At 62.6% G+C, this 57,671-nt stretch carries 49 protein-coding genes (1 of these 49 only partly in view); 20 read left to right on the top strand and 29 right to left on the bottom strand.

The genetic code is table 11. The features are described 5' to 3' along the window. Positions 1-203: 203 nt before the first annotated feature. The 5 genes from QCE48_RS18425 (at position 204) to QCE48_RS18405 (ending at position 7,970) form a co-directional block, all read left to right on the top strand. Positions 204-764 (top strand): DUF2760 domain-containing protein, encoded by a 561-nt coding sequence (locus QCE48_RS18425; RefSeq protein WP_309784318.1) that lies wholly within the window; start codon positions 204-206, stop codon positions 762-764. Next, positions 761-2,605 (top strand): Hsp70 family protein, encoded by a 1,845-nt coding sequence (locus tag QCE48_RS18420; protein ID WP_309784317.1) that lies wholly within the window; start codon positions 761-763, stop codon positions 2,603-2,605. Before QCE48_RS18425 ends, QCE48_RS18420 begins: the two co-directional genes overlap by 4 nt. A gap of 15 nt (positions 2,606-2,620) precedes the next feature. After that, positions 2,621-5,407, top strand: a complete 2,787-nt coding sequence (locus tag QCE48_RS18415) for an Hsp70 family protein (protein ID WP_309784316.1) — start codon at positions 2,621-2,623, stop codon at positions 5,405-5,407. 161 nt (positions 5,408-5,568) lie between these two features. Beyond that, a complete protein-coding gene (locus tag QCE48_RS18410) occupies positions 5,569-5,730 on the top strand; it encodes a hypothetical protein (RefSeq protein ID WP_159462895.1) in 162 nt (53 codons plus the stop codon). Positions 5,731-5,948: 218 nt separating this feature from the next. After that, the gene (locus tag QCE48_RS18405; protein ID WP_309784315.1) at positions 5,949-7,970 is read left to right on the top strand and encodes a hybrid sensor histidine kinase/response regulator; all 2,022 of its coding nucleotides are present in this window, start codon (positions 5,949-5,951) and stop codon (positions 7,968-7,970) included. 27 nt (positions 7,971-7,997) lie between these two features. Here QCE48_RS18405 and QCE48_RS18400 read toward each other — a convergent pair whose 3' ends face one another. Then, positions 7,998-8,687 carry a response regulator transcription factor gene (locus QCE48_RS18400; protein WP_309784314.1) on the bottom strand — a complete coding sequence of 230 codons (690 nt, stop codon included), beginning with the start codon at positions 8,685-8,687 and terminating at the stop codon, positions 7,998-8,000. A 179-nt stretch (positions 8,688-8,866) separates the two neighbouring features. Between QCE48_RS18400 and QCE48_RS18395 the strand changes: the two genes are divergently transcribed. Beyond that, positions 8,867-9,334, top strand: a complete 468-nt coding sequence (locus tag QCE48_RS18395) for a histidine kinase (RefSeq protein WP_309784313.1) — start codon at positions 8,867-8,869, stop codon at positions 9,332-9,334. A gap of 75 nt (positions 9,335-9,409) precedes the next feature. On the opposite strand, the gene QCE48_RS18390 is transcribed toward QCE48_RS18395, so the two are convergent. The 6 genes from QCE48_RS18390 to QCE48_RS18365 form a co-directional block, all read right to left on the bottom strand. Continuing rightward, positions 9,410-10,339 (bottom strand): aldose epimerase, encoded by a 930-nt coding sequence (locus tag QCE48_RS18390; protein WP_309784312.1) that lies wholly within the window; start codon positions 10,337-10,339, stop codon positions 9,410-9,412. After that, positions 10,336-11,253, bottom strand: coding sequence for an ABC transporter permease (locus tag QCE48_RS18385; protein WP_309784311.1), 918 nt, complete (start codon positions 11,251-11,253; stop codon positions 10,336-10,338). Before QCE48_RS18385 ends, QCE48_RS18390 begins: the two co-directional genes overlap by 4 nt. Further along, on the bottom strand, positions 11,253-12,122 hold the full coding sequence (locus QCE48_RS18380; protein ID WP_087629921.1) for an ABC transporter permease: 870 nt from the start codon (positions 12,120-12,122) through the stop codon (positions 11,253-11,255). The genes QCE48_RS18385 and QCE48_RS18380 overlap by 1 nt, the downstream gene beginning before the upstream one ends. Then, entirely contained in the window at positions 12,119-13,198 is a 1,080-nt protein-coding gene (locus QCE48_RS18375; protein WP_309784309.1) for an ABC transporter ATP-binding protein, read from the bottom strand. Before QCE48_RS18375 ends, QCE48_RS18380 begins: the two co-directional genes overlap by 4 nt. Positions 13,199-13,283: 85 nt before the next feature. Then, positions 13,284-14,423 (bottom strand): ABC transporter substrate-binding protein, encoded by a 1,140-nt coding sequence (locus QCE48_RS18370; protein WP_404982622.1) that lies wholly within the window; start codon positions 14,421-14,423, stop codon positions 13,284-13,286. A gap of 573 nt (positions 14,424-14,996) precedes the next feature. After that, positions 14,997-15,866: a class I SAM-dependent methyltransferase gene (locus QCE48_RS18365; RefSeq protein WP_309784307.1), complete on the bottom strand. Its 870-nt coding sequence runs from the start codon at positions 15,864-15,866 to the stop codon at positions 14,997-14,999. Between the two features lie 459 nt (positions 15,867-16,325). Between QCE48_RS18365 and QCE48_RS18360 the strand changes: the two genes are divergently transcribed. Then, the gene (locus QCE48_RS18360) at positions 16,326-17,747 is read left to right on the top strand and encodes a tyrosinase family protein (protein ID WP_309784306.1); all 1,422 of its coding nucleotides are present in this window, start codon (positions 16,326-16,328) and stop codon (positions 17,745-17,747) included. Between the two features lie 149 nt (positions 17,748-17,896). Here QCE48_RS18360 and QCE48_RS18355 read toward each other — a convergent pair whose 3' ends face one another. From QCE48_RS18355 to QCE48_RS18330, 6 genes are all read right to left on the bottom strand, one after another. Next, positions 17,897-18,979: a hypothetical protein gene (locus tag QCE48_RS18355; RefSeq protein WP_309784305.1), complete on the bottom strand. Its 1,083-nt coding sequence runs from the start codon at positions 18,977-18,979 to the stop codon at positions 17,897-17,899. Between the two features lie 661 nt (positions 18,980-19,640). After that, on the bottom strand, positions 19,641-20,849 hold the full coding sequence (locus QCE48_RS18350; protein ID WP_309784304.1) for a glycosyltransferase: 1,209 nt from the start codon (positions 20,847-20,849) through the stop codon (positions 19,641-19,643). Between the two features lie 94 nt (positions 20,850-20,943). After that, positions 20,944-22,098, bottom strand: a complete 1,155-nt coding sequence (locus tag QCE48_RS18345; RefSeq protein ID WP_309784303.1) for a glycosyltransferase family 4 protein — start codon at positions 22,096-22,098, stop codon at positions 20,944-20,946. Positions 22,099-22,189: 91 nt separating this feature from the next. After that, a complete protein-coding gene (locus QCE48_RS18340; RefSeq protein WP_309784302.1) occupies positions 22,190-23,296 on the bottom strand; it encodes a glycosyltransferase family 4 protein in 1,107 nt (368 codons plus the stop codon). Positions 23,297-23,371: 75 nt separating this feature from the next. Continuing rightward, the gene (gene murJ / locus QCE48_RS18335; protein WP_309784301.1) at positions 23,372-24,751 is read right to left on the bottom strand and encodes a lipid II flippase MurJ; all 1,380 of its coding nucleotides are present in this window, start codon (positions 24,749-24,751) and stop codon (positions 23,372-23,374) included. 130 nt (positions 24,752-24,881) lie between these two features. Further along, on the bottom strand, positions 24,882-27,068 hold the full coding sequence (locus QCE48_RS18330) for a polysaccharide biosynthesis tyrosine autokinase (RefSeq protein ID WP_309785058.1): 2,187 nt from the start codon (positions 27,066-27,068) through the stop codon (positions 24,882-24,884). A 720-nt stretch (positions 27,069-27,788) separates the two neighbouring features. Here QCE48_RS18330 and QCE48_RS18325 point away from each other — a divergent pair. The 3 genes from QCE48_RS18325 (at position 27,789) to QCE48_RS18315 (ending at position 31,301) form a co-directional block, all read left to right on the top strand. Then, complete coding sequence (locus tag QCE48_RS18325; protein WP_309784300.1) at positions 27,789-28,922, top strand: glycosyltransferase; 1,134 nt, start codon at positions 27,789-27,791, stop codon at positions 28,920-28,922. Positions 28,923-29,008: 86 nt separating this feature from the next. Then, positions 29,009-30,250 (top strand): hypothetical protein, encoded by a 1,242-nt coding sequence (locus tag QCE48_RS18320; RefSeq protein ID WP_309784299.1) that lies wholly within the window; start codon positions 29,009-29,011, stop codon positions 30,248-30,250. A 40-nt stretch (positions 30,251-30,290) separates the two neighbouring features. Continuing rightward, positions 30,291-31,301: a glycosyltransferase family A protein gene (locus tag QCE48_RS18315; RefSeq protein WP_309784298.1), complete on the top strand. Its 1,011-nt coding sequence runs from the start codon at positions 30,291-30,293 to the stop codon at positions 31,299-31,301. A 423-nt stretch (positions 31,302-31,724) separates the two neighbouring features. Here QCE48_RS18315 and QCE48_RS18310 read toward each other — a convergent pair whose 3' ends face one another. Further along, positions 31,725-32,741 (bottom strand): hypothetical protein, encoded by a 1,017-nt coding sequence (locus QCE48_RS18310; RefSeq protein ID WP_309784296.1) that lies wholly within the window; start codon positions 32,739-32,741, stop codon positions 31,725-31,727. Between the two features lie 647 nt (positions 32,742-33,388). Here QCE48_RS18310 and QCE48_RS18305 point away from each other — a divergent pair. Together QCE48_RS18305 and QCE48_RS18300 are read left to right on the top strand one after the other, a co-directional pair. Further along, complete coding sequence (locus QCE48_RS18305) at positions 33,389-34,333, top strand: GNAT family N-acetyltransferase (RefSeq protein WP_309784294.1); 945 nt, start codon at positions 33,389-33,391, stop codon at positions 34,331-34,333. 83 nt (positions 34,334-34,416) lie between these two features. Beyond that, positions 34,417-35,583 carry a GNAT family N-acetyltransferase gene (locus tag QCE48_RS18300; RefSeq protein ID WP_309784293.1) on the top strand — a complete coding sequence of 389 codons (1,167 nt, stop codon included), beginning with the start codon at positions 34,417-34,419 and terminating at the stop codon, positions 35,581-35,583. 73 nt (positions 35,584-35,656) lie between these two features. On the opposite strand, the gene QCE48_RS18295 is transcribed toward QCE48_RS18300, so the two are convergent. The 4 genes from QCE48_RS18295 to QCE48_RS18280 form a co-directional block, all read right to left on the bottom strand. Continuing rightward, positions 35,657-36,349 (bottom strand): FadR/GntR family transcriptional regulator, encoded by a 693-nt coding sequence (locus tag QCE48_RS18295; protein ID WP_309784290.1) that lies wholly within the window; start codon positions 36,347-36,349, stop codon positions 35,657-35,659. Between the two features lie 127 nt (positions 36,350-36,476). After that, positions 36,477-37,298, bottom strand: coding sequence for a 3-keto-5-aminohexanoate cleavage protein (locus QCE48_RS18290; RefSeq protein ID WP_309784288.1), 822 nt, complete (start codon positions 37,296-37,298; stop codon positions 36,477-36,479). A 248-nt stretch (positions 37,299-37,546) separates the two neighbouring features. Further along, positions 37,547-37,828, bottom strand: a complete 282-nt coding sequence (locus QCE48_RS18285; RefSeq protein ID WP_309784285.1) for a DUF3303 family protein — start codon at positions 37,826-37,828, stop codon at positions 37,547-37,549. 355 nt (positions 37,829-38,183) lie between these two features. Next, on the bottom strand, positions 38,184-38,486 hold the full coding sequence (locus QCE48_RS18280) for a hypothetical protein (protein WP_309784284.1): 303 nt from the start codon (positions 38,484-38,486) through the stop codon (positions 38,184-38,186). Positions 38,487-38,860: 374 nt separating this feature from the next. Between QCE48_RS18280 and QCE48_RS18275 the strand changes: the two genes are divergently transcribed. Beyond that, on the top strand, positions 38,861-39,163 hold the full coding sequence (locus QCE48_RS18275; protein WP_309784283.1) for an EF-hand domain-containing protein: 303 nt from the start codon (positions 38,861-38,863) through the stop codon (positions 39,161-39,163). A 6-nt stretch (positions 39,164-39,169) separates the two neighbouring features. On the opposite strand, the gene QCE48_RS18270 is transcribed toward QCE48_RS18275, so the two are convergent. The 3 genes from QCE48_RS18270 to QCE48_RS18260 form a co-directional block, all read right to left on the bottom strand. Next, complete coding sequence (locus QCE48_RS18270; RefSeq protein WP_309784282.1) at positions 39,170-40,336, bottom strand: MFS transporter; 1,167 nt, start codon at positions 40,334-40,336, stop codon at positions 39,170-39,172. Continuing rightward, positions 40,333-41,127, bottom strand: a complete 795-nt coding sequence (locus QCE48_RS18265; RefSeq protein ID WP_309784279.1) for a DeoR/GlpR family DNA-binding transcription regulator — start codon at positions 41,125-41,127, stop codon at positions 40,333-40,335. Before QCE48_RS18265 ends, QCE48_RS18270 begins: the two co-directional genes overlap by 4 nt. A 118-nt stretch (positions 41,128-41,245) precedes the next feature. Beyond that, entirely contained in the window at positions 41,246-42,097 is an 852-nt protein-coding gene (locus tag QCE48_RS18260) for an alpha/beta hydrolase (RefSeq protein ID WP_309784277.1), read from the bottom strand. Positions 42,098-42,198: 101 nt separating this feature from the next. Here QCE48_RS18260 and QCE48_RS18255 point away from each other — a divergent pair, with 101 nt between their 5' ends. After that, a complete protein-coding gene (locus QCE48_RS18255) occupies positions 42,199-43,050 on the top strand; it encodes a LysR substrate-binding domain-containing protein (RefSeq protein WP_207785569.1) in 852 nt (283 codons plus the stop codon). A gap of 24 nt (positions 43,051-43,074) precedes the next feature. On the opposite strand, the gene QCE48_RS18250 is transcribed toward QCE48_RS18255, so the two are convergent. The 3 genes from QCE48_RS18250 to QCE48_RS18240 all read right to left on the bottom strand — a co-directional run bounded on the left by QCE48_RS18250 (position 43,075) and on the right by QCE48_RS18240 (position 45,665). Then, positions 43,075-43,716: a glutathione S-transferase family protein gene (locus QCE48_RS18250; protein ID WP_309784273.1), complete on the bottom strand. Its 642-nt coding sequence runs from the start codon at positions 43,714-43,716 to the stop codon at positions 43,075-43,077. Between the two features lie 131 nt (positions 43,717-43,847). Beyond that, the gene (locus tag QCE48_RS18245; RefSeq protein WP_309784272.1) at positions 43,848-45,290 is read right to left on the bottom strand and encodes a methyl-accepting chemotaxis protein; all 1,443 of its coding nucleotides are present in this window, start codon (positions 45,288-45,290) and stop codon (positions 43,848-43,850) included. Positions 45,291-45,539: 249 nt separating this feature from the next. Continuing rightward, complete coding sequence (locus tag QCE48_RS18240) at positions 45,540-45,665, bottom strand: hypothetical protein (protein WP_309784271.1); 126 nt, start codon at positions 45,663-45,665, stop codon at positions 45,540-45,542. Between the two features lie 11 nt (positions 45,666-45,676). Here QCE48_RS18240 and QCE48_RS18235 point away from each other — a divergent pair, with 11 nt between their 5' ends. Then, the gene (locus tag QCE48_RS18235; protein ID WP_309784270.1) at positions 45,677-45,856 is read left to right on the top strand and encodes a hypothetical protein; all 180 of its coding nucleotides are present in this window, start codon (positions 45,677-45,679) and stop codon (positions 45,854-45,856) included. A gap of 65 nt (positions 45,857-45,921) precedes the next feature. Here the strand turns inward: QCE48_RS18235 and QCE48_RS18230 are convergent, their stop codons facing one another. Together QCE48_RS18230 and QCE48_RS18225 are read right to left on the bottom strand one after the other, a co-directional pair. Continuing rightward, positions 45,922-46,683 (bottom strand): hypothetical protein, encoded by a 762-nt coding sequence (locus tag QCE48_RS18230; RefSeq protein WP_309784269.1) that lies wholly within the window; start codon positions 46,681-46,683, stop codon positions 45,922-45,924. A 121-nt stretch (positions 46,684-46,804) separates the two neighbouring features. After that, positions 46,805-47,521 carry a YdcF family protein gene (locus QCE48_RS18225; protein ID WP_309784268.1) on the bottom strand — a complete coding sequence of 239 codons (717 nt, stop codon included), beginning with the start codon at positions 47,519-47,521 and terminating at the stop codon, positions 46,805-46,807. A gap of 431 nt (positions 47,522-47,952) precedes the next feature. On the opposite strand from QCE48_RS18225, the gene QCE48_RS18220 reads away from it, so the two are divergent. Genes QCE48_RS18220 through QCE48_RS18200 form a run of 5 tightly spaced genes read left to right on the top strand, consistent with a single transcriptional unit; the run spans position 47,953 to position 54,096 of the window. After that, on the top strand, positions 47,953-48,204 hold the full coding sequence (locus QCE48_RS18220) for an acyl carrier protein (RefSeq protein WP_087629950.1): 252 nt from the start codon (positions 47,953-47,955) through the stop codon (positions 48,202-48,204). Continuing rightward, positions 48,201-49,481 carry an acyl-CoA dehydrogenase family protein gene (locus QCE48_RS18215; protein ID WP_309784267.1) on the top strand — a complete coding sequence of 427 codons (1,281 nt, stop codon included), beginning with the start codon at positions 48,201-48,203 and terminating at the stop codon, positions 49,479-49,481. The genes QCE48_RS18220 and QCE48_RS18215 overlap by 4 nt, the downstream gene beginning before the upstream one ends. Before the next feature lie 3 nt (positions 49,482-49,484). Continuing rightward, complete coding sequence (locus QCE48_RS18210; RefSeq protein WP_309784266.1) at positions 49,485-50,540, top strand: amino acid--[acyl-carrier-protein] ligase; 1,056 nt, start codon at positions 49,485-49,487, stop codon at positions 50,538-50,540. Then, positions 50,537-51,613, top strand: a complete 1,077-nt coding sequence (locus QCE48_RS18205) for a DUF1839 family protein (RefSeq protein WP_309784265.1) — start codon at positions 50,537-50,539, stop codon at positions 51,611-51,613. Before QCE48_RS18210 ends, QCE48_RS18205 begins: the two co-directional genes overlap by 4 nt. Further along, positions 51,610-54,096, top strand: coding sequence for a glycosyl hydrolase 2 galactose-binding domain-containing protein (locus QCE48_RS18200; RefSeq protein ID WP_309784264.1), 2,487 nt, complete (start codon positions 51,610-51,612; stop codon positions 54,094-54,096). Before QCE48_RS18205 ends, QCE48_RS18200 begins: the two co-directional genes overlap by 4 nt. 24 nt (positions 54,097-54,120) lie before the next feature. Here the strand turns inward: QCE48_RS18200 and QCE48_RS18195 are convergent, their stop codons facing one another. From QCE48_RS18195 to QCE48_RS18185, 3 genes are all read right to left on the bottom strand, one after another. Next, on the bottom strand, positions 54,121-55,926 hold the full coding sequence (locus QCE48_RS18195) for a serine aminopeptidase domain-containing protein (protein WP_309784263.1): 1,806 nt from the start codon (positions 55,924-55,926) through the stop codon (positions 54,121-54,123). A gap of 87 nt (positions 55,927-56,013) precedes the next feature. After that, positions 56,014-57,270, bottom strand: a complete 1,257-nt coding sequence (locus QCE48_RS18190; protein WP_309784262.1) for a glycosyltransferase — start codon at positions 57,268-57,270, stop codon at positions 56,014-56,016. Between the two features lie 33 nt (positions 57,271-57,303). Continuing rightward, a protein-coding gene (locus QCE48_RS18185; RefSeq protein ID WP_309784261.1) for a glycosyltransferase crosses the window boundary here: on the bottom strand, positions 57,304-57,671 show its end. 886 nt of this gene lie beyond the right edge of the window; the window shows 368 of its 1,254 coding nt (coding positions 887-1,254); its start codon lies off the right edge, out of view; it ends in the stop codon at positions 57,304-57,306.

The raw sequence follows: 57,671 nt of genomic DNA, 5'->3' as shown, positions 1-57,671 counted from the left end.
CGCGCCGCCCGCTGCGGGCCGCACGGCCAACCGCCGGCACACGCCTTCAGTGAAGGCGCGCGCGCCGGCGCAACCGTCGCACAAAACACCCGCGCCGGCTCCCGGCGCGCATCGACGCCCGGCATTCCAGCACCACCGGCCCAAACCAGTTCAGCGTCGCCTGAGGAAAAGTCGTCTTCGGGCAACGCCATCAGGAGCATGTCATGACCGACTTGAACCCGTCGTTTTTCGGCAGGATGTCGATAGCCTTCGGCACGTTTTTCAGCATTCTTGGCAACGCCGAGTTCGCCGGCCGCGTGAAGCGCCTGCGCGAAGCGCCGGAAGCCGCGCCCACACCCGCGCGCGCTCCGGCCGCCGCGCCCGCCCCGGTGATGCTCAAGGAAGCGAGCCCCGACGCCGCGCTCCAGCTTCTCGGCCTGCTCCAGCGCGACGCGCGCTTCATTGATTTCGTCGAAGAGGACATCGTCAATTACACCGACGCCGACATCGGCGCCGCCGCGCGCCTCGTCCACGAAGGCTGCCGCACCGTGCTGCGCGAGCATTTCACGATCCGCCCGGTGCGCGACGAAGCCGAAGGCAGCCGCGTCACGCTGCCCGACGGCTTCGACGCCACCGCGATCCGCGTGACGGGCAATGTCGTCGGCAAGCCGCCGTTTCATGGCAGCATCAGCCACCGCGGCTGGAAGGTCGCGGACGTCCGCCTGCCGAAACTCGCCGACAGTCACGACGCACGCGTCGTCGCGCCCGCCGAGGTGGAACTATGAGCGATCCGCGCTATTCGATCGGCGTCGATCTGGGCACGACGCACTGTGCGATCTCCTGGGTCGACATCGCGTCCAGCGACGGCGACAAAACCGTGGAAGGCGTGCTGCCCGTCGCGCAACTGACCGGGCCGGGCGCCATCGAGCCGCTCGACCTGCTGCCGTCGTTCCTGTATTTGCCGCATCCGAACGAACTCGCGCCCGGCGATCTTTCGCTGCCGTGGACCGCCGAGCGCGGCTTCGCGGTCGGCGAAATGGCGCGCAGCCGCGGCGCCGGCACGCCGATCCGCCTCGTCTCCAGCGCGAAAAGCTGGCTGTGCCATCCGGGCGTCGATCGCCGCGCGGCCATCCTGCCGAACGACGCGCCCGGGGAAGTCGAACGCGTGTCGCCGCTCGACGCGTCGGTGCGCTACCTGACCCACCTGCGCGAGGCGTGGGACCACGCGCATCCGGACGCGCCGTTCGCCGACCAGGACGTCACGGTCACGATCCCCGCCTCGTTCGACCCGGCCGCGCGCGAGCTGACCGCCGAAGCCGCCGACGACGCTGGCTACGCGCGCATGACGCTGCTGGAAGAACCGCAAGCGGCGCTCTATAGCTGGATTCAGAAGAGCGGCGGCGTCTGGCGCAAGCAGGTGCGCGTCGGCGACGTAATCCTCGTCGTCGATGTCGGCGGCGGCACGAGCGACTTTTCGCTGATCGCGGTCGTCGAGCGCGAAGGCAATCTGGAACTGCATCGCGTCGCGGTGGGCGAACACATCCTGCTCGGCGGCGACAACATGGACCTCGCGCTCGCGCACGTCGTCGCGAGGAAGCTCGCTTCGCAAGGCACGCAGCCCGATCCGTGGCAACTGCGCGCGCTCACCTACGCATGCCGCTCGGCCAAGGAAACGCTGCTCACCGACCCGACGACCGACGCCGTGCCGCTCGTCGTCCCGAGCCGCGGCTCGAAGCTGATCGGCGGCTCGATCCGCACCGAACTCACGCGCGCCGAACTCACGCAGACGATCCTCGACGGCTTCTTCCCGCAAGTCGAAGCCAACGCGCGGCCCGTGAGCCGCGCGCGCGTCGGCCTGACGCAACTCGGGCTGCCCTACGCGCAGGACGCCGCCGTCACGCGCCATCTCGCTGCGTTTCTCGCGCGGCAAGTCGGCGCGCTCGCGGAACTCGGCGGCGCGAACGCCAACGCCAACGCGAGCTTCCTGCACCCGACCGCCGTGCTCTTCAACGGCGGCGTGTTCAAGTCGCCGCTCCTGGTCGAGCGCATCCTGTCGACGTTGAACGGCTGGCTCGCGAACGAAGGCGCGCCGCCCGCGCGCCTGCTCGAAGGCGCCGATCTCGACCTCGCGGTCGCGCGCGGCGCGGCCTATTACGGCTACGTGCGGCGCGGTAAGGGCGTGCGCATTCGCGGCGGCACGGCGCAGGCGTACTACGTCGCGGTCGAATCGGCGATGCCCGCGGTGCCGGGGCTCGAACCGCCCGTGTCGGCGCTGTGCGTCGCGCCGTTCGGCATGGAGGAAGGCACCGACGCCGCGCTGCCCGCGCTGGAATTCGGTCTCGTCGTCGGGGAGCCGGTGCATTTCCGGTTCTTCGGATCGTCGGTGCGGCGTCAGGATCAGGTCGGCACGATGCTCGACTACTGGCAGCCCGACGAACTCCAGGAACTCGACGAAATCGAAGCGACCCTGCCGACGGAAGGCCGCACCCCTGGCGAAATCGTGCCGGTGAAGCTGCACGCGCGCATCACCGAGGCCGGCACGCTCGAACTCGAAGCCGTCCCACGCGGCAGCAGCGAGCGCTGGAAGGTCGAATTCGACGTCCGCGGCGGCGCTCAAGGTGCGTAAGGCGCCGCGCACCCGATGAAGCGCTATTCGGTCGGCATCGACCTGGGCACGAGCAATACGGTCGTCGCGTATGCGCAAGCCGGTTCGTCCGACATCCGCGTGTTCGACGTCGATCAGCTCGTCGGTCTGGGCGAAGTCGGCGCGCGGCCGCTTTTGCCTTCGGTGCGCTATCACGCGGCGCGCGGCGAACTCGACGCCGGCGCGCTGCATCTGCCGTGGCAGCAGGCGGGGCGCGAAAATCACGAAGCGACGCAGGTCGTGACCGGCCGGCTCGCGCGCACGCTCGGCGCGCAGGTGCCGGGGCGGCTCGTCGCGAGCGCGAAGAGCTGGCTGTCGCACGCGTCGGTGGACCGCGTGGCGCCGATCCTGCCGTGGGGCGCGAGCGACGACGTCGCCAAGATTTCGCCCGTGGCCGCGAGCGCGAGCTATCTCGCGCACGTGCGCTCGGCGTGGAACCATCGTTTTCCGAAAGCGCCGCTCGAAGACCAGGACGTCGTGCTGACGGTGCCCGCCTCGTTCGACGAAGGCGCGCGGGCGCTGACCGTCGAGGCGGCGCGCATGGCGAAGCTGCCGAAACTGCGGCTGCTGGAAGAACCGCAGGCGGCGTTCTACGACTGGCTGTTCCACCATCGCGCGACGCTCGCTTCCCAACTCGAAAAGACGCGCCTCGTGCTGATCTGCGACGTCGGCGGCGGCACGACCGACCTCACGCTGATCAAGGTGGAGATGCACGACGGCGAGCCGCAACTGACGCGTATCGGCGTCGGGAACCACCTGATGCTCGGCGGCGACAACATGGATCTCGCGCTCGCGCATCTCGCGGAGGCGCGCTTGAGCGCGGGCAGCGCGCGACTCTCGGCGGCGCAGATTTCGCAGCTCGTCGAGCGCAGCCGCGCCGCGAAGGAACACCTGCTCGGCGCCGATGCACCCGAGTCCGCGTCGATCACGCTGCTCGGCGCGGGCGCGAAGCTCGTCGGCGGATCGCGTTCGGCGCAGGTGTCGCGCGAGGAAGTCGAGCGGATCATCGTCGACGGCTTCTTTCCGGCGGTGTCGGCGGGCGAGCGGCCGGGGCGCACGCGCGGCGGCATCGTCGAATTCGGGCTGCCGTATGCAAGCGATCCGGCGGTCACGCGCCATATCGCCGCGTTTCTCGCGCAGCACGCCGCGCAATCGCGGCAGGCGCTCGGGCTGGACGAATCGCACGCCGAGGCGTCGTTGCCGGTTCCCGACACCCTGCTGCTCAACGGCGGCGTGTTCCGCGCAGAAGCGCTGACGCAACGCCTCGCGAGCACGCTCGGCGCATGGCGCGGCGCGCCGCTCAACTTGCTGCACAACGCGAACCCCGATGTGGCCGTCGCGCGCGGCGCGGTCGCGTATGCGCTCGCGCGCGCGGGACAGGCGCCGCGCATCGGCGGCGGCTCGCCGCGCAGCTTCTTCCTCGTGCTCGACGACGACAGCAAGAGCGAGCGCGGCATTTGCCTCTTGCCGCGCGGCACGGAAGAAGGCCACGAAATCGCGCTGACCGACCGCACGTTCGCGCTGCGGCTCGGCGCGCCGGTGCGCTTTCACCTGGTGTCGTCGGTTGCGGATACGGCCCGCGAGCCGGGCGAACTCGCCGATCTGTCGGCCGCCGGCGGCGACTTCGTGCGCCTGCCGCCGATCGCCACCGTGGTCGCGCCGCAGGATGCGAGCGGCCCGCGCGATACGCCCGTCCATCTGACATCGACGCTCACTGAAGTCGGCACGCTCGACGTCCACTGCATCGCCACCGACGATCCGTCGCAGCGCTGGCTGCTCGCCTTCCAGCTGCGCGGCAACGAAACTCCGGGCGACGGCGACGGCGACGCCGCGCTGCATGCCGCATGGCCGAAGGCCGCCGAGCAGATCGACCGCACTTTCGGCGCGAAGTCGCACGACGTCGGGCCGAAGGAGGTCAAACGGCTGCGCGCGCAACTCGAACAACTGCTCGGCCCACGCGATACCTGGGACATCGCGCTGTTGCGCGAACTGTACGGCACGCTGATCGAACGCGCGCGCCGCCGCCGGCGCTCGGCGGATCACGAACGGCTATGGCTGAATCTCGTCGGCTACGGCATCCGGCCAGGCTTCGGCGATCCGCTCGACGAATGGCGCGTCGAGCAGCTCGCGGCGCTCTACGACCAGGGCATCCAGTACGTGAACGAAAGCCAGATCTGGTCGGAATGGTGGACGCTCTGGCGGCGCGCGGCGGGCGGACTGCCGCCGGACGCCCAGGTGCAGTTGCTCGACGACATCGCGTTCTATCTCCAGCCGCCCGGCACCTCGCGCTACAAGAAGATGGCGGGCACGGCGAAAGTCGGCTACGACGACATGGTGCGGCTCGCGGCGTCGCTCGAACGCGTGCCGGCCGAGCGCAAGGCGGAGATCGGGCAGTGGCTCCTCACGCGGCTCAAAAAGCCGTCCGAGAACGTGCAGAGCTGGTGGGCGGTCGGACGCATCGGCGCGCGCCAGCCGTTCTACGGCAGCGCGCACGGCGTCGTGCCGCCCGCGACAGCGGTCGAATGGCTCAACACGATCCTCGCGCTCGACTGGAAAAAGATCGAGCCGGCGGCGTTCGCGGCCGTGCAGATCGCGCGCATGACGGGCGACCGCTCGCGCGACCTGCCCGACGATATCCGCGAGGAAGTCGTGCGGCGTTTGACGGCGGCGAACGCGTCGAAGAACTGGATTCAGATGGTCAGCGAGACCGTCGAGCTCGACCGCGCCGACGAAGGACGCGTGTTCGGCGAGTCGCTGCCGGTCGGGATCAAGCTGATCGGCTGAACCCGACGGACACCGAAATTGCTTCGCTCTCAGAAGCGAGTTCACTGACGCGAAGCGCAACTGTCGCGCCGATACATCACGACACGACGCACTTTCTTGATTCCCGTCAATGCGGCGCCTATGTTTAAACCGTGTCATTCCGACACGCGAAGGAGGTCAACATGCCATCCCCGAGAAAAGCGCCGGCGAGCCATCCCGCCGAAACCGAAATGTCGAGCCGCAAGAAAAGCGCGTCCGGCACCAAGCAGGCACCCAGCAAGGCACAGGGCGCCAAGGACATGCAGGTCGCCAAACGCACCACCAAGGCCAAGACAAAGGTATGACCGGCCTAAGCCCTCGTCCCCGTGTCGAGGGTGCAGCCCGACCGCAGCGCTCGCTTTCGACTTCCTTCCGGCTGGGCCCGCTCATCGCCCGCCACCGACCTCCGCAGTGGAACTCGGGTAACTCCTAAGTTTTCTTGATTTCGTCCGAAAAACGCGCTTGCCGCGGGTGAGATGTCGCCTAAAGTAGTTAACCTCCCTACTGTCTATGCGAGCGCGACATGCATGTCCCGAACCGGTTCGCCGGCATCCCGAGGTCCTGGTCGTACTCCGCCGCCGCGCGAGAAGCGGGCGCGAGTCTCGTCAAGAATCTTTCGATACCCAAGCCGTTCGCCGACCCGGCCCTTGAAGCGCAATTCCTCGAAGAACACAGCCAGCGGTTTTGCGCGTTCCGGCGGGCGTCGGCGCTGCTCGCGCTCGTCCTGTGGACGTCGTTTCTCACCTGGGACCTGACCGTCGCGCGCCAGAGCAAGATCCTGAGCGTCGTGTTCACCGACCTGCTCGTGCTGCGCATGCTCGGCATCGTGCTGCTGTGCTGCGTCGGCGTGCTCGTGCTGCGGCCGTCGTTCCGTTTGCACGGGATGTCCGCGCGCGTCATTTTCACCGGTATTTATGGACTTATTTTCCTGATGCTGGTGATGATCGTCGTCACGCCGGCGCCCTTCAACTATTCGCAGCACTTTCCCGGCCTCTATCTCGCGCTCTTCTTCCAGTTTTCGTTCTTCTATCTGAAGTCGCGCTACGCGCTGACCGTCGCGATCCTGACGCTCGGTGGGGTCGTCTTCATTCAGGCGGCGTTCAACGTGCTGTTACCCGCCGATTTCGGCGCGGGGATGTTCTATCTGGTGAACATGGCGATCGTCGGTCACGGCGTCTGCGTGCACGCGGAGCGGGTGTCCCGCGAGCGCTACGCCGCCGAGCGCGAGCTTGCGTCGGTCAATAGCGAACTCAGCGACGCGAATGTCGAGCTGGCGCGCAAGAATGACGAACTGGAAGTGTCGAAGCGGGATCAGGAGGTCAAGACGAACGCCCTGCTCGCGCTGAAGGAGCAGCAGATGCTCGCCGCCGAAACGGCGAGCCGGGACAAATCGAACTTCCTCGCCGCCGCGACCCACGACCTGCGCCAGCCGATGCACGCGCTCAACCTGTTCCTGCAGGCGGCATCCGAAGCGATCCGGCGCGGCGAATTCCGCGAAGCCGGCCGGCTGATCGACGAATGCGGGCGCTCGTCCGTGATCCTCGCGCGCCTTCTGAACGCGGTGCTCGACCTGTCGCGGCTGGAATCGGGGCGCGTCGTGCCGCGTTATCACGTCTTCGACCTGCGGCTCATCATCGAGGAAGCCGCCGCGCAGCTTGGTCCTTTCGCGCAAAGCCGCGGCGTCGACCTGAGGCTGCGCCTGCCGCGTGAAAGTCTCGTCTGCGTGCGCAGCGACGCGCACTGGCTCGGGCGCGCGGTCGCGAATCTGATCTCGAACGCGATCAAGTACGCCAAGACGACCGACGACGCGACGCCGACGGTGATCGTGGGCGTCGTCCGCTCGCCGACGCGCGCGCGCGTGGACGTGGTCGACAACGGCATCGGAATTTCGGCGGCGCACTGGGAGTCGATTTTTCAGCCGTTCTTCCAGGTCGGCAACCCGGAGCAGGATCGCGACAAGGGCCTGGGGCTCGGTCTCTCGATCGTCAACGCGGTGATTTCGATGCTGGACGAACACCGGATCGAACTGAAATCGGCTGAAGGGCTCGGCTCGCGCTTCTCGCTGGAGATGCCGCTTTGCGGTGCAAGTCCCGAAAAGCCCGCGCCGCGCGCGCCCGCAAAAGGCGATGCCGACGAAATCAGGCATCTCGACGGGCTGTATGTGCTCCTGGTGGAGGACGACGGCCTCGTGCGGGCGTCGACGGAGGCGCTCTTGTCGCAATGGGGCGTGCTATACGATTCGGCGGCGACTTTCGAGGAGTACGAGGAGATTCTGGAGTCGCTGGAGCGCTTCCCGGATCTCGTCATCACCGATTACCGCCTGCGCGACTTCAAGACCGCGCGCGAGGTGGCGATGCTTTGCACGGCGAAACTCGGCAGGCCATGTCCGACGCTCGTCGTGACGGGCGAGCCGCAGGCGACCATCGTGCCGCTCGCCTGCACGCACGACGTGATGAGCAAGCCGGTCAGCCCCGCCGATCTGCGGCAGGAGATCCTTTCGCTGATCTCGGGCCGCTGTCCGGATTTTGCCGACGAGGCTGTCTGAGTCGTCGTGGCGGCGGGTGCTTACGCCCTACGCCGTCGGATGACTCACCGGCATCTCGATGCCGCGCCGGGCCATTTCGACGATCAGGAACGTCCGGCGCGTCACGTGAAAGCGCGCGAGCAGGTCGCTCGAATACTCCTTCGCCGTGTTCTCGCTGATGTTCATCTTGCGCGCGATCGCCTTGTTCGACAGCCCCTGCAGCAAATAGCGCAGCGTTTCGGTCAGGCGCGGCGGCAGTTCGAGCGACTCGACGGTCGGGCTCGAATGCGTCGCGACCGGTTTCGGACTGTGGCCGCCCTTGCCGAGCACCGTGTTGGGCAGATAGACACGGCCCGAGAGAATCGTACGGAGCGCTTCACGAAAAACCTCCGCGCCCTGCTCGCTGCCTTTGGAGATGAACCCGCAGGCCCCGCTCTTGATGCATTCGAGCACGGTGTCGCGGTCGTCCTGTGCCGAAAGCATGATGGTCTGCACCTCGCGCTCTTCCTCGCGTATCCAGTTGAGCAGGTCCATGCCGGTCGCGTTGCCCCGAAGGTTGTAGTCGAGGAACATCAGATCGTACGAACCCGCGGATAGCTTTTCCTTCGCCTGCTCGAAGCCGTCCGCTTCGTCGATTTCGAGCAGCGGCTCATTCGCGAGAATCAGCGTCTTCATTGCGCTGCGCGTGAGCCCTTCGTCCTCTACCAGCAATACTGTTTTGAAATATCCGTTTTCCATTGCGAGTCCCCGAGAACATGAACCGATAGTACGCCCGTATTAAACGCTCGCCACCCTCCATTCGCGGGGATGTCGCCTCCCTCTTCTCGATCGCTTCGCCCCTTCTCGCTGCGGGTTTTGCGCGCGGAGTGACCGGCCGACAATGGGTTCATCCGATCCACCGCATCACGGAGACGCGCATGACCAGCCGATCACCTGCCGAGCAGGAAAAGCATTTTGCGTTGTGGAGCATCAAGCGGGTGCGAGCCCATCACGCGGCACGGCGCGTCCTGATCGCGCACAAGGACAAGTCGATCGCCGAATCGCTCGCCGTGATGCTGCGGCTGAAGGGCCTCGAAGTCATCCATTCGCAGGACCTGAAGTCGGTGCGCTCGCTCGTCCAGAACTGGAAGCCGCAGGCGCTGGTCCTCGATACGAGCCTCGACAGCGAGTCGGGTTATGTCTTCATCCGCACGCTGCGCATGGACGCGGACATCACCGGACGGTTGCTCGTCGCGATGAGCGGCGTCTGGCCGGCGGACCCCGTCGAAACGCTCAAGGATGCCGGCTTCGATGCGCATTGCAGAAGGCCGTGCTCGACGTGGCGGATCGTCGATCTCGTCGAGGCGTTCTTTTCGGCGCCGGCCACCCGGCAAGGAGGTGTGTGATGAACCAGGACCATTGCCTTGTCGTGCGGGGCGTCATGCCGGCGCGCGCGTCGCGTGCCAATACGGTCGAAGCGGCTACGCGTCGGCGCCGTCGCCGTGCGCGTCCGGGCGGACGCCGGTTTCCAGCGCGAGCCACGCCTGTCTTTCACTACCTGGCTCGATGAACTCGACGCCCGTGCCGGACAGTCCCTTCGCATGCAGGTTGAAGCCGTCGCTCACGTGCGAGACCGGCTCGACGCACAGATAGCCCGCACCCGCCGGGCAATGCACGACGGCGTGCGATAGCGCTTCCGACGCCTTCAGAGCGAGCGTCGGTCCGCCTGAGTAGTGCAGCGTCGCATGTCCGTCCCAGCCGCCGAGATAGCGCGTGTAGCCCGCTTCTTCGCGTTCGTGATGCCGCGTCGGCACGCCGGGCGTCGGCTCGATCGCGATTTCTTCTTCGTGACGCCACAACACTTGCGTGTCGAGTTCCGCCGACTGCGCGCCAAAATACGGATGAAAACCGAAGCCAAGCGGCATCGGTTGCGCGGAGCGGTTCACGACGCGCATCGCGAGCCGCGCGCCCGAATCGTTCAGCGTGAAGGTCTGGGTGGCTTCGAACGCCCACGGCCAGCCCTCGTCGCCCGCGCGATGCGCGTAGTGCAGCACGATTTCGTCGGCGCGATGCTGCGCGACCGTCCACGCAGCATACTGGCCGAAGCCGTGCAGTGCGTGAGCCGCGCCGGGAAACGTCGAGAGCGCGATGCGCGTGCCGTCCGGCGCCGTGAAGCGCGCGTCGCGCACACGATTCGAAAACGGCACGAGCGGATAGCAGCCGCCTTTCGGCCACGCGTCGCACGGCCAGCTTTGAGCGACGATCGGCACGAGCCACTCGTGCACGCGCCCATCGTCCATCGTCGTCGAGAAGCGCGTGATGCGCCCGCCCGCCGCCGGCGCGATTTCCATCGAATGCGCTCCGTGGGCGATCGTCACGCGCGATGCCGCATCCAGTGCAACGATCTTCACTGCTTCTGCTCCTTAACGCGCGAGACCAACTGCGTCGGGCTCACGAACTGCAGCGCGATCAGCACCCACACGAGCGTGATCGCCATATAGATCATCGCCATGGCATCGATGGACTGCGGCGCTCGCACGCCCGTCGAGAACACCGCGTAGTACAGCGCGACGACGAGCGTCTGCGTCGACGGTCCGGCGGTAAAGAACGTCAGCTCGAACATGCCGATGGTGCGCACCAGCACGAGCAACCCCGCAGCGAGCATGCCGGGCACGAGAAGCGGCAGCAGCACGTAGCGGAAATAGCGCGCGGTGTTCGCGCCGAAAATGCGCGCCGCCGACTCCAGATTCGGATCGATCTGCTCGATGAACGGCGTCATCACGAGAATCACGAACGGCAGCGCGGGCACGAGATTCGCGAGAATCACGCCGCTCAATGTGCCCGCGAGCCCGACCTTGTACATGACGGTCGCCATCGGAATGCCGTAGGTGACGGGCGGCACCATCAGCGGCAGCAGGAAGATCAGCATCGCGAGGCGCTTGCCGGGAAACTGCACGCGCGCAAGCGCATAGGCGGCCGGCACGCCGAGCACGATCGACAGAATCACCACCGCGCCGACGACCTGAATCGTCACCCAGAGGACACTCGTCAACTGGAAGTCGGTCCATGCCTGCGCGTACCAGTGCAGCGTGAAGCCCTGCGGCAACGGCGTGCCGAACCAGCGTGTGGCGATCGAATTGACCGCGACGGTGGCGATCAGAAGCAGCACGTTGAGCAGGAAAAAGCCCATCGTGAACCAGACGAACGCTTTCCACAGCCGGTCCGCGACACTCGCGTGCTGATTTCGGCCGGGTTTGGCGCCGTTGCCGGGCGCCGCGTCGGGCACGCCCTGCAACGCGGGCGCCGCGTGATGATCGGTTGCCATTAACCCTTGCCTCCCGTCACCGGACCGGTATAGAAGAAGCGCCGCGCGCCGAGCATCGCGCCGACGACCAGCAGTTGCACGAAGCCCATGATGATCGCGATCGTCGAGGCAAGCGAATAGTCGTAGCTTTCGAACGCGGCTTCGGCGGCGGCGATCGATATGACGCGCGTGGGACCCGCCGGCGCGCCGAGCAGCACCGCCGACGGAAACACCGAGAACGCCTGCACGAACGACAGACACGCGGTCATCGTGAGGCCGGGCAGCAGGAGCGGCAGGTAGATCTGGCGGAACTGCTGCCACGGATTCGCGCCGAGCGTGGCGGCCGCGCGCGCGAGCGTCGGGTCGATGCCGGTGACGTAGGAGAGCGTCAGCAGGAACGCGAACGGAAAGCCCGACACGATCAGCGAGATCAGCACGCCCCAGTAGTTGTGCGTGAGGCGGACTTCGTCGGTATAGAGATGCAACCCCTGCAACGCCTGCGGGAACCAGCCGTTCGGGCCGAAGTACGTGAGCATGCCGTCGGCGATCAGCACCGTGCCGAGCGTCACCGGAATCACGAGCAGCGTCGTCACGAACTTCTGGTACGGCGAATTGCGCCGCAGCGCGAACGCGACCGGCACCGACACGCCCACGTTGATCAGCGTCGCGGGCACGGCGAGCTTGAGCGTGACGAGGATCGTCGGCCACATCGCGGTGTCGGTGAAGAACGTGATGTAGTTGGCGAGCACGCCGCCGCCGTTCATCGGCGTGAACGACAGCACGAGCCCGTAGGCGAACGGATAGATGAAGAGCGCGACGATGAAGAAGAGCGCCGGCGTGACGAGCCAGCCCTTCGGATCGCGCCGGACAGGCAGCGCAACTGTGCTCATTGCGCTTCTCCGTCGTAGACGAGCGTGCGCGACGGCTCGACCCGCAGCGTGACGCGCTCGCCTTCGGCGAATTCGCCCGGCAGACGCGCCCACAGTTTTCCGAACGCGCTAATCACGCGGATCAGCGAATCGCGGCCGCCGTATTCGACGGTTTCGACTTGCGCGTCGAAAGCGTTCTCGGTGCCCGGCGCGGCGCGTTCCATGTCCTCGGGACGCAGCGCGACGCTCACGCTCTTGCTGTTGAAACCTTCCATCGGCGTGCCGATCAGGCGCACACCGTTGGCCGTCACCGCGACGCCCTCGCCCTGCGTGCCTTCGAGCGTGAAGCTCGCGACATTGCGAAAGCCCATGAAGCGCGCGACGTGCAGGTTCTTCGGCCGCGAATAGACTTCTTTCGGCGGCGCGACCTGCTGCACGACGCCCTCCCTCATCACGACGATGCGATCGGCCATCGACAGCGCCTCGTCCTGATCGTGCGTCACGTAGATGGTCGCGCGTTCGAGCTTGCCGTGGATACGGCGAATCTCCGCGCGCATCTCGATGCGCAGCTTGGTGTCGAGATTCGAGAGCGGTTCGTCCATCAGCACGAGCGGCGGCTCGATCACGATCGCGCGCGCGATCGCGACGCGCTGCTGCTGACCGCCCGAAAGCTGGCCAGGTAGTTTGGCGTCGTGCCCGATCAGTTGCACGAGTTGCAAGGCGGCTTTGGCGCGCTTCACGGCTTCCGCTTTCGGCACGCCGCGCATCTTCAATCCGAAGCCGACATTCTCCAGCACCGACATGTGCGGAAAGAGCGCGTAGTTCTGGAACACCATGCCGAAGCCGCGCTTCTCGGGCGGCAACACGTCGATACGATCGCTGTCGAGCCAGATGCCGCCGCCTGTCAGCGGCTGCAATCCGGCGATGCAGTTGAGCGCGGTCGACTTGCCGCAGCCCGACGGACCAAGCAGCGCGATGAACTCGCCGCGGCGGATGTCGAGGTCGAGTCCGCGCAACGCCGCGAGTTGCTGGCCTTCGGCGTTGGTGAAGCTGCGCGACACGGAGTCGAGGCGCAACTGTTCAAAAGAATGCTTCATGACATTTTCCTGATGACGCGGGCGGCTGTCGCCCCACTTTGGTCGAGACGACAGCCGCCCGCGCGTGTGTGATGCTCCGGCGCCTTTACTTGGTCTTTTGTGCGCCGATCTCGCGGTCCCATTTCTGGAACGCGGCGACCATTGCGGCGGCGTTGAGCGGCACGACGTGCGGACGGTCCGCGAGCAGCTTCGCGTACTCGGGGCGGCCGAACTTCTGGATCACTTCCTGGCTCTTCGCAGGCGCCGATTCGATCGGCACGTTCTTCACCGCCGGGCCCGGATAGAAATAGCCATCGTCATAGGTCATCGCCTGCTGGGCCGGTTCGAGCATGAAGTTCATCAGCTTGTAGAGCACATCGAGCTTTTCCTTCGGCACGCCCTTCGGGATCACCATGTAGTGGGCGTCGTTCACCCAGGTCATGTTGTCGAAGGCCTGCACCTTGAACTCCGCCGGCACGATACCGAGCGCGCGCGGGTTGATGTCCCAGCCCGTCACGGTGACGGTCATGTCGCGCGTGCCTTCGCCCAGTTCCTTCATGACCGCCGACGTGCCGCCCGGGTAGTACGGAACGCAGTCGTTCAATTGCTTGAGGAACGCCCAGGTCTTGTCCCAGCCATTGACCGGATCGGTCGGGTCCTTGTCGCCGAGGACATACGGCAGGCCCATCAGGAACGTGCGGCCCGGCCCGGAATTAGCCGGACGCGCGTAGATCAGCTTGTTCGGATGCGCCTTGCACCACGCGAGCAGCTGGTCGGGCGTCTTCGGCACGTCCGTAACCTTCGCCGGGTTGTATTCGAGCAGCGGCCCGGCCGGCATGTAGGTCACTTCCAGCCCGTAGCCTTGTGCCACGTCCTGCATCTTGCGCGGACCGGGCGCGTACTTGTCGAGCACGCCGGGGAACGCGGCGGACTGGTCGGGCAGAAGCTTTTCCCAAAGCCCCTGCTGGATACCGGCGGCGAGCGCATCGGTGCCCGTCAGCACGAGATCGATGTCCGAGCGGCCCGCGGCCTGCATCGCCTTGATCTTGCCGGGCAATTGCGGCGCGGGCGCATTCGTGAACGTGATGTTGGCGACGAGATTCGGGTTCTTCGCCTTGAACGCCTCGAAGGCCTTTTGCGTCAATTGAAGGTTACCCGCGACATCGACGACATTGATCGACACGGGGTCCGCCGCACGCGCGGACGTCGCCATCACTGCGCTCATCGCGACGCACAGCGCCGCCATCCTGACTGACAACGTTGAACGCAACTTCATGGTGTCTCCTCACTCTTTTCGTTTGATAGGCGACCGGTCGATTCTTACGCCGGCATTCTTGTACTTCTGAAACCTCAGAAAATAGCTAACCGCGTAAGCTGCTGTCAAGCAAATGCGCCGTGTCTCCTGGGCCGTCAAACAAGGCTTCGCGGGGCTTTGTCGCTTTGCCGGAGAGCGTTTGCGGCGGCGTCTCGGGATATACCCGAAGCGGCTTCCGTCGAACTTGTTTAACTTCTTTTGGCGCTTGTTCTGGCCGATGGCGAGGTCGATCGGGCGCCGCGTTCCTGAATTGTGGAGCGGGCAGGCAGGGTTTTGAAAGAGGGGAAACTGGGTGTTGGCCTGCGGCGCGTTGCAGTCCGAGGCGGTCGCACGGGGTCAAAGTGTGGCGATGAAGGGAAGCGGCGGCCCCAACCGAAGCCAAGTTCGACGCGCGGCGCAGCTTAATCCACCGGTGCCGGGTTTGTCGCCACGGTCTTTAGCGTTTTATATATCGTGCGCGGCAAGTCGTATTGCGCCGCGCACGACATCCGACGGGTTTCGCATTTACCCCTGCCGAACACTGTTCCAGATGATCACGTCCTGTTGCGCTTCGGTGCCGTAACCGATCTCGTCCGAGGCGTAAGGCATGGAAACGGCGAATTGCCTCGTCAGCATCTTCGATTGATCGAACACATGCGCGCAGACAGGATAGATATAGACCACCGTCATTTCTTCGATGGTGCCGTCCGCGAGCCCCTTCTCGAGGTTGTGCAGGAGCGTCGTCATGAGCGCGGCGCCGAACGGATTGAACAGGAAGATGACGAGCCTGCCCTTCGAGAACTTGAGTTCGAGCGCATTCTCCACGAATGCGCGCATCGGTGTTCTCTGGGGAAACCGGCGCGCCACGATCGCTGCGTTGCTGTTCGCGATCTCGACCAGCGGCGCGGCGAGATCGTAGCCGAGGACCGCTTCAAAGGGAAACTCGGTGGCAACGATCATCGGCCGTCCCTTGCCGCAGCCAATGTCGATGAACGTCCGCCCTCGGACGTCCCCGACCTGCTCCAGTGCGCGACGCACGATGCTCGGTTGCGATCCCATATAGGGCAGGTTTCCCGCTCCAACGCCCGTGCCGCTGAGCGACTCCGGCGGATAGATTCCGCCTGTATCGGTGCCGAGCTTCCGGTCGATGGGATGCGTGCGATAGCATCCGCTATACACCACACGCAACACAGGAATGCGTTCGCCGAGGCGACGAATCACCGGTACGAACAACAGCGTTTGCGCCCAGTCGGGCAATGCTGCGACAGCGGCGATCAACGGCCACTTTATCTTGCGCTTGACCCGCGTCTTGAAGCTCGAGATCGTCGTCGTATTCATGGAATGCCCCATTGAACTTACGGCTGGTATGCGACTGGGTTGAGCGTTTTCATACACAAACGGGCATCGCCTTCGATACTGCAGACGTTTGCACATCGACGCATCGGCGAAGGCTCCCTTCGAACGACACGGACTCAGAGACAAGCATCGATGGAACGGCCGCTTATGCTCGCACGTTACCTGAACCATCTGCTCTTTGTAGGATGGTCGAAAGCGTAAGCAAGACGAGTCTTTATAGCGTTCAAACTAATGGTTGAATGTGTCCATGCGCACATAGCGCTCAAGTGAATGTGGATACGCTGTCACCACCCTGGGTTGATGTGACCTCGAGTCTCTTCTAAAGCAGATTCCCCGGCCATCAGCAAACGTTTGCCTTTCGGCCGATCCCTTACTTGATCTTCCCGGGCTTACGATTCGAATTGGCGTAAGACGAATCAAAAGAAATGCCAACGCGTTCTGCGCCAGCGATGAATTGCTGACTCAACCTGAAAAGGACATCTCCTCCTTGGGGGCTCCATGACACTAACCAAGAACGGCCGGCGGGACTTCCTAAAGGAATCGGCCGCCGCAGTGGCAATGCTGACTCTTCCGATCACTTCAGAGGCAGCAACCGTCAAGCGGCTTGAATGGCAAGATTTCAAAACGACTGTGCACTTCGCGTCCTTCCTGAATGCCGTGCGCATCATGAGAGCGAATACCAACGCGAACTCGCCGGCGTCGTGGCAATTCTGGGTCAACGCCCATGTCAATTATTGCCCGCATGGCATCCCCTATTTTCTCGCCTGGCATCGCGGCTATATCTACTACTTCGAGCAACAGTTGCGGAGCGTGTCCGGTGACAACAAATTGACGCTGCCCTATTGGGACTATTACGCCAATCCGAACATTCCAAGCGACTTCACCGATCTTGCAAGCGGCAATCCGCTCTACGTGTCTCGTACTGGCACGAATGTCTACAACGCGCTGTCGCTGGCCCCTTTTGCAAAGACCGTCAAAAACTTCCAGCGCGGCACGGCGAACTCGTTCGAGGCTTCGCTTGAAGATGCGCCGCACAATCCGGTGCATGACTTGATCGGCGGCTACATGGCCGACATGGTTTCGCCGATGGATCCAATCTTTTACCTGCATCACTCGAACATCGACCGTCTCTGGCGCGCGTGGTCGCTTACCGGCGGCACCATGCCTGCGCGGAACAACCGATACTGGAATGGAAGCTTCACTTACGCTTCGAACCTCACTATCGCCAGGACGCAAACATATGATACGACGGGCCTCGGCTATGACTATTCGAATCTTACCCGCCCGACCACCTTGCCTCCGCAGGCCGATGCTGGCCGCATCGTGCGTGTTCAGGCTCAGGTTGCTCCGCTCGTGAGCCGGCCGCCGCTGACTGCGCTCACGACCTCGCCGGCCAAATCGATCGCCGCCAACCGGCGCTCGCTCGGAGGCGTCAAGAACCTCAACATTGCCGAGAACTCGGTGAGCATCGCGTTGCCTGTGCAGGCGGCCGACACCACGAGGCTAAGAGGACTGGTGGCGGCAGCACCCGCAGCAGCGGCGACGACGGAAGCGGCCCCTTCGTCGGCGACGGTGATCAATGTCGTAATGGATGGCTTGTCCGTCACCGGATTGGGCAAGAAAGGCGGCTACTTTTATAACGTGTATCTGAACTTGCCGGCCGGACCGCTTCCGGATACCAATCTGTCGAAGTACTTTCTGGGCACGCTTGGCCCGTTCGAGATCGCGGGGGCAACACATCACGGCGGTAGCGAAATCAAGTTCCGCGCCAACGAAGTGCTCGCGAATCTCGGTGTACCGGCCACGGCGCAGATGGTCGTCACGCTGGTCCGCGTGAGCGGCAACAACGCGCCGAAGGGCAAGGTCATCGGCGTGGCCGAAGTTCGGCTCGAAACAGAAGTGCCGACTGACGACGAGTAAACTGCCGCACGCGCAAAGCACGCAGACATAAAAAACGGCGCATCACGCTTGATTAGCGTAGATGCGCCGACAACTTTCGTTTTCTCTCAAGGCGCGCGGTGCAAAAGGATCAGGAACGATTGCTTCTCACCGCGCTGTAGGTCGCCCGATTACCGATACGTCTGGCAGCCCGACGTGCAGGTGTTGTTCTGATACTGCGCTGCACCGGCCGTCGCACGTTGCCAGATCGCGCTGGGCAGACCCGGGCGTTGGAACGCCGCGGAATCGCTGACACCAGAAACCGTGTTGTTACGCACGATGTTCGTCGAATAGTTCGCGTTGCCAGCAACGCCGCCCGTCAACATGACCGAATTGTTCATGTCCGGCGCGCCATAACCGTGGACGGCAGTCAGGGTGTTGTATTCGATGATGTTTCCGCCGGTATTCTGCTTGGCGTTGTCGTTCTCCACTCCCATTGCGCAATCGATCAGCTTGTTGTGACCCATGTAGCCGTTTCGGTGCGCAACGAACGCCGGACCATAGTAGCCACAGCTCTGGAACGTGTTGTATTCGACGCGGTCGCCGCTACCGCCGTCCACCGTACCGTAGGTCTGGAAGGCTGTTTGTCCAAAGAACTGCTTGAACGTGTTTCCGGCGAGGAAGAAGTTGCTGACGCGATCGCCCGTCTGGACGGCAATGTTCCAGTGACGGTCGTCATTGTTGTAGTACTTCGGCGCTACCGAATTGGCACCGATAAATGTGCAGTTCACAATGCTGTCGCCGCTAAGCGATGCGCCCGAAGGTGAAAACACACGGAAGATATTTCCCGCATACGGGTTCGTCTGTTTGATAACAGCGCCAGCGCCACATTCGATATGTCTATAGCTGGTCGTGATATTGACGGTCTTATTGATCAAGCACGTCTTTGCAGCGGGGACTTTTACGTCTCCGGCATTGACTGCGGCCTGAAAGGCTTTGGAGTCGTCCGTCACGCCGTCGCATTTTGCGCCGTATTGTTGCGGATTGATCGGATTAACAAGAGTTGGTGCCGTAAAGGGCTGAGTGGAGGTCGCAGCGGCTTTCGTCGCTTTAACCGTTGCGTCGGCTGCGTCGCTTGCGCCGCTGTCGCCGCCGCACGCGGAGAGCGTGAGACTGGCAGCGAGCGCCAGACCTACCGACAAAAGACCAGTGCTTTTTGAGGAACGGGATGGAAGGATTGAGCTATAGAGGGAATTAAGCAGATGAATGCGCATGATAAAAACAAGACTCGTTAAGGCCGAAAAAACAAAGCTGTCCTCATTACTTGTATGAAGAAATGGCGCTCAAACGTTTGCGCGTGACACTTTGCAACGAAGCCCGAGAATAACCGCTCTCAATTGTAGTAACGTATGATCTTTGTAACACTTCGAAACGGTTTGTATGAGTACTTGACCTTAGAAAATTTTTCCGAATCGCAAACTAGGCATCAGTACTATTTACCAACGCATCATTGATAGTGAGTGCTCGGTTTGCGTGTAGATGCACGAATTCAGGGGTAAATCGAGGGATGAAAACATCAGAAGAATATACGATCCGGCCGACGGTGAATCGGCCAGATTTGATATTTCGTCTGATTATTTCGGAGTTGCGGGGAGTGTAGCGGGACGGAGGAGAACGGCCGCACGGAGGGGCCGATGTAACGGACGATTACCGCTTGAAATAATCGTGATTCGAATCAACGCTGCGCAGATTGTGTTCAATCTGCGTCACAGTCGTTCGAATTTCGAATTAATTTTGTTTCTATAAATGCGCAATTCGATTATTGATTAACCATGCCCCACTGATAATGCCACGCGCGTCGAGTCTATTTATTCGTCCATTCCTCAATGGAGCCATGGACATCAAAATGATCGTGACCCGACTTAAAGCCTCGATCTAATACTCGCCAGTTGAATGACCTTGCATCGCAGACTTGGTTTTAAATAAGCGGCGCACACGCTCGTACGCGCTTTCATAAGTCCGCCAGCTCGTGTCGATCGAGAAATGTGTTTGCATGCGCTGACGCGCCTTCATGCCGAGCTCGAGGCGAGCTTCATCGCTCAGGCCGAGCAATGCGATCAGTCCCGACGCCAGCGCATCGGCGTCCTCCTTGGCAACGAGCTTTCCCGTCGCGCCGATCAGCGTCGCGGTATCGCCCACGTCGGTCGCCACGCATGGAACGCCGCAAGCCATCGCCTCGCCGACAACCGTCGGCAGTCCCTCGCTACGGGAAGAAAGGCAAAAGATATCGAAGAACGGGATCAGTCGATGAACATCGTCCCGCGCGCCAAGAAGATGACACACGTCCGCCACCTTCGCCTTGCGAATCAGCGATGTGAGCTCGACGTTTGTCGCATCGAGCCCTTTTCCTATCATCACATAGTGGCAATGCGGGAATGCGCGAGATGTCTTGCCGATCGCCGCGATGAAATTTTCATGGTCCTTGGCCGGATCGACGCGCCCCACTATGCCGACGATAGGCGTATCGGCAGCCACGCCAAGAAGTGCTCGCAAGGGATCGCGCTGGCGCGCCTGCGGCCTGAAGAGTTCCAGATCAAAGCCGTTCAGGATGACCTGCATGCGCGGTGCGCAGTAGCCTCCTGCGCTGTGAGTACGTTTGGCCGCCTCTGCGCAGCACACGATCAAATCCGGAACATATCGTGAAAGCACGGCGCATGTTTTTGCAATCAGCGCTAGTTTTTTGTTTGCGCTAAAGGGCGGAAATTCGGTCTGATGCACGCCCCATGCGAGCGTCAGGCGTTTAGCGTCGACGCCGCGCCACCTGACGATCCATCGTGCCATGCAGGCGGCGATCCCGCCGAACAGATCGGCGTGATACATCCAGGTTTGCACGACGTCCGGACGATAAGCCAGGATCCATTGCACGAGTTTGAAGAGCAGGAAGGGATTGGGCGCACTGCGGGACATGCCCAGAATCTTGACCTCGACGCCCAGCGCCCTGATTCGATCTCCTAGCATGTCAACCGACGATAACGAGATCACCGTGTGCTGAACGCCCTCACGCTGGGATGTCTTGATGAGGCGGTACAGCATCATTTCCGCCCCGCCCACGCTAAGCCCCGAAGTGATGTGGACTATTCTCATGAACGGTTGGCCCGGGTAAAAAACAGTTAGTCGGAGTCGGTCTAAGGAGAGAAACACAACACATACCGAGGCGCACCACGCGTCGACCGAGTGTTCAGTTCGCGTGAGCGCCGAGTTCTCGATAGACCGCCAGCGTCTTCCCAAGCACGATGTTCTCGTCGAATTCGCTCAAGACCTTTTTCCTCGCGGCGAGGCCCAGCTTTATGCCGAGCGCGCGGTCATCGTCCAGTAGCCGAATCGCATCGGCGAGCGCGCTGCTGTCGCGAGCAGGGATCAAAATGCCGTCGTCGCCATTGCGACTGACGACCTCCCTGCAACCAGGAGCATCCGTCGTGATGAGCGGGAGGGCGCACGCCGCGCCCTCGATCAAGGTAGTCGGCAGGCCTTCCCGGTAGTAGCTCGGCAAGACGACGACGTCCATCGTCGACAACAAGCCGGGCATGTCGCTCACGTGACCGAGCCATTCGACGAGTCCCTCGCGAACCCAGCCTTCTATTAGCGACTTGTCGACAGCGGCGGGATTGCCTTCGTCCGGCGCACCGGCGAGGAAGAACTTCACCGAGCGGCTCTCTCCCTTCAAGCGACGCGCGGCTTCGACATACTCGGCAATACCCTTCTCCCAGATCAGCCGGGCGGCAAGCAGGATGCGCAGCGGGGCGCGCTGGCCGGCGTCGGCCGGGGGACGCGGAATATAGCGCAAGCAATTGACCCCCGCGCCCTTGATGAGACGTATCGATCGCTCGTCCGCTAAGCCCGCCTGCTTGAAGAGCGCGATGTCGTCGGAGTTCTGCAGGATGATGGCCGTTCTGCGACCGTTGAATGCAGAACGCATGACGAGTCTGACCAGCGGGCGAAGCAGGCGCGCACGCAATTCCTGACTGGTGAATACGTATCCCATGCCATCCACCGCATTGATCCGGATCGGCACGCCCGCTAGCTTTCCCGCAAGCGAGCCGTACACAGCGCCCTTAATGGTGAAACCGTGCACGAGCGCCGGCTTCTCCCTCTGAAAGAAACGCGCGAGCCAAAGGACGAGACTGGCTTCTCGCCACGGATTCACGCTGCGGCGGTTCATCGGCATGACATGCCATCTGAAACCCAGTTCTTGCAGCTTGGCGCCATACTTTCCCTCAGGGGAAACGAGGATGACCTCGTAACCGTTGTCTCGCAACTTGTTTGCAAGCGCAAGACGAAAGTTGTAGAGATACCAATCGGTATTCGCAAGGAGAATGACTTTTTGCTTGATCATTTGCGCTCTTCCTGATGGCACTGTGTGCACTGGCTGCAGCAAGGGTCGGACTAGCCTGTGCTCGGCCGCGCCCGATACCCGATAACGCGTCTCAACGCACGCGGATTTCCGTGAAAATCCTGTCCCAGATACTCAACACGGATGGGACCGAATAGCGCTCGCGGATCGATGTCGCGCCCTTCTCGCCGAGTTCGGCGCGCAAGCGTTCATCCGATAGCAACCGGCGCAGTGCGGCCGCCATGGCATGCGCATCGTCCGGAGGGATCAGCAACCCGTCCTCACCGCCGCGCATCAGCTCCCTTGGACCGCTGCGGCAGTCGAACGCGACGGCGGGCAGCCCAAGCGCCATTCCTTCCATTAAAGCCATCGGCATCCCTTCGAAACGAGACGAGAGCACAAAGACATTGGCCGCCGCCATTTCCCGCCAAGGCGTGCTGGTCCGGCCCGGCAGGAAGACGCGATCCGTCAAGGACAGTTCGTGGATCAGCTTGGTGAGTTCGCTGCGTTCCGGTCCTTCGCCCCAGATCCACAGGTCCCAGTCCGAGAAATCGCTGGCGAGCGACGCGAATGTCTTGATCAGCAAATCGTATTGTTTCTGCGTATGCAACCGTCCCACGGATATAAGGCGTTTGCGCGCTCCGGGCGACGCTGCCGGGCGGTGCTCCCGAAAGATTTCATTCGCGACCGGATTGGGTATTACGGCGAGGCGCTGCTCGCCGGGAAGCCACTTCCGAAACGGCGCCGCAATATTCTCCGAAAGGAACGTCAACACTTTTGCTTTCGGATAGACGATCCGGCACAACACCTTCCAGAGCATCGAACGTCCGTCCGCCGAGGGATCGTTGTGCTCGCATGCGATGACAGGAATACCAAGTCCGCGGGATGAAACGATCGTGACAATGTTCACGTTGGTCAGCAGCGAGACGATAACGTCCGCTCTCGAATCGCGAAGCAACGCTCTCAGCGTGACGAGACGCTTTAGCAGCGTTAGCGGCCCACGTCCTTTGCGACCGACGAGGTCGGCCAGATAGACCAACCGGACCTTGTCGGACACCGGATAAAAACAGTTGCCGCGCCCGCTGAACGTCGCAACCAACGTCACGGAGTCGCCCCGCTCCGCCCATGAGTTGGCGAGCGTCGACGCGACGCGCTCTGCACCGCCGCTTTCCATCGAATTCACTACGAGGACGATGTTCATCGGATAGTTGTTCTCGTGACAGATCATTGAACCCGCAATGCCGCGGCGCTTCGGGGCACGAATGTGCGCGAAGCGTCAGTCGGGAGTCGCCCCTTCATGAGCGTCGGGCCGCATGCGCAAGAGCACCATGCACACGACGAACGTGCTGGCATACATGATCGCGGTGGATAGCTGAGCGCCGGGTATGCCTAACCTCGGCACGAGAAGACAATTGCCAACGGCTTTCACAATGAAGCCCGCTACCGCGATCTTCGCCATGACGCTGAAGCGCCCCTCGCTCGCAAGCATCTGCGAGCACACGAGCACCGCGAAGTAAAACGGCAGTTGCAGCAGGCCCCAGCGAAATACGCGCGCGACTGCAATCGTGTCGTCCGGTGTGAAGGCACCGCGCTGGAACAGCAAGGCGATCACTCTCGGCGCGGCGACCCACGATACGGCGACGCATACGATGCCCACCCCAAGCGCCACGAATGACCACGTCAATGCGGTTCTGCGGGCGCGCTCATGGTCGCCTTGATGCAATATGTCCGAGAGGATAGGCAACGTTGCCCGCGCTGCGGCCATCGCTCCCATGCCGAGCAACAAGGCAAGCACGCGATTTGCATAGCCAAGCGTACCGTTCGCGCCCTCGCCCAGGTGCGCCATGAAATACTGGTCGAGCGGCGCGCAGAAGCACAGCGCAATTTGCCCGATCATCAGGGTTCTCACCGCGCCGAACGTGCGAATCCATTCGGGCGATCGGAAGGAAAGCTTAAGGCCGCCATGAACGCCGTCCGCGTTTCGAGCAAGCGCACCCAGCCAGAGAGCCTGCACCGCAAGTCCGATCACTGTTCCTATGATCAGCGGGACGACCGATCCGCCGTTGCCCGCTAACAGGACGCAGCACAGGATCGCTGCGGCAGGTACGCCTTCGAGCAGCGTATTGATGTGCCTCTCACGCGCCTGCAGCCGCGCCGCGTAGACGCTCGCCGCCAACATGAGGACGCCCGTCGGTGCCATGCCCAGCATCAATTGGCGACACATCTCTCGGGTCGACGCCGCGAACGTCCCGCCCATGGTGTCCATGAGCAGAGGCCAGAAGAGATAAAGCGCAATCGCAAAGATCACGCCGGTCACGAGCGCCGCCGCCTGCAGTTCGCCGACGAACTGCACCTGCTGCTCCTTGCTCTTCTTGCGCAAATCGACGAAGGCCGGCACCAGCACCACACTCAGCACCGCCAGCACCGTGCCCGGCAACCAGGTCACGAGCGTGACGGTGAACTGATAGGCATCGACGACATTGCTGATGCCGTACTGGTATGCGATTGCGATTTCCTTTAAAGCACCGGCGCATTTTCCGACCAACACGAATGCGGAAATGCGCGCGGCTCCTTTGGCTATTCGCAGATGATCCGGATGAGCTCGAAGCAGCCGGTTTCGCCACTGAGCAATTTGGAACATCAACGCTGTTACCATGAACTCCCGCTCCCCGACAAGGCTCGACGTTGCTGCGACATCCTCGCATGGGTAACGACGCGAGCGCGCGCATCCTGAATAGGCCAAGGGCAGCGCCTGCTGCCACCTGGCTCTTTTGATTCTTGTTCAATCACTGTACGCTGGCGTCGTATTTGTAAGCCGTGTAGGCGTGGCTGCCGTATCGGCTTGCATGCCCATAGTTGGCCCTGCGGAGAGAAAATCCGTTCAGCAACACGCCGCTCACTCGTGCGCCGGTCTGCGCAAAGCGCTTGGTGGACTCTTCTATTTCGCCGATTCTCGTCTGACCAAAGCGCGCGACCAGGAAGATGGATCCGGCGATAGGCGCCATGATTCCCGCATCCGATACTGCCAGCGCGGGTGCCGAATCGATCAAGACGATGTCGTAGTGATTGGATGCTGCGGTCATGAGCGTACTGAAGTTTTTGCCCATGAGCAGCTCCGACGGATTCGACGGATAGAAGCCGGCTTGCAGAAAGTCCAGGTTCGGCTGAATCTGCTTTTGAATCAGCTTGTCGAATGAATCGGGATGGACGAGTGCCTCGGCAAGGCCCGGCGCTAGCGCGCAGCCAAAGCTTGTGTGCAGATGGCCCTTGCGCAGGTCCCCGTCCACGAGCAGGACGCGCTTGCCGCCTGCCGCAAGAATCGTTGCCAGATTCGCCGTGACAAACGACTTGCCGATTTCGGGAAGCGGGCCCGCCAACATGACAATGTTGTTACGGGCGCCAAGGATGGCGAACTGCAACGCAGAGCGGAACGAGCGCAAGCTTTCGACGGTCGGGTCGCCTGGAAAACGCAACGCGAGCAGCCCTTGGCGTTCAGGTTCGGTCTCAGCCTGCTTTTCCAGTTCGCGCTGCTTAGGACTGAGGGGCAGAGTCGCGTAAACCATGAGTCCGGTCTGTGCCTCGATATCTTCGGGCTCGGTCACTCCCGCGAACAGATGGTCGAGCATCAGCGTGACCCCTACGCCGACGAGCACGCCAAGCAGCGCCGAAACCAGCAAGATGAGCGACTTGATCGGGCGGATCGGGTGCTTTGGAATGTCCGACGCGTCGATGAGCTGCGCCGCGCCCACCTTGCCGGCGCGGATCAGCCGCAGTTCCTCGATGTTCTTGCGCAGTTCCGAATAGAGGTCGCTGCTTACGCGGACCTCGCGCATCAGACGAAGAGCGCCCTGCTCGTCCACAGGCAAGGACTTCACGCGCTCGTTGAGGTCGTCGAGATAATTTTGCATGGACGCAATCTGTTCGTCCACGGCGACGATACTCGGGTGCATCGCCCGGAACTTGCTCGAAAGTTCGGAACGGGTTCGTCTGAGCGTGAGCAGTTGGATCTCGGCCTCGGAAGCATTCTTTAGCGCGATGCGGTTCTCTTCGCCTATGTCGAGCAGTGTGTGCGTGTTGCGATATGCGTTATAGCGAGCTTCCGCTTCTTCCATCTGCTGCTTCATTGCCGGCATCTGGCTTTGCAGGAAGTCGAGTGAATTGGCCGCGATGACCGCCTTTCTATCTGCATTCTGGCGAACGTATTCGCGTCCGATCTCGTTGACGGTCGCGCTCACCCTGGCAGGATCGCGGCCTCTCAGGGTCAAGCTTAAGACATTCGATTTTGTGCCCTGCTCGGTGATCTGCAACGCTTTCTGAAGATCGGCAACGACGTCCTGTCGTGACGAACGGACCACGTCGAATGCGGCACCGGGCTTTCCTACGAGCCTGTCGACACGCAATGTGATCACGCCTTGCCTGGTGTCGAAGCGCTCCGTCACGCCGACCTTGCCGGTAACCGGCGCGTCGAGCTGGTCGCCGTCGAGCGAGTAGCGCCCGTCTTCCAGTGCCGTAATGGTCAGACCAGCGCCTTCCATGTCTTTGGGCACATCGAGAGAGGCGATGTCGATCGCTTCGTTTGCCCATGCATAACCGTCCGCCTGGAGGAAATGCGGCCAGGGAAGGCTTTTGTAGTACCGCGCGACCCATGCGCCGATCAACGGGAAGTAGTGCGGCTTCGCGTTGATGTAGAGCTTGAGTGCGTCGACTGCATGCGAAACGATCAGCTTCGAGCCGAGTATCTGCATCTCGCCTTCCGCGGTCGACTTGGCGTCGAAGGAAGGCGAAACGTTGCTCAATATGTCGCGTCCTGTGGACGTGGGCGCCCCGGATGTGTCGTCGACCTTGATGAGAATGTTCGCCTGGTAGACAGGCTCGCTTAGAAATGCGTACAGCCCGCCCAGTGCCATCACCGAGCCGGCTATCGCTGCGATCAACATCCACCGTCTTAATAGTCTGCCTATTAGTAATCCCATTCCCCCTTGATTCGAATTCTCCGTTGTGAGATACGAGGTTTTATTTGCTCGTTTCATTAGCGTCTCGTTGTTGATCGTTCTGCAATATAGGCAGTGCGTGTTCGAGGAGATAAGCAGCTTTTTTGCCGCGCCCTATTTTTAATAAACTGACCAATGCAGACACTTACGCAAAGACGTGCCGTATGAAATCGGAACCGTCTTCAATTTGTCATGCCGTTCGGACTCCAACGGATGGCGTTCCGTATTACCCGGTACGCCGCGATAGCAACACCTTATACGAGCCGTGATATCAAATTTCGGAATTGAAGGTGGCAGTGTGTGCTTTCGCACACTTCCGATCTATTGATGCATGAAGCCACTGCGCAACCTCCATCGAGCGCTCTATAGTGATCGTCGTAAACGCGGTTAGACGGCCGACACCTTTGCGACTAGGATGTCATGGTCCTTAAAAGATCGTTCTCTTAGACTGCGATCCACACGAAATATTGAAGAACAATGGGATTGTGACAACAACAATCCCGGAGACATCCTGTACGTCTTGTAGTACCTGTCGAGGGATGCCTGACGAGGGACACTATGGCGAAATAGTGTCTTCCGTCACTCCTACGGCTCTGTCTTTGCGTTGATGCATGATGGCTCTTGAGGCACCCTGCATGGACTGACGTCCATAGTCGTATCGCACTGCATCTTTTAAAGCTCCTTACGTGACTGACAGAGAACATGCTAAATCTTGCGCTAGGATTTGCCAGTTGCTTCCTCGTGACTTTCTTGATCGTCAGGTACGCCGATGTATTCGGCTCCTTAGCGCTTGACCACGATCTCAAAGGAGTTCAGAAGAATCATTCCGCTCCCGTGCCGCGCGTAGGAGGCATCGCTATCGTTTGCGCGGCCGGCATCACGTTCTCGGTGGGTGCGCTATTCGGAGTCAATCCTCGTGGCGAGCCGGCGCTGCTGCTCTTGAGCGCAGCACCTGTTCTATGCGGCGGCGTCATCGAGGACCTGACGAAGAGCGTCAGCCCTGCAGTGCGCTTACTATGCGGTTTCGCTTCGGCCTTGGCAGGTGCGTACTTCCTTCATGCCGTCGTCGGCCGCATCGACCTGCCGCTAATAGATCAATTCTTGGTGATTACCCCGATTGCAGTTGCGCTTACGCTTCTTACGGTTGCCGGTTTGACTAATGCAATGAATCTTATTGACGGCTTTAATGGCCTCGCCTCGGGAGTTGCGATTCTTGTCTTTGGGTCGCTCGGCTATGTTGCGCACCAGGTCGACGATTGGCTGGTGCTGTCGGTTTCCTTAACGATGATCGGCGCCATCCTCGGCTTTCTGATCTGGAACTATCCGGCAGCGTCGATCTTTCTCGGCGACGGCGGGGCCTACTTCGTCGGCTTCATGATGGCGGAACTCGCCGTGCTGCTCATCGCGCGGCACCCGAACGTATCCGCTTGGTATGCAGCAGTGGTCACGATCTATCCGACCTTCGAAACCATCTTCTCCATCTATCGCAGGCGCATCGTGCGAGGGCGTCCGGCGGGCGATCCGGATGGCATTCACTTGCACACCCTGGTGTTCAAGCGTCTCGTTCGCCACGGAGGCATGCTGCAGACCACGCGTCAGCACTCGCGCAGAAATGCGCGCACCTCGCCGTATCTCTGGATCCTTAGCATGATCGGCATCGTGCCGGCGTCGCTCTTTTGGCATAGCCAGGTCGTCCTCTCGTTGACGGCGCTTTTATTTGTCGCGACTTATGTATGGCTCTATGCGTCCATCGTGCGATTCAAGGCACCGCGTTGGCTCGTCGCGAACGTGAGCGATGAAGTCACGTCCAGGACGGCGGAACAAACCCGGCATTGAGGGCCAGTTCCGGTCTGTGCTCGACGCATCTCTCCATGGGGAATGCAAGCCCGAACTTCGACCGAGATTCCATGGGAGCAGAATGCATGAAGAGCAGATTCGGTGCCGACACCTTTTTCATCTTTATAGCGTTGCTGATTGCGTCGCTCACCAGTCATCGCGCCTACGTGGAGATGGCGGGCATCCTTCTGCTATGGCTGTGCTGTATGGCGGCGAAGGATTCGCGCGAGGTCTTCTTTAGCCCCGCTTACCTGATCTGTACGATCTCGGCAGCCTCGGTGATCACCGCGTGCTATCTGTGGTTTCTGATGACAGCGCATTGGGGCGTGGCGCCCGATCTCGAGAAATCCGCCGGCAACAACTATATGTTTCTGTTACTTGTCGCTCTCTTCGTGGTGTCGCTAAGAGCGCTCATTGCGGCGCGCATCCATCAGGTCGTGACGGCGCTCGGCATGTTACTTGTCTTAAACAGCTCGATTCTTTTCTTGCAGACTGCCGTGCTGATCGCGACGAAGAAGTACATCGATTTCGTCCAGCCGGTCACGGGCGAAGCGTCGCGCTATTTCAACTACGAATCCGTGAATCCGATCTTTGGATTCAGGCCCACAGGTTTGTATGTGGAACCGTCGACGTTCAGCGCGGCGGTGGGCGCTATGGCCGTCGGATACATTCTGTTGAGCCGCGCTCGGGGTTCACAGCCTGCCAAGCTGCCTGTCCTGTTCGCCATCGTGGCGATGCTCATCACGCAATCCGCCGCTGCCGTCGTTCAGGCCGGCGTACTGCTGACAGCGACCATCCTGATTCAGGACAGGAGCATGAAGTTCTGGTGGAGCGTCCTTTTGGCGATGGTGATTGTTGCCTCGCCGGGCCTGATCGCCGCATACCTCGACAGTTTCCTTCTCAAGATCGGCGCCGACTCGGGCATTCGCCTCGCGCTCATGAAATACGCCTATCAAACACGGCACGGCTGGGACTTCGTATTCGGTTATGGGCCTTTTGGTCTTGAGTCGATTCTCTATGGACTCGCATCAGGGTCAGGCAGCCCTCAAGTGTCCTCGCTCAACGACGCCGGCCTGTTCAACTTCTTCATCGTTAAGTACGGTATTGCCGGGGTGCTCATTCCGATCTGGATCTTGTCGAGAATGCGCCGCGACGTTGCAGGCATGCTGTTCTTCGCTTTGCTCATGTCGTCGAAGCTTTCATACATGAACCCTGTTCTCTTCTTAGGCTTGCTGCCTCTCGTGTCTCGTTTCCCGACACCTGCACCGCTTGCCGAGAATGTCCAGATCACGCGACGCCCCAAAACCGCGTCGCCGATGTGGACGTAGACGCGTACCCGATCCGAACGCCACTGTGAATCGACCTGTCATGAACAAGCCGCTGACCATCGTCACGCCCACGTACAACCGCGCGGAGTACCTGCCTCGTCTCTATCGAAGCTTGGTGGCCCAGACGTGTCAAGACTTCGAGTGGCTCGTGGTCGACGATGGCAGCACAGATTCGACGCCGGCGTTGTGCGAGCGACTCTGTGCCGAAGGCTTGATCGACGTGCGCTGTATCAGGAAGGAGAATCACGGAAAGCACACGGCGCTCAATGCCGGCATAGCGGCGACTAGCTCGGCGCTCATGTTCATCGTAGACAGCGACGATTACTTGCTGCCCGATGCGGTGCGGCGGACGCTCGATACCTGGTCATTGTTCGGCAATGATCGCCTCTCCGGTATCTGCTTTCTCCGGGGCATCAGCGAAAGCGTACCGCTCGGCCAGCGGTTTCCTCGAAACGAGGAGATCGCCTCGTACATCGACATGCGGTTCAACCAAGGCGTGTCGGGCGACAAGGCCGAGGTGTATCGCACCGATATCCTCAAGCGTTTCCCGTTTCCCGAGTTCGAAGGCGAGCGGTTCCTGGCGGAAGACGCGGTATGGGCGCAAATCGGGCTGCGGTACAAGATGGTTCATATCAACGAGATCGTCTACATATCGAACTATCTTCCCGGCGGACTCACGCGCGGCGACAACTCGATCAACGTGCGGTCGCCGAATGGCTCAGTGGAAAGCGTGAGGTGGTTTCTGTCGAAGCAGGTTCGACTTAGAGTTCGCGTCCCGATGGCCTGGCGCTACATCGCGTATGGCCTCTTTGCGAGAAGAAGACTGAGCGGCTTGATCAAGGCGAGTGGCGCACCGATGCTGGTGCTGACGCAATTTCCCGTGGGCCTTGCTCTTTATCTATTCTGGACGCGGAAATTCGCGGATCAACTGCGCAGTCACCGTTTCGTTTCTGTCAATGACGAAGCGGCTTCGCACGCATTCAGCGGCGGCAAAACGCATCTGTCAGCGCAACGGAGTGAAAAGCGCCACCTGCACGCTAAACCGGAGTGATGGATTGAACTTTTTACGCGCCAATCAAGGGGTAAAGCCGTTTTCCTTGGCCTCGGACTTGTTGGTCGAAAGACGCGAGCCTTTGCTGGCATTCGGCTCCGATGCAAGCCCGGCCATGCGCGCGGCGTTCGAGCGTCGTTCGTTCCTGCGGTCTGTCTGCCGGCGTCGGAAGACATCGACCACGCCAACGATTGCGAGCGCGATGACAATTAGGAACGCGACAGTACCGATGATCTGTATGAGGGTCATAAATCGTGGTCACGAATAGCAAGTGTGTGAATGAATCCGACTATCGAGTGTCACTGTCTGGTCGCGCCGCACTCATTCAGTGGACTTCGAATCGTTCGCCTTCCGCAGTAGAACGACCAGCTGTCGGGTCATTGCGGCGTAAGGGGCCAATTTCGCCCCTGCGAGAGCGCCCTATCAGTCGATAACAACACATCCTGCAGTGCAATTATTATGCCAATATTGTGCAGCACCCTGCGGCGCCCTTTGATAAATATGGCTGGGCCTGCCGGCGCCGTGAACCCCATCGGCGTCACTCGTGCCTCGCACCGAATTGTAGCGCACGACGTTTGTCGAATAGTCGGCGCCGCCCGCCACGCCTCCCGTCAGCATGGCTGCGCTTTTCATATCCGGCGCCCCATACCCGTGTATGGCGCTGATCGTGTTGTATTCGATCAGATTGCCTCCGCTCAGTTGCGTCGCATTGTCGTTCTCCACGCCGAGCGCGCAATCCACGAGTATGTTGTGGCCGATATAGCCGTTGGTATGGGCGACGAAGACGGGGCCGTAATAGCCGCAACTCTTGAATACGTTATAGGCGATCACGTCTCCGCTTCCGCCATCGACTCTTCCATAGGTCTGGAACATCGATTGGCCGAAGAAGCGGCTGAACGTATTGCCGATCAGCATGAAGCTGCTTACGCGATCCTGCGTCTGCACGGGAATGTTGTAGTGCCTTGCGTCGTCGTCGAAGTATTGCGGGGCGGCTGTATTGGTGCCGACGAAATTGCAGTTGACGATACTGTCGCCCGTCAGAACGTCGCCGGTCCGGGAGAAGACGTTGAATATCCGGCCGCCGGCCTTGCCCGTTTGCGTCAGCGTCGTGCCGGGCGAGCACTCCAGATGCCGATTGCTCACCGTAATCTCGACTGTCGCGTCGATCACGCAAGTCCCGGCGGGCACCTTGACATCGCTCGTATCGACAGCGGCCTGGAACGCGGCCGAATCATCCGTTACGCCATCGCATTTCGCACCGAACGCGAGCGGGCTAACGGGATTGACCAGTGTGGGAATGACGATCTCTGGAGCGGTCAAAGAGGCTGCAGCGGCACGCCTCATGTACGGCCCGTCCTCGCGTTGCGGATAAAAGGCGCTCAGCAGAAATACTGCGGCCACGCCCAGCAGCCCGTATCTAAGAAAGCCGTCTTTATTCAAGGTCCCACCGGATCGTGTTTGCTAAAAACGCGGCGAACGTCAGATTTGAAGTTCGGTCAACGCGATTTCTCAGTCCCGATTCCAGACACCGCAGCAATGACGAAGTGCGGATCTGTCCCCCGCGCCTTCAAGGCGTGCTTGGATAAAACTTCACGCGTTTGTCATGCAAAACCCGCTAATCGTGTCAAATCACTAAACATATTCAAAGTAAGGATTGGAAAGCAATGTACGGCGACGCACGTTTTAGTGATTGTCACCCGGTTATTCTCGAATCGTCGTGGTCGACCTCACATTCGACAGACAAGGCCGTTGCCGAAAGGGACTGGCGTGCGAGTGAACTGTCCGACAACACACCCGGAGACCGGAGACATCTCCTGCTGTGCTTGTCAGCAACGATGCGGGTAGAAGCGAAGTATCTCAGGCATGCCGTACATGTCACGCAGCAGTTTTGCTAATTTCGCACATGAAGATCACCGCTCATCCCTCGCCTGGGGTGCAGCGGCCAGCGTCATGAACTGGTGTGCGGCACAACTCGTCAGCGAAGGCGACACGATATGGTCCAATCTGGTATTCCGCTAGGAACCTCTTTTTTTCCTTTGAATTTCGAAGTCAAGAAATCAGCACGTGAACTGATTGCAGAACCGTCGATGCCCGCAACGTTTGCCGGGCTGACGGAGCGCTCGCTCTTTCATGAACCGTGGTGGCTCGACATCACTACCGGCGGTAACTGGGCGCTCGCCGTCGTGGAGAACGATGGCGAGGTCATCGCGGAGATGCCCTATTCGCTGCATAGAAAGGGGCTTTGGCGCATCTCGACGCAGCCGCCGCTCACCCGCACGCTCGGACCCGTCATCAAGCCGGCGAAGAAACCCACCGATCAGGAATGGCGGCGCCGTATCGGCATCGCCGGCGAGCTGATCGCCAAGCTGCCCTCCTGCGCCGTCGTTCAGCAGACGCTCGATACGCGCATCGCCGAAGCCGTGGCGTTCGCATTGCAGGGCTTCACCGTGTCCGCGAGCTTCACGCTCAAGATTCCGCCGGGCCGCAGCGAGGAGCATGTCTGGACGGACATGCGAGCCAATACGCGCAACGTGATCCGGCGCGCCGCCGAGCGCCTGACCGCGCGGGAAATGCACGACCCCGACCGGTTCGTGGACTTTTACGATGCGAACCTCGAGCGCCGCAAGCGCGGCAACGTCTATGGATCGCGCATGATGCGCGAACTGCTAGGCGAGGTCCTTAAGCGCAAGGCCGGCATGCTGCTAGGCGCGTTCGCAGCCGATGGCTCGCTCGCCGCCGAGATCGCTCTCGTGTGGGACAAGACGACGATGTACTACCTGCTTTCGTCGCGCGCGGAGGACTCGCACAGCGGCTCGATTGCCCTTTTGCTTTGGATCGCTATTCGCGCCGCGCGCGAGCGCGATCTCACGTTCGATTTCGACGGCATTCCGAACATGAATCTGCTGACATTCCTGAGCGGCTTCGGCGGAACGCCGGCGCAAAGACTCATGGTCGAGCGCATCAGGGGCGATTACGCCGTGATGCGCACGATCCGCCGTAGTGCGCGCCGTTATGTAACGGGCGAAGTCTAGGCGACGGGTGCGGTATGAGGGCGCGTTGCGCCCCATTGCAACCCGAATCGCGACAAGAAATCAGTCAGCCGTACGGAGACGATATGAGTCACGCGCAGTCCCGACTGGCAGTGATCACCGAGCCGGATGCATTCCTCGCATTGAAAGACGAATGGGACCGACTGTGGGTCGAAGCGGATGGTCACCATAACCAGGCGTTCCGGTTCTGCTGGCTCGCTTGGAACCACGTTGCAAACCCTCGCGGCCAGCGCCTGCGTTGCATCACGGTCCGCGAGAATGGGCGGCTCACGCTCGTCTGGCCCCTGATCAGTTACCGACGCGGCATCTGGAGAGTGCTGAACACGCTCACGCCCGGCACGGTCGAACAGAGCAGCATGCTGGTCGCAGACGGTCCAGCTGCCGCTGAAGCGATCGCGCAGGCTTGGCACGCTGCAACGCGGCTCTGCGGCGCCGACGTGTTCTTCCTGCCCTTCGTGAGAGCGGGCACAACCTTGCACGACCTGGCATCGGCACACAAGGGGCTCATCGAAGAGAAGCAGAGCGTCTCGTCCGCGGCGCTGTTGCGAAACGAAGTGGACTGGACAACGCTCTGCAAGTCGTTGAACCGGAAGCCAGGCATACGCGAGCGGCGCCTTGGAAGACAGGGAGAACTCGATATCCGCATGCTCGATCTTCCCGATGGTGAATATCAGCAGTCGGTGGACTGGATTCTCTCGTACAAGCGCGATTGGGCTGCACGTGTCGACAAGCGCGGCCCCTGGCTCTATTCGACCGCTTATCGCGACTTCCTCGTCGGACTGCTCGAATCGGCGGGCGGTGAGCCGCTCGCGCGCATCTTCGTGGTCGAACTGGACAGGAAAGTCATCGCCTCCGCGATGCTTGGCGTCGGCCAAGGATGCCACTACTACATGATCGGCTCGTTCGTACCAGAGATGAAACAGTTCAGCCCCGGCACGATCCTTAACGAGTTCGTGATCAGATGGTGTCTGGAACGGCACATGGACATCGATTTCGGCATCGGCACGGAAGAGTTCAAGGCCTACTGGAGCCGCGGAAACGTCAGGCCCACTTCCAGTTTCCAGATCGCCAACACGCTGTGGGGCAAGGTCTATTTCCAGTCGAAGGATGCCGCACGTGCAGTGTCCGGAATCCGTTCGACAAAAGGCAGTGACACGGCCGAAGCGCAGCCCGCAACGCCGCGTGAAGCGGTCCAGGAAAGCGAGACGCCGCCGGTCGAGTCTCGCGGGTGATGGCGTTCACAGCGGCGATTTGTCTAGCAACTTGTCCTCCGGTATCGTTCGCCAAGCGTAGCGCTTGGGAATCTCAGTTGCCGAACATCCGGTCGAGCGCGTTCTGCAGATGAGCGGCCATCGCGCGACCGGCGCGGTCGGCGTCGTGCGCGCGGATCGCTTCGAGCACGTCGAGATGCTCGGCCTGCACGAGCCGCTGTCGTTCGAGCGTCTTTACAAGCGACAGATTGCGCGACAGGTTCATGCTGAACACGACCTGCTCTTCGATGAACGACATCACGGTGATGAAGAACTGGTTGTGCGAGGCGCGCGCAATGGCGAGGTGAAACGCGAAGTCATCTTTCGCGCCGATGCCCTGTGTCTCAATCACGCGTTCCAGCTCGTCCCACGCCGCCTCGATTGCGGCGATGTCGCTCTCGTCGGCCTGGCGGGCGGCAAGCGCGGCAGCGCCCGCCTCGGTGACCACGCGAAATTCGTAGCAGCGGCGGATGTCGGACAGCGTTTCGAGCGGCGCGAAACGGCGCACGTCCGGATCGGGGCGGCGACCGACCGTCGTCCCCGAACCGCGCCGCGTCACGATGATGCCATCGGCCCGAAGACGCGCGAGCGCTTCGCGCACGGTCGGGCGCGAAGTGGAGAAACGCTCGGCGAGCGCGTGCTCGGTCAGGAGCCGGTCGCCTTCCTTGAATTCGCCTTCGATGATGCTGTTGAGGATGTCGCTATAGATGCGGTCGGCCAGACCCGATGTCTTGCGCTCGTCGTTCATGTAGAGGCTTCACGGTATGTCGGCGTAAAGCCCCGATTGTAAGGCTAATTATTCGAGTTGTTGTACCGCAGGCGCGCTCCTCGGGTTTATCCGCAGAGCGCGCCGTTTCGACACGAAGCCGCGTCCGTTACATCGAAAGCAGCTTGCGCGCCTCGGCAGCAGTCGCGACCGGTCGTCCATATTCCGCGCACAGGTTCGCGACGCGTTCGACCAGTTGCGCGTTGCTTTTTGCGAGCGTGTCCTTGTCCCAGCGGACGTTGTCTTCGAGACCGGTGCGGCAGTGGCCGCCCATTTCGAGCGTCCAGTGATTCACTTCGAGCTGGTGACGACCGATGCCGGCCGCGGTCCACGTCGCATCGGGCAAGTTCTTCTTCAACTGCTCGACCTCGAATTCGAGAATCTCGCGGCGCGCAGGCAACGCGTTCTTTACGCCCATCACGAACTGCACGTGCACCGGCGTCTTCAACAGGCCCTGATTGACGAGATCGACCGTGCTGTAAAGCATCGCCAGATCGAAGATCTCGATTTCGGGCTTCACGTTATGGTCGAGCATCATCTGCGCAAGCGAGCGCACGAAGTCGGGCGGATTCTCATAGACGATCGTCGGGAAGTTGACCGAGCCCGTCGCGAGCGATGCCATGTCCGGCTTGAGATCGAGCATCGCGCCGCGCTGTTCGAACGACCGTCCGCGACCGCCTGTCGAAAACTGGATGATGATGTCGGGGCAGTGCTTGCGAATACCTTCCTGAAGCTCGGCAAAACGATGGCGGTCCGAACTCGACTTTTCGTCTTCGTCACGCACGTGCAGGTGAACCAGCGACGCGCCCGCTTCATAGGCTTCGTGCGTGCTTTCGATCTGTTCGGCGATCGTGACCGGCACCGCGGGATTGTCTTTCTTCTTGGGGACCGAACCGGTGATGGCGACCGAGATAATGCAGGGTTGAGTCATGCTCTTCGCTCCTTTGCGGCTCGGGCTCCGGCGCTCGGGGCCGTCCTGCCGATATTTTTAACTAACTAGTACGTTCCAAATTCTGCAGCAATGGCGCGATCGCGACAAGCGCGGCAAACCCTAACGCCGGGACCAGCAATTCGCGAAACACATTGCCGGTATCGCGGGCGCGATCTGCGACGAAGTCACGGCGAGAACGCACCATCGCCCGGTGAAACTGCCCGCAAAAAAAAGGTCCGTTAGCCGCGCTAACCCTGCGCGAGCGTGGTCGACAGCAGCTTGCCGAGTTGTTCGTCCGTCAACGCGGGCGTGATTTCGAAGCTCAGCAGGTCGGCCCACTCGTGCACCCATGCCGCGAGCGGTTCGATGTCCGAACACTCGCACACCGCGACCCCTGCAACGGGGCCGACCGCGTGCCACCGTCCGAGCATCGTGACGCCCTCCGGCGGCGCGCCGCCCGTCTTCACGAAGCGCTCGCTCGCCACCTTCTCCACTTCGGGTAGCGCGGTCCATCTGGCGATGAATAACATGATCCTTGTCTCCGGCGAGAACAACGCGCAACCGGCTGCCGGTTGCGGCAAGCCGGGTCGGCGACTCATCGACGGCGCGCGGGACACGCGCCACGAGTCGTTGATTCAGTATAGGAGCCAGATCAGCGGATGAGCGTACCGCTTTGCGATCGCGCGGCGTCACGTCTGAATAATGAGGCTGCGAAGGATCGGCGTGCGCGCTGTAAGCGCTGATGGTCTCGAACACAACAGCCAAGCGGCGCACGCAAAAATGCCGATCACGACGAGGCCCACCATCAGGAGCGCATTCGCATGCGCTTCGCTGCCCCCTCATGATTCGCGCTAGCCGTTGCATAACGTTGCAATCGAGCGACCGTCAGTGCATGCCTGCGACGGGCACGACCATCACCGGCTGCGCATAGGTGACGACACGCATCGGCGCGATGGCGTATGCGGGATGAATGACGACCGTCGTCGAGCGCGGCGGAGGCTGCGGAACGACGCGCGCCGTCACCGGCACGACGTAGGTCGGCGCGGCGGGAACGTAATAGTAGACAGGACGGGGCGGCGGCGCGTAGACGATGGCGGGCGCCATGTAGGTGACGCGCACGACGGTGGAAGCAGACGCGCCTTCGGAACAGACAAGACCAAGAGCGGCGGCGGCAGAGATACTGATCATACGAAAGCTCATTTGGGACCTCGTGCATTGATCCGGCGGCGATAGGTATGGCTAGCTCGCTGCGCGAACCGTTGAGGCGCTCGTGGCGCCGACGTTGCAAACGATAGGCAAAGCGCCTGCGAAAGAGGAGCCAAAAACTATTTCATTCGATGTCGCGGACTTTTAGGCGAGGGATCATGTAGCCGCTTAAATGCGGCGTCGGACGTGTTCGCCTTCGTGACACGTCGCGACATGATTTGTAGCGAGCCGGGAATTGCCTTGCCGCGGGCGGCGTCCCTAGAATGCGTCTGTCAACGGATGATTCGCCCGGAAGAAGTGGCCGCATCCGGCGCAGCGAAGCCTTGAATCGATCGATGTCCGAGCGGAGAACTCCGATGAAAAAGATGCTTGCCCTCCTTGCCGCGTGTAGCGCCCTCGCCTGTTCGACCGGCGCGCTCGCGCAGACCGCGACTCAGCCGATGGGCGCATCGCCGCACGTCGAACACGCCATGCAGCAACTGCAAACGCGCTTCTCGAGCGCCAACACCACGCACGACGGCAAGCTGACTCGCGAGCAGGCCGCGTCGGGCATGCCGCGCGTTGCGCAGCATTTCGACGAAATCGACACGCAGAAGAAGGGTTACGTCACGCTCCCGCAGATCGAGCGATTCATGCTGCAACGCGCGGCATCGCATTGACCTCGGTCAGTGCGCCGTCGCCGGGCTTTCGGCGTGACGCACGGCCTTACCGCCCGCGAGACAGACGACGAGCGCCGCCGCCAGCAGCACGCACAGTGCGAGCCGCAAGCCGACGAATCCCGCGCCGAGCCCGATCAGCGGCGGACCCACGAGGAAACCGGCATAGCCCGCGGTCGCCGCCATCGACACGCCGATGGCCGGCGTCGCGGTCGAGCGGCCGGCTGCGCTGAAAATCACCGGCACGATGTTGGCAAGGCCGATGCCGACCAATCCGAAGCCCACGCAGGCCGTGACGACGTTCGGCAGGCCCAGCACGAGCGCGAGCCCCGCGGTCGCGACGAGCCCGCCGGCCGCGACGACCATCGACGGACCGAAGCGCCGCACCGACACATCGCCGACGATCCGGCACGCCGCCATCGACAGCGCGAACGCGGAGTAACCGAGCGCGGCAATGCTCGCGTCGCCGCTCAGGACCGAGCGCAGGAAGACGGCGCTCCAGTCGGCCACCGCGCCTTCCACCATCATGCAGAGAAACGCGAGCGCCGCGAGTTTCGTCACGCCGCCGCTCGGCAGCGCGAAGCCGGGAGCGGGCTTGGTCGTGCGCGGCCCTTCCTCGCGCAGCGCGAAGAGCGCGGCCGCGAGCATCAGCGCCGCGATGAAAACGTCCGGCAGCGCCAATCCGCCGATCACGCCCACGCCCGCTTTCTGCAGCATCGCGCCGGTCGCGGCGCCGAGCAGGCCGCCCGCGCTCCACCCCGCGTGAAACGACGACATGATCGGCGCGCGCCATTGCGACTCGATACCACTCGCGTGGCCGTTCATCGAGACGTCGAGTGCGCCGTTGGCCGCTCCGAGCACGACCAGCACCGCGCACAGCGAGACGAGGTTCGGCATCAGCGCGGGCAGCGGCAACGCGACGACGAACGCCGCCGCGAGCAGCGCCGTGGCGCGGCCGCTGCCGAAGCGGGGCGCGAGCTTGCCGGCGAGCGGCATCGCGATGATGGCGCCGAGCGCGAACGCAAAGAGCGCGAAGCCCAGTTGGGTGTCGCTGAGGGCGAGGCTTTCCTTGATGCGCGGCACTTCCACCGCCCAGGCGCCGATCCCGAATCCGTTGCCGAGGAAGACCGCGAGCGTCGCGATGCGCTCGCGCACGAGGTTGACGGGTCGCGTCATGCCGATGCCTCCATCACCTTGCCGCAGGCTGCCCGCAACTGCGCGAGCCGCTCGGCGGACAGTCCGGCTTCGACGATCAGGCAATCCACCGCCGAGGCCGGCGCGACCACAAACGGCGCGGCCGTCATCAGCTTTTCCGATGTCGCCGCGATCGCGACCACGCCGCTCGACTTCACCATTGCGCGCTTGAGTTCGGCCTCTTCGGCGTCGAACGCGGCGACGCCTTCGGCCGGATCGAACGCGCACGCGCCCAGAAAGCAGATGTCGGCGCGGATCTGCTGGATTTGCAGGAGCGCGGTGGCGCCCGTCGCGCCGGCCGCGCGCGTATCGACCCGGCCGCCGATCAGGATCACGTCGAAACCGGGCCGCTCGAAGAGGCGCGCGCACGCCAGCGGCGAGTTCGTCACGACGGTCAGATTGGCGTGGTCCGGCAGCGCGTTGGCGATGGCGACGTTCGTCGACCCGGAATCGAGCAGGACGACCTGACCCGGTTTGACGATCGACGCAGCGGTCGCGGCGAGATTCGCCTTCCTGTCGACGGCCTCGCGCATGCGCTCCGACGCGCTGCGGTCGGCGGGCGACGCGAGCAGCGCGCCGCCGTACACCCGCTTGCAGTGTCCCGCGTCCGCGAGATCGCGCAGATGACGGCGGACCGTGTGCTCAGAAGTGCGCAATTCGGCCGCCAGTTCGGACGCCAGCACGCGGCCGTGCGTGCGCAGCCGGTCGAGGATCAGCCGTTCGCGTTCGTCGGGGAGAAGGCCGTCGAGGGCATCTTGTCGGGTTCGTTGCATCTGCCGGTTGTGCTCATTTGTGCTCGTTGTTCGGTATGAACACGCATCAACGGACACAACATATCACAATCAAGCGAGCGCGCTTCGGAAATGCGGCAAACCGAGCGGAAACGAGCGCCTATGCGCTGACGAACGCCTGCACGAGCCGGTTGAACGCGCCCGCATTCGAGACGTTCATCCCATGCGACGCCCCCGCGATCGTCTCGCGATGCGCGAAGTCGATCCAGTCGACGAGCTTGTCGACGTTGTTGCGGAACATGCGCGGACTTTTTTCGCCTTCGATCAACAACGTGCGGCACTTGACGTCGCGCGCCGTCTCGCGCGAATAGGCGGGCAGCGGATCGCGCAACTGCTTGGGCAGCGTCGTCGCGTTGTCGATCGCCATCGCGCGAAAGCTCGCCGGGCTTCTGCGCCACGAGCCGGGCGTGCTCACCGAGTCGACGAAAAGTTCGAGGCCCGCGTCGATCTCGCCGTCCTCGATCATCGCCGCGACGCGCGTGCGCAACGCATTGGTCGCCGGCGGCAGCGCGGCGTCCGGCCTGCCGTCGATCTGCAACGGGCCGCCCGGGTCCGCGAGCGTGAGCGTCCTGACGAGCCGCGGATGCCGGCGCGCCAACTGGAACGCGACGCAGCCGCCGCGCGAGTGCCCGACGAGATTGACCGGCGCGACGTCGATCGCCTCGATGAACTCGGCCAGTTCCGCGACGTGCGTCTCCCAGCCGAACTCGCCCTGAATGCAGGCTTCGCTCGCCGGCCAGTAATGGCTGAGGCTCACGGAGATGCAGCGGAACTGCTTCGACAGCGCGGCCGTCTGCGCGCTCCAGTAACGATAGTCGCAGAGCGATCCGTGCACGAACACGAGCGGCGCGCCTTCGCCCGCCTCGACGTAGGGAACGCAAATGCCCGAGGCAATCGTCGCAAAGGATATGTCGGGCACAGCCAGCAGTGAGAGATCGGTTCGCGCGTTCATCGGTGGACTCCTTTGACGCCACTATGCCGCACGACGATAATCAAGAAAATCGCATAATATTGATGGCATCCATCTATTTTTCTGATAGCGCGCACATTTTCATGAAGGCACTCGACCTCGACGTGATGGCGATGATCGTCGCCGTGGCCGACACCGGCAACATCAGCCGGGCGGCCGAAGTCGTGCATCGGTCGCAATCGGCGGTGAGCATGCAGATCAAGACGCTCGAAACCGCGATCGGCAAGCCGCTCTTCGTGCGCAAGCCCCGCAGCGTCGTTCCGACCCAGGACGGCGAAGTGCTGCTGACGTTCGCGCGCCGCATGCTCGCGTTGCGCGACGAAGCGTGGGCGGCCGTGGTCCGGCCCGACGTGACCGGGCGCGTGAGCATCGGCGTGCCGGACGACTACGCGTCCTCGCTCCTGCCGCCGATCCTCAAGAAGTTTTCCGCGACGTATCCGAAGGTGGAGATACAGGTGGTCGGCCTGCCGAGCGTCGCGCTCGCGCCGATGGTGAAGGACGGTTCCGTCGATCTCGTCTGCGCGACGCGCGTCAAGGGTCTCTCGGGCGAGTTCATCCGGCTCGAACCGATGGTCTGGGCCGCCGCGCCGAGCGCTCATGAAATCTGGCGCGAGCGGCCGTTGCCGATCGCCGTGTTTCTGCCCGGGAGCGTGGCGCGCGAGAACGCCATTCGGGCGCTGGAGCGCGCGAAGATCAGCTATCGCACGTCGTATGAGAGCCCGAGCCTGCTCGGCCTGTTGACGATGGCCGAAGCCGGTCTCGCCATCGTGCCGCTCGCGCGGTGCGCCGTGCCTTCGCATTTCGCGCTGCTCGGACAGGCGCAAGGTCTGCCTGAGATCGCCGCGCTCGAAGTGGTGCTCGCGCGCAGCACGGCGTCGAAACGGCCGCCATGCGATTTTCTCGCGGAGAAGATCATCGCGGAGTTGCGGCGTTAGACACGCGCGACGCGTGAGGCGCGCTCAGGCGCCGACCACCTTCGCGTAGGACGGACGCTGCGTCGCCGCCGCGAACCACGCCTGCAACGCAGGCAGTTCCGGTGCGGGTTCGAGCCGTTCCGGATAATCCCGCGCGAGCAAGTACCAGCGCTCGGCGGACAACGCGACACACACATCGGCGAGCGTGAAGCGATCCTGCGCGAGGAACGGCTGGCGCGCGAGCAACGCATCGACGATGCCGAGCATGCGAGCCGCCTGCGCGTGCGATGTCCTGATCGCGTCGTAGTTGCGCTCGTGTTCCGGCGTGCGGGTGAGGCCGAGAAACGCGACGCGCAACGTCGACCATAACGTCGCCAGTTGCCAGTCCATCCAGCGCTCGACGTCCGCGCGCGCGGCGGGATCGGCGGGCAACAGCGAATCGCCGCCGCGCGTGGCCGCCAGATAGCGAACGATCGTGTTCGATTCCCACAGCACGCGGCCGTCCTCGACGAGCGTCGGAACGAGGCCGTTCGGGTTGAGCGCGCGGAATTCGGGTGTATCGACCACGCCGAAATGCAGACCGGCGTCGATGCGCTCGAAGTCGCGGCCTTCTTCAAGACCAAGTTCGGCAAGGCACCAGAGCACCTTCTGCACGTTAATGGAGCTGCGTCTTCCGTAGAGTTTCATGGAGCGGGTTCGTCCTTGCGAGGCGGAACATCGGGTGGGTGCCGGGCCTTGCCGCGACGTGTCGCGTCGCGATGGCGGCGAAGTTCCCAATGATCCACGTACACGCCGTGTACCGCAACTCCCGGAAGACTTCAGGCCGCGAGCCTGAACACGCCAATGGCACGCTTCAGTTCATCGGCCTGTCCCGCGAGCGCGGCTGCGGCTGCCGTCGCCTGCTCCACCAGCGCGGCGTTCTGCTGCGTGACGGAATCCATCTGCGCGATGGCGACACCCACGTGTTCGATGCCGCGCGTCTGCTCCGACGACGCGGCGGAGATCTCGCCCATGATGCCGGTCACGCGCGTCACCGAAGCGAGGATCTGCTGCATCGTCTCACCGGACTGCTGCGCGAGGTCTTGTCCTTGAGTCACGTTGCCGACCGATTCGTCGATCAGCGTCTTCACGTCCTTCGCGGCGCTGGCGCAGCGTTGCGCCAGCGCGCGGACTTCCGATGCCACGACCGCGAAGCCGCGGCCGTGCTCGCCCGCGCGCGCCGCTTCCACCGCAGCGTTCAGCGCGAGGATGTTGGTCTGGAACGCGATGCCTTCGATCACGCCGATGATGTCGACGATCTTCTCCGAGCTGCCCGCGATGCGGTCCATCGTGGCGACCACGCCGGCGACGACGCCGCTGCCGCTTTCCACCGTCGACGACGCGCTTTGCGCAAGCTGGCTCGCCTGGCTCGCGCTTTCCGAATTGACCCGCACGGTGGACGTGAGCTCTTCCATGCTCGATGCCGTTTCGGCCAGCGAAGCGGCCTGCTCTTCGGTGCGCGACGAGAGGTCGGTATGACCGTCCGCGATCTCGCGCGACGCGGCCGTGATGCCGTCCGCGACGAGCTTGATCTGCGCGAGCGTTTCGGTGAGGCGCGACTGCATCGCGTGCATCGAATACATCAGGCTCGCGCGGTCGTTGGTGGCGACTCGCACCGGCTCGCTGAGATCGCCGTCGGCGATACGCCGGCAGATGACCGCCGCCTGCTCCGGATCGCCGCCGATGCTGCGCAGCACGCCGCGAATGATGAAGGCCATCGCGAAGGTCAGCACCGCGCCAATCGCGAAGACGATCGCCAGCGACTTCAGCACGATCGCATAGAACGCGCGATCGATGTCGTCGATGTAGGCGCCGGTGTACACATGCCAGTCCCACTCGCGCACGTAGTCGCCGTAAGCGATCTTCGGCAGCGGCTCGTTCTGGCCGGGCTTCGGATACAGATAGGACGTGAGGTGGGTGCCGTCGAGTCCGTGCTTCACGATTTCCGCGGTGAAATGCTTGCCGGTGCGGTCGACAAGATCGTTGATCTTGTTCTCGGTCTCGGGGCGCACCGGGTTCAGGAGTTGCAGCATGTTCGAATCGACGACGAGCAGATAGCCGTTCTCGCCGTAACGCACCGCGCGCAGGCTCACGAGGGCGGCGGCCTTGGCGTCCGCTTCGGAAACCTTCTTGCTTTGCGCTTCCTTCACATGAAACCGCACGACGCTCATCGCCGATTGCACCTGTTCCGCGAGCGCGGTTTCACGTTGATGCATCAGCATCTGGCGCGTTGAAAGCGCGTTGAGTACGCAAAGCAGAATGAGGCTGAGCCATACGAAGCCGACGGTGCTGATCAGCTTGGCCTTAAAGCTAAATTTTTTCACGGTATGTCTTGGAGAAAGGACGAAGAAGCTGCGCCGGTTGTCCGGCACCCGTGCGGATGCCGGGGAACCCAAGCCTTACACCGTGATAACGGCTGCCGCGTCGGCGTCTTTAATTTCGCTTGCTCGCGCGGCCATGTGTCAGGCGAATCAGAATGCGGTCGGCCCCACTGCGCCTACCCAGCGTTTCACCAGCGTCGGATCGGCCTCGTCCATGTAGAAGAAGTGCGTCATGGTTGGCTTGACGGGCTGCGTGTCGGGTTCGTCGAACGTCATCGTGACGATGCATGCAATATCTTCAGCGACGGGCTATCGAGATACTCGACGACATCGTGAAGCGCGGTGAATCCGCTGTCGATGAACTCGCGAAGGTTCTTGCGGATCGCCTCGCGTCCGTGCCAGTCGGCGACACCGAGACTGCATACCGCATCTTCGGCGAAGCAGTCGAAGCCGCGCGCTGGAAGTGACGCCGCAAGAGTATCGGCTCAAGTTCGGGATTTGACGCGGCGCACGTATCGCGGCTGTGCCCTGCTCAATGACCGAGCCGGGCGAGCGCCTCCCTCATCGGACCCATCGACACTCTGACGATGCCATCGAGCGGCGTGTCCATTTCGAGAATCAGAAAGATCGCGCCGGAAGCCGAGAGCGCGCACAGCAGATACGCCGCGATGATCGTGCCGTTGCGCGGCGCGAGCAGACCGAACGTGCCGAAGATGATCGCGAGCCAGCAGACCAGCACGACGAGGAGCGGCATCGGCAGCGTGCCTTCGCGTTGCAATAGCGCAAGCGATCGCGCGGCAAACACGTCGTCCGTGATGCGCAGCGCGCGCGCCTGAAGGTCGCGCTCCACGTCGCTTGCGGGAACGAGCGCGGCAACGCTCCGTTGAAACCCCACCATGCGTCCGATCACTTCCGGATTGTCGAGACGCGCCGAGCGCGTACCGCCCGACGAATCGAGCAGTTCGATCCATGAGGCGTAGTTGTGCCGCAGCGTGGTACGCAGCGGTTCGGTCTCGGACCCGTACTGGGCGAGGACGCTGTCGAGCCGCACCATGCTCGCCGCATTGTGGATGAGATCGTTTTCGACGGTATCGAACGAGCCCTTCGCCGACGAAATCAGCAGGCCGAGCACCAGCGCCGCGATCGTTGCGACGAGCCCGATGCCGAGCTTGATCGCGCCGCTCGATTCGTCGCTCAGGTGATGTTCCGGCAAATGGTCGCGCAAATAGAGGCCGAGCAGCACGCTCGCCGATACGCAGACAAAGACGATCAGAGCGATGATGACGTGGTTCACGCGGCGGCACTCCTATCTTCCCGCTGAAGGCTTGCGTCGTCGATTTAGTCGGGGCAATCGATGCATTAATAGCACAAACGCCGGCGTGGCCGTTTGCACGCTCACCGCCGCCGGCGTGAAATCAATACAGTCCGAGCCACTGCCAAATCCGCAAGCGTACGACCGCGGCGATCTCATGGAGCGCGCTATCGGAGTCGATCCACCCTTCGGGATGCGGCACCCACCACGAATACGGATTGCGCACGCTCGCGACATACGGTTGCGGGTGCAGGTCGAACGCTTCGAATGAAAGCAGCGCGCGCCGCATGTGCAAGGACGACGTGATCAGCACCATCGAGTCATAACGATCCTGCCGCAGCAACCGATCCACATTGCGCGCGTTTTCGTAAGTGTTCATGCTGCGATCTTCGAGCAGAAGATCGGAAGATTCGATTCCGGCCTTGAGCAGATACGGGGTGTACACCTCGGCTTCGGTGCGTCCGTGATGCTGTGGATCACCACCACTTACGATCACCCTACATACAGTTTCGACTTGCCGACATTGCTTGTAAAGCCGGGCGGCCGCTTCGATGCGCGCGCCGGTATCGCCTCGCGGCACGAGACGATTGCTGGCGTCGAAGTCCGTGCCGCCGCCGAGCACGATCAGCGCCATGCGCGGCTTGAACGTGGGCTCGACGGTCGTGTCGTAACCGCTCTGCGCGAGGCGCACGAGCGGCCCGGCGAGCCAGCTTCCGAGCAGCCAGAACACCACTCCGCCCGCGATCAGCACCTGCAGGCGATGTCCGCGCCAGAGCACGAAGAGCGCGACGTAAATAACGAAGAGGGCGACGAGAACCAAGTTGATTGTCCTTAACAAACGAATTCGACAGATTACAGAAAGCGTCTTCGAGCGAGCGCCGGCGCACCGCAGAACGTGCGCATCGAACAGATCATTCCAGCGAAGCGCGCATCGCATCGTACACAAAGGCTCATACCAAAGTCCTCGCTTCATCGGCATGTGTTGCTTCGTGCGTCGACTGCCGGCATTTCGTGCGCCATCGCACGGACACGCATCCCGGCTAATTCGTTAAATACGATCATACAAACGGCATCGCTCGTCGCCCAACGATCGATGTCACGCGCCCGAGTGCGATGTCCCGACAGCCGGACAATCCCGAGACCGGTCGAAGGCTTCGGGCAAGCGCGCGCATGACCTGCGCGCCGCCTTCAGGCAAACACTCGGGACATCACAGAACCGATTCTCTCGGTGGGGCCTCACGGGGAAGCAAAATGAAAACTGAACTGCGCCGCATCCTGTCCGAATCTGCCCGACTCGACGTCCCGGTAGATTCGCTCGGCGACAGCGACGATCTCTACGCTGCGGGACTTTCGTCGCTCGCCACGGTGCATGTGATGCTCGCGATCGAAGACGAGTTCGGGATCGAGATTCCGGACCGCATGCTCACGCGTCGCCTGTTCTCGAGCATCGACGCGCTGGCCGCCGCGATCACCGAACTGCGTCGCTCGCAGGCGGCAGCATGAATGCCAGCACCGAGGCATTGGGCAACGCAGAGTCGGTGCCGGGCCTGATCTACGGCAACGGCGGGCGAGTGCCGCGCAATGAAGCCGAACTGCTCGAAGCAGTGCGCCGGGTTGCCGCAATTGCGGCGGTTCATGTCGATGCCGTCGACCGCGAAGCGCGCTTTCCGCGCGAAGCATTCGAAGCGATGCGCAACGAGCGCTTGCTCTCCGCGATGATCCCGCGCGCGTTCGGCGGCGACGGCCTCGCGCTCGATTGCGTCGCGCGCCTGTGCGAAGCGCTGGCGCAAGCGTGTGCCTCGACGGCCATGATCTACGCGATGCATCAGAGCCAGGTCGCGTGCATCGTCGATCACGGCGCGCAGGTCGCATGGCAGCGCGATCTGCTGGCGCGCATGGTCGACGAGCAGTTGCTGCTTGCATCGGCGACGTCGGAGGAAACGATCGGCGGCAACATGCGCACGAGCGCCTGCGCGGTCGATCTCGTCGAGGACGCATTCTCGATCGAAAAGCTCGCGCCCACGATCTCGTATGGCGCCTACGCCGACTGCATTCTCGTGACCGCGCGCCGTCATCCGGACGCGCCGCCCTCGGACCAGGTCCTGATCGTCGCGCCTCGCGATACGTTCGAACTCGAACCGCGTGGTACGTGGGACACGCTCGGCATGCGCGGCACGTGCAGCGAAGGACATCGGCTCACGGCACGCGGCAACGCCGAGCAGATCCTTCCGGCGCCGTTTTCGAAGATCGCCGACGAAAGCATGCTGCCCGTCTCCCATACGCTGTGGGCTTCCGTGTGGATCGGCGTCGCTGCGGACGCGGTCAATCGCGCGCATCACTTCTTTCGTAATCAGGCACGCGGCAAGCCGGGTGCACTGCCGCCGTCCGCGTCGCGGCTCGCGCAGGCGGTCACGCTCCAGCGCATGATGCAGGCGCGTCTTAATGCGGCGCTCGACGCCGTCGCCGAAGCAGAGGCCGAGCGCACCGCGAGGCAGGCTAGCGAAAGCGACCAGGTGGACACGCCGCTCGGCGCATCGATCGGACTGGCGTCCGATCTCAACATGCTCAAGCTCGCCATTTCGACGACGGCAATCCAGGTCGTGCAGGAAGCGCTGATGATCTGCGGCATGGCCGGCTACAAGAACGACACCGAATTCAGCGTGGGGCGGCATCTGCGCGATCTTCTTTCCGCGCCGCTGATGATAAGCAACGACCGCATCGAGTTGAACACGGCCAATCTGCTGCTCGCGCAGCGGCACGCCGTCACGGGGACAAACTAAAAAATGAACATGCCGAACGAACAGGCCGCGCTCGCCGAGGCCGAAGAAAGCGCGCACGCGCAGCAGCCCTATACCGGATCGGACCCGACGCTGCGCTCGCGCCTCGTCGAAGCCGGCATCCTGATCGAGACCGGGGAGAACGGTCTCTATGGACGCAGCGAAGTGTTCGAAGATGTCGTCGAGCGACTGAACAAGGTCATCACGCTGCTCGGCGCGGACCAGCAGGCGGAGGTGCTGCGCTTTCCGCCCGCGATGCGCCGTCACGACTTCGAGGACAGCGAATACCTGAAGAGCTTCCCGAATCTCGCGGGCAGCATCCATGCGTTCCAGGGCAACGACCGCGGTCATCATCGCCTGCTCGAAGCGCTCGACAGAACAATCGCCGTCGGCGACGAAGAACGCTCCGACGAATGGATGGACCAGCAAAAGCCGACCCGCCTCGTGCTCACGCCGGCCGCCTGCTATCCGGTGTATCCGCTGATCGCGCGGCGCGGCAAGCTCGGCGAAGCGGGCGCCATCGTCGACGTGTTCGCGTACTGCTTCCGCCATGAACCCTCGATCGATCCGAGCCGCTTGCAGATGTTCCGCATGCGCGAGTACATCCGCGTCGGCAGCCCGCAACAGGTGATGGAGTTCCGCCAGAAGTGGATTGAGCGCGGCTCGATGCTCGTGCGTCTCCTGCAGTTGCCGTTCGAGATCGATCTCGCCAATGATCCGTTCTTTGGACGCGGCGGCAAGATCGTCGCCGACAGCCAGCGCGAGCAACAACTCAAGTTCGAACTGCTCGTGCCCGTCGCGACACCGGACAAGCCGACCGCGTGCCTCTCGTTCAACTATCACATGGAACACTTCGGCGAGATCTGGAAGATCAAGCAGGCGGACGACCAACTCGCTCACACCGCCTGCGTCGGATTCGGCATGGAGCGCACCACGCTCGCGCTATTCCGCCATCATGGCCTCGATGTCGCGCAGTGGCCCGCACCGGTGCGCGCGCTCCTCTGGGGCGACGCTGCGCCGATGATCGCCGAGGGACTCGCCCGCCTCGGAACGCCCGCATGAACACGCCCTCGCCCGCTGAAGCCGTGGGCGCGCAGGGCGCCGCTGTGGCGCCGGCGGCGTCGGTCGAATCGATCGGGCCCGTCGCGGTTCCGGCGTTCGAGCCCGCCCCGCGCGCGCTGGTTCGCGAAGCGGGTCGCCACGCGTTGCATCAGGGCGAACGCGTCTGGTTGGAGACCAACTGCTACGTCGATCTGTGGATCGAGTTGCTGCACGACTTCGGTCTCGATCCGCGCGCGGCGCTCGGCTTCACCGTGCTGCAAGCATTCGAAGGCGATCAGTTCACGTTCCCGAAGTTCTTGCTCGACGATCTCGCGACACTCTATGGCGTGCAGGCTCAGGAGCTCGCGATCTACGACACGCTTGAACGCCAGGTGCTCGAACAGACGCGCCGCGGGCATGTCGTGATCGTCGAGGTAGACGCGTTCTATCTTCCCGATACACGCGCGACGAGCTATCGGCAGACGCATTCGAAGACCACGATTGGGATCAAGCGCATCGACACCGGCGCGCGGCAGATGGAATATTTCCACAATGCCGGCTATTTCACGTTGAGCGGCGAGGACTACGACTATCTGTTCCGTCTTGCTTCCGAACTCGCCGGCAATCCGCATGTACTCTTTCCCTATGCCGAGTTCGTCAAGCGCAACCGGCCCGCGTTAAGCGATGCATCGCTCGCCGACGCTTCGGCGAGCCTCCTCGCGATGCATCTCTCGCGGCGTCCGAACAGCAATCCGATCGGCGAGTGGCGCGCCGCCTTCAAGGAGCACGTGCATGCGGTGCTGAATCGCGACGTCTCGTACTTCCATCTGTATTCGTTCAACGTGATGCGTCAGTTGGGCGCGAACTTCGAATTGCTGTCGAAGTACCTTGGCTGGCTGCGCGAACGCGGCTTTGAAATTCCCGATAGCCTTGCGAAAGATGCGCAGCACATCGCGAGCGAATCGATGGTGATGCAGTTCCGCCTCGCGCGGGCACGCATGCGGGCGCGTCCCGACTTCTGCGACGATTGCCTCGACGGTCTCGAAGCGTCATACGAACGCGTGATGACGCCCCTGGCCGCGCTCTTCTCGTGAACGGCAAGCCGCGCGAGCTCGACGCCGGATGGCAGTGCGTCACCACTGCCGCCGGTGCGTTCGCCTCCCCCGCCGAACTCGATTCCGTCACCGGATGGATCGACGCGCCCGTACCGGGCACGGTGGCATCCGCGCTGCGTGCGGCCGGGCGGCTCGACGAGAACGCGGAGCACGCGTTCGCGTTCAGCGACCACTGGTATCGCGTGCGCTTTACGGCCGATGGTGCCCGGACGTTGCGCTTCAACGGTCTTGCGACGATCTGCGAAGTCTGGCTCGACAACCGCAAGCTACTCGACACGGATTCGATGTTCATCGAGCATGACGTCGATATCCACGTCGATGGCGAAGCGGCGCTTCATCTCTGCTTCAGGTCACTAAGCGCCGCGCTTGCGGCAGGGCGCCCGCGCGCTCGTTGGCGGCCCCGACTTGCCCAGCCCGCGAGCTTGCGCAACGTTCGCACGACGCTGCTCGGCCACATGCCGGGATGGTGTCCGCCGATTCAGGCGGCCGGCCCGTGGCGTTCGGTGCAACTCATCGGCGATACGCGCGATTCGATCGATCGTGTCGACATTGCGACGCGCTTAGAAGGGGCCGACGGGATAGCGGAGGTGACGGTACGCTTTCATCATCCGCAAGATGCGCACGCGGTCCGCCTGCATTGCGCGGATGCTTCTGCCGAACTTTGCTGGAGCAATTCACGCACACTGACAGGCAGCGTGTGCGTGCCGAACGTGCGCCTTTGGTGGCCGCATACGCATGGTGAACCGACGCTGCACGCGATAAGCGTGCAATCCGAAAGCCTCGGTGAAATCGCGCTCGGCCGGGTCGGCTTCAGGCATATCGCGATTGATCGGGGCCCGTCGAACGATGGGTTTCAGATCGTCGTGAATTGCGTGCCCGTCTTTGCGCGCGGCGCATGCTGGACATCCGCGGACCTCGTGTCGCTAAATGCTTCGCTCGAAACGATGAAGCCGACATTCGACACGATGCGTACAGCGGGCATGAACATCGTCCGCGTGGGCGGGACGATGCTCTACGAGTCGGACACGTTCTACGAACTCGCCGACGAATGCGGCGTGCTAGTGTGGCAGGACTTCGCCTTTGCGAATTTCGACTATCCCGACGACGACGCCTTCCGCGCGAACGTGGAGCGCGAAGCGCGGCAGTTTCTTTCGCGCACGCGCCGCTTCGCTTCGCTCGCGGTGCTATGTGGCGGCAGCGAAGCGGACCAGCAAGCCGCCATGTTCGGACTCTCGCATGCCCAAGGAAATCAGCGGCTCTTCACCGAGCAGTTGCCTTCGATCGTCGCGGCGGCGCGTCCCGACGTGCCGTATGTGCGCAACTCGCCGTGCAGCGCGGAGGGCGACACTCACGCGCCTCCGTTTGCAACCCGGTCGGGTGTCACGCATTACTACGGGGTCGGTGCGTATCAACGTCCGCTCGACGACGCGCGTCGCGCACAAGTACGCTTTGCGTCGGAGTGCCTGGGCTTCGCCAACGTGCCCGACGATGTCGCGCTCGCGTCGATACCGAACGCTTCGCGGCCGCACGAACCGCGCTGGAAACAGGCGGTGCCACGCGATCCCGGCGCGCCGTGGGACTTCGACGACGTGCGCGAACACTACCTGCGCTCGCTCTATCACGTCGAAACCGCGCGCCTGCGCTATGAAGATCCCGAACGCTATCTTGAACTGTCGCGCGCGGTGGTCGCGGATGTGATGAGCGCGGTGTTCTCCGAATGGCGTCGGGCCGGATCGTCGTGTGCGGGCGGCATCGTCTGGCAGTTGCAGGATCTGCGCGCGGGCGCGGGCTGGGGCATCATCGATGCGCTCGGCGTCCCGAAGAGCGCACTGCATGGCCTTGCCGGCGTGCTACAGCCGGTCCAGGTCGTCGTCACCGACGAGGGACTCGACGGGCTCGACCTGCATCTGATCAACGAGAGCGCGCGCGACGTGCACGCGCGAATCGAGCTCGCTTGTCTGCGCGATGGCACGACGAAGGTCGCCGGCGCATCGCGCGATGTCGTGCTTAAAGCGCGCAGTGTCACGCGGCTCAACGCAACCGCTTTGCTCGGTCACTTCTTCGACTTCACTTACGCGTATCGCTTCGGTCCGCGCGTGCATGAAGCAACCGTCGTCACGCTGCGCGACGCGGTGAGCGGTGAAGCGATCTCGGAAGCGTTTCATTTCCCCGACATGTCGGCAAGCGACCGGCACGAACTCGGGCTTACCGTCGAAGTGGAGAAAGCCGGGCCCGGCTGGCAACTCGTCGTCGGCGCGACACGGCTTGCGCGCTGGGTGCACGTCGTCGATCCGAATTTCCATGCGGCCGTGGACTGGTTTCATCTTAGTCCTGGCGCGACGCGCCGCATTCCGTTGATCGCTCGCGACAAAGCGTCGGCATCGATCCATGCATCGACGCCCGATGGCGAAGTTCGCGCGCTCAATGCACGGCGCTGCGCTGTCTATCGGGCAAGCCAATAGCACTCGCCCGACAGGCCTTCGCGCTCAGGAAATGGCGGGCGTTCCCTCCGGCACCGCAGCATCCTTCGACGTCACGCTCATTTCCTTTAGCAGCGTATCGCACAAGGCGATGACCTTCGCCGAACTCGCTGCAGCGAAGAGCGCGTGATCGATATCGTCGAAGACAGCGACACGCACCGATTCATAGCGCGAAAGACGCCTGCCATGCTTGCCGAAATGCGCGGCCAGTATGTCCATGCTGCTATCGAAGATGCCATAGACCAGCACCGTGCGAACGCCTTTTTCATTGAGCGCATGCAACATCGCGCCGGGCTCGGCAGGCACTTCTTTCGACGATGCTAACCGACGCCGGTCGAGACCGAGCGCATCGACGACGCGCGTACGCACGCGTGTCGCGAGATTGCTCGCGATGAACTTCACAATGGGCATGATGCGCCGTTCGCCTCGGAACACACGCTTCCACTTCGCCGGTTCGAACACAGAGATCGCATAACCGGCCAGCGAATTGAGCGCGGCATCGCGCGGGCGATCGGGCGAAGGCGGCTGCGGCATGGTGAACGTGGGAATGTTGACCGTGACGACGCCCGTCAAAGCGGGTTCGACAATGGCGGCGCGCAGCGCGTGATACGCGCCCGAGCAGATGCCGAACGACACGATGTTGCGAAAGCCCTTCGCCGCGAGCCAGCGCGCTGCATCGGCCGTGTCTTCCGTGGCGCAGGGTGCATAGATGTGCGTGAACGGCTTGCCCGGCTTCAAGTCGCCCTCTTCGGCCGGACTGTCGCCGCGACCGCGTGCGTCATAACGCAGCGATGCAATGCCGCGCCGCGCCAGCTCGCGCGCGATGCGCACCGACAGCCTGCTGTCGCCGACATGCGCACTCGCAGAGGTATTCGCAATGAGCAGCACCGAGTTGCGCGCGAGCACGGTGCGCGGCTCGCAAAGAATGCCGAACAACTGACGCTCTCCGATAAGCACCGGCCGTTCCACCGCTTCAGGCGTTTCGATCATCAGATCGCCGGACCATGACGCCGACTCGGACGACACGTGCGCACTGCGCGCGCGACCCGGCGCGATCCATTCGATGACGCTCGCAAACGTCTTAGCTGGCAGTTCGGAGAGCACGCTCTCCTGGGCGAAGGCCGTGAATTCGTCGAAGGAACGATACTCGACGCTCACGTCGTGTGCGATCAGCGCCGAGCGCAACGATTCACTCGCGGCCGCCCTTACGTGAGCGATCAGCACACGGGCGGCCGGCTTGCATGTGGCGCCGTGCATCATCGCGGCGGCATCGAATGTTTCGAGCGACAGCTTGAGTTCGTCGCTGTAGATCTGACCGAGCACGTTGAGCGGTCCGCTCGCGGGCTGCACGGCCTGCAACGGCGCAGGCATCTGATCGAACCACGTCTTGCGGACCATCATCAGTTCGCGCAGGTAGGCGCGGCCGCTGATCACGGGCGCGAGCAGCACGATGTCGTCGACGGGCCGGTGTCGCGCCGCACTCAGCACGAGCGCGGCGCCAACCCGCAGGCCACATAGCGTGACATGCGCGACGCCCGTCTCCTGCCGGAACCATTCGATCGCGGTCTCGATGTCGAACACAGCCGATTCGAACTGATCGGCCGTTCCGTCGGCGCCCGCCGAGTCGCCCGTGCCGATATAGTCGAAGCGCAACGTCCAGATGCCGCGCGCCGCCAGTTCTTCCGCCATGTGACGCATGCCGTTACGCGTCCACACGGACTCGTGGCCGAGCGTGTTGCACAGGATCACGCCGCGATCGCCGCGTCCTTCATGCAACCACCCGAACCGTCCCCCGAAGACTATTGGTTTCATTATTGTTCCCTCGTGTCCTCGATCGCGTCGAGTGTGAGCCGACATTGTCCGCGAGCCGTCTCACACTCAATTGTTATCGCGCGCACATTACAAATGTAATGGCTGATGCGCAGGCATCGGCGGTGCTGCGGGCTGCATCTGAATGGCGGGCGACAGCGCAAGAAGATTGCGCCAGCGCGTGGCGAACGCGGTCACGCTGTAATGGGCCTCGCAATAGGCAGCGAACTCGGCAGCGGCATCGAGCACGGCGTCGAGATGGATCGACGGATCGGTGACGAAGCGTTCGAGGTCCGCCTCGCTCATCGCGAGAGAGGCGTCGTGAAAGCCGAGACCTTCGTAGGCGGTCGCGTTGCCTACCGGTGGACACCCATGCGAGATCGCTTCGAGCACCTTCGACTTGATGCCGCCGCCGAGGAATGCCGGGCACATCGCGATCGAACCGGAGGTGTACACGTCGTCGTGCGAAGGCGCGAAGCCCGCGAAGCGAACGTTCGGCACGGCATCGTACTTGCGCACCATGCGGCCGTAGACGACGAGCGGCGTGCGCGGCGCGAGGCGCTTCCATAGTTCAAGCAGATAGTCGATCGAAAGCCGGTTCTGCAACTGGGTATCCGAACCGATGAACACGAATCGAAGCGGATTGGCAGGACGCGTCAAAGGTTTCGTCGATGTCATCGGCGGCGCGATCACATGGACCTTGCGCATCGAGGTCCGCGAATCGAGCAGCGCACCGAGGGCTCTCGCGTCATCCGACGAAACCAGCGTGACCGCGTGCGCCGCTTCGACCGCCTGACGCTCGTGTCCTTGCAGGCAATATCGCTCGTACCGCAGGAACGCCTGGCGGATGACACTCGCATTGGCAAGCCTGACGAGCGGTCCCGGAATCGACTTCGTCAGATAGCCGGGAGAGACCGGCAAGCGTGCATCGTAAAGAATCGCGGCACGGCGCGACATCAGATCGTCGAAGTCGAAGATGATTGGCCTGCGCCCGATCAGCACGCGAATGCCCGGCGCATAGTCGACGAGCCGGATGCCGTCGAGATAGACCACGTCGGGCTTGAACTCGGCGATGACCGCAGCGAGTTTGCGCTCCTTGCGGCGATCCGCGAACATCGCGACCTGGAGCGCACACGGTGCGCCTGTCGCGACACCGCGCACCAGCCTGGTCAACGCCGCCATCTTTGCGGCCACGCCGCCCGATTCGAACAGCGAGCGGATCGTGAACTCGCGCAGTTCCACTTCGCGTCCGATCGCATCCCGGATGAAGCGAAGCGTTCGCTCGCGCCCGTTCGTGGCCTCGGGAGGGATGTCCCGCGTCATCACCATCAGTACCCGCTTTCTCATGAGCAACCCCGTGCTTGTTCTTTACATCGCTTGTTATTTGTCGGACACGTCGGCCTCGACTTTGCGATCGATCGCCCGTCGCGAGCGTGCCGTTCTGGTACGTGCCGTCACTGCGGCCATCAGCACCCGTTCCAGCTCGATCGCCTGCTTCGGCGGCACGAAGCGCTCGCGTTGCGCGTGGCAACGCGATGCCATCTCCGCATAGAAGGCGCGATCCATCGCCATGCGTCTGATGAGTGCGCCGAGCGCATCGGTATCGCCCTTCGGTGCGACAAGTTCCGGCATGCCCTCGTAGACCTCGGGCAAGCCGCCCGAAGCGAACGCGATCGATGGCTTGCCGAACTCCCACGGTTCGATCGCGACGATGCCAAACGGCTCGTCCCACATCGAGGTGACGACGA

The sequence above is a fragment of the Caballeronia sp. LZ024 genome, assembly GCF_031451455.1.
GTDB lineage: Bacteria > Pseudomonadota > Gammaproteobacteria > Burkholderiales > Burkholderiaceae > Caballeronia > Caballeronia telluris.
This window is presented reverse-complemented; position numbering and strand designations above follow the sequence as displayed.

Coding starts and splice junctions, on each gene's coding strand:
- QCE48_RS18215 (WP_309784267.1), top strand. CDS start 48,201: ATGAATGCCAGCACCGAGGCATTGGGCAACGCAGAGTCGGTGCCGGGC.
- QCE48_RS18205 (WP_309784265.1), top strand. CDS start 50,537: ATGAACACGCCCTCGCCCGCTGAAGCCGTGGGCGCGCAGGGCGCCGCT.
- QCE48_RS18290 (WP_309784288.1), bottom strand. CDS start 37,298: ATGACTCAACCCTGCATTATCTCGGTCGCCATCACCGGTTCGGTCCCC.
- QCE48_RS18305 (WP_309784294.1), top strand. CDS start 33,389: ATGCCCGCAACGTTTGCCGGGCTGACGGAGCGCTCGCTCTTTCATGAA.
- QCE48_RS18240 (WP_309784271.1), bottom strand. CDS start 45,665: ATGACGTTCGACGAACCCGACACGCAGCCCGTCAAGCCAACCATGACG.
- QCE48_RS18190 (WP_309784262.1), bottom strand. CDS start 57,270: ATGAGAAAGCGGGTACTGATGGTGATGACGCGGGACATCCCTCCCGAG.
- QCE48_RS18220 (WP_087629950.1), top strand. CDS start 47,953: ATGAAAACTGAACTGCGCCGCATCCTGTCCGAATCTGCCCGACTCGAC.
- QCE48_RS18245 (WP_309784272.1), bottom strand. CDS start 45,290: ATGCTGATGCATCAACGTGAAACCGCGCTCGCGGAACAGGTGCAATCG.
- QCE48_RS18345 (WP_309784303.1), bottom strand. CDS start 22,098: ATGATCAAGCAAAAAGTCATTCTCCTTGCGAATACCGATTGGTATCTC.
- QCE48_RS18280 (WP_309784284.1), bottom strand. CDS start 38,486: ATGATCAGTATCTCTGCCGCCGCCGCTCTTGGTCTTGTCTGTTCCGAA.
- QCE48_RS18235 (WP_309784270.1), top strand. CDS start 45,677: ATGCAATATCTTCAGCGACGGGCTATCGAGATACTCGACGACATCGTG.
- QCE48_RS18325 (WP_309784300.1), top strand. CDS start 27,789: ATGCTAAATCTTGCGCTAGGATTTGCCAGTTGCTTCCTCGTGACTTTC.
- QCE48_RS18285 (WP_309784285.1), bottom strand. CDS start 37,828: ATGTTATTCATCGCCAGATGGACCGCGCTACCCGAAGTGGAGAAGGTG.
- QCE48_RS18405 (WP_309784315.1), top strand. CDS start 5,949: ATGCATGTCCCGAACCGGTTCGCCGGCATCCCGAGGTCCTGGTCGTAC.
- QCE48_RS18320 (WP_309784299.1), top strand. CDS start 29,009: ATGAAGAGCAGATTCGGTGCCGACACCTTTTTCATCTTTATAGCGTTG.
- QCE48_RS18340 (WP_309784302.1), bottom strand. CDS start 23,296: ATGAACATCGTCCTCGTAGTGAATTCGATGGAAAGCGGCGGTGCAGAG.
- QCE48_RS18210 (WP_309784266.1), top strand. CDS start 49,485: ATGAACATGCCGAACGAACAGGCCGCGCTCGCCGAGGCCGAAGAAAGC.
- QCE48_RS18255 (WP_207785569.1), top strand. CDS start 42,199: ATGAAGGCACTCGACCTCGACGTGATGGCGATGATCGTCGCCGTGGCC.
- QCE48_RS18195 (WP_309784263.1), bottom strand. CDS start 55,926: ATGAAACCAATAGTCTTCGGGGGACGGTTCGGGTGGTTGCATGAAGGA.
- QCE48_RS18315 (WP_309784298.1), top strand. CDS start 30,291: ATGAACAAGCCGCTGACCATCGTCACGCCCACGTACAACCGCGCGGAG.
- QCE48_RS18380 (WP_087629921.1), bottom strand. CDS start 12,122: ATGAGCACAGTTGCGCTGCCTGTCCGGCGCGATCCGAAGGGCTGGCTC.
- QCE48_RS18250 (WP_309784273.1), bottom strand. CDS start 43,716: ATGAAACTCTACGGAAGACGCAGCTCCATTAACGTGCAGAAGGTGCTC.
- QCE48_RS18300 (WP_309784293.1), top strand. CDS start 34,417: ATGAGTCACGCGCAGTCCCGACTGGCAGTGATCACCGAGCCGGATGCA.
- QCE48_RS18275 (WP_309784283.1), top strand. CDS start 38,861: ATGAAAAAGATGCTTGCCCTCCTTGCCGCGTGTAGCGCCCTCGCCTGT.
- QCE48_RS18400 (WP_309784314.1), bottom strand. CDS start 8,687: ATGGAAAACGGATATTTCAAAACAGTATTGCTGGTAGAGGACGAAGGG.
- QCE48_RS18420 (WP_309784317.1), top strand. CDS start 761: ATGAGCGATCCGCGCTATTCGATCGGCGTCGATCTGGGCACGACGCAC.
- QCE48_RS18370 (WP_404982622.1), bottom strand. CDS start 14,423: ATGGCGGCGCTGTGCGTCGCGATGAGCGCAGTGATGGCGACGTCCGCG.
- QCE48_RS18415 (WP_309784316.1), top strand. CDS start 2,621: ATGAAGCGCTATTCGGTCGGCATCGACCTGGGCACGAGCAATACGGTC.
- QCE48_RS18265 (WP_309784279.1), bottom strand. CDS start 41,127: ATGCAACGAACCCGACAAGATGCCCTCGACGGCCTTCTCCCCGACGAA.
- QCE48_RS18385 (WP_309784311.1), bottom strand. CDS start 11,253: ATGGCAACCGATCATCACGCGGCGCCCGCGTTGCAGGGCGTGCCCGAC.
- QCE48_RS18295 (WP_309784290.1), bottom strand. CDS start 36,349: ATGAACGACGAGCGCAAGACATCGGGTCTGGCCGACCGCATCTATAGC.
- QCE48_RS18330 (WP_309785058.1), bottom strand. CDS start 27,068: ATGGGATTACTAATAGGCAGACTATTAAGACGGTGGATGTTGATCGCA.
- QCE48_RS18395 (WP_309784313.1), top strand. CDS start 8,867: ATGACCAGCCGATCACCTGCCGAGCAGGAAAAGCATTTTGCGTTGTGG.
- murJ (WP_309784301.1), bottom strand. CDS start 24,751: ATGGTAACAGCGTTGATGTTCCAAATTGCTCAGTGGCGAAACCGGCTG.
- QCE48_RS18410 (WP_159462895.1), top strand. CDS start 5,569: ATGCCATCCCCGAGAAAAGCGCCGGCGAGCCATCCCGCCGAAACCGAA.
- QCE48_RS18355 (WP_309784305.1), bottom strand. CDS start 18,979: ATGCGCATTCATCTGCTTAATTCCCTCTATAGCTCAATCCTTCCATCC.
- QCE48_RS18270 (WP_309784282.1), bottom strand. CDS start 40,336: ATGACGCGACCCGTCAACCTCGTGCGCGAGCGCATCGCGACGCTCGCG.
- QCE48_RS18350 (WP_309784304.1), bottom strand. CDS start 20,849: ATGAGAATAGTCCACATCACTTCGGGGCTTAGCGTGGGCGGGGCGGAA.
- QCE48_RS18375 (WP_309784309.1), bottom strand. CDS start 13,198: ATGAAGCATTCTTTTGAACAGTTGCGCCTCGACTCCGTGTCGCGCAGC.
- QCE48_RS18360 (WP_309784306.1), top strand. CDS start 16,326: ATGACACTAACCAAGAACGGCCGGCGGGACTTCCTAAAGGAATCGGCC.
- QCE48_RS18425 (WP_309784318.1), top strand. CDS start 204: ATGACCGACTTGAACCCGTCGTTTTTCGGCAGGATGTCGATAGCCTTC.
- QCE48_RS18260 (WP_309784277.1), bottom strand. CDS start 42,097: ATGAACGCGCGAACCGATCTCTCACTGCTGGCTGTGCCCGACATATCC.